The 57671-nt window shown below is 40.6% G+C and carries 50 protein-coding genes, 2 tRNA genes and 1 pseudogene (1 of these 53 running past the window's edge); 21 read left to right on the top strand and 32 right to left on the bottom strand.

All coding sequences use genetic code 11. The annotated features are described in order from the left end of the window. A protein-coding gene (locus FTT92_RS01810) for an ABC transporter permease (protein ID WP_180171279.1) crosses the window boundary here: on the top strand, positions 1-374 show its 3' end. The gene continues 745 nt to the left of window position 1, outside the view; only the last 374 of its 1119 coding nucleotides appear in the window; the start codon falls outside the window, past its left edge; the stop codon is at positions 372-374. Between the two features lie 119 nt (positions 375-493). Here FTT92_RS01810 and FTT92_RS01805 read toward each other — a convergent pair whose 3' ends face one another. Beyond that, positions 494-1042 (bottom strand): hypothetical protein, encoded by a 549-nt coding sequence (locus FTT92_RS01805; RefSeq protein ID WP_180171278.1) that lies wholly within the window; start codon positions 1040-1042, stop codon positions 494-496. Between the two features lie 459 nt (positions 1043-1501). Between FTT92_RS01805 and gltP the strand changes: the two genes are divergently transcribed. Continuing rightward, on the top strand, positions 1502-2797 hold the full coding sequence (gene gltP, locus FTT92_RS01800) for a glutamate/aspartate:proton symporter GltP (protein ID WP_180171277.1): 1296 nt from the start codon (positions 1502-1504) through the stop codon (positions 2795-2797). A gap of 67 nt (positions 2798-2864) precedes the next feature. Here the strand turns inward: gltP and FTT92_RS01795 are convergent, their stop codons facing one another. The 8 genes from FTT92_RS01795 to FTT92_RS01765 form a co-directional block, all read right to left on the bottom strand. After that, positions 2865-3308 (bottom strand): DUF3887 domain-containing protein, encoded by a 444-nt coding sequence (locus tag FTT92_RS01795; protein ID WP_111883927.1) that lies wholly within the window; start codon positions 3306-3308, stop codon positions 2865-2867. 197 nt (positions 3309-3505) lie between these two features. Continuing rightward, entirely contained in the window at positions 3506-3976 is a 471-nt protein-coding gene (locus FTT92_RS01790) for a hypothetical protein (protein WP_180132920.1), read from the bottom strand. A gap of 91 nt (positions 3977-4067) precedes the next feature. Continuing rightward, on the bottom strand, positions 4068-7052 hold the full coding sequence (gyrA, locus tag FTT92_RS01785; RefSeq protein WP_180113934.1) for a DNA gyrase subunit A: 2985 nt from the start codon (positions 7050-7052) through the stop codon (positions 4068-4070). A 290-nt stretch (positions 7053-7342) separates the two neighbouring features. Next, positions 7343-7612 (bottom strand): hypothetical protein, encoded by a 270-nt coding sequence (locus FTT92_RS16645; RefSeq protein WP_257231547.1) that lies wholly within the window; start codon positions 7610-7612, stop codon positions 7343-7345. Then, a complete protein-coding gene (locus tag FTT92_RS16640; protein ID WP_257223216.1) occupies positions 7590-7871 on the bottom strand; it encodes a hypothetical protein in 282 nt (93 codons plus the stop codon). The genes FTT92_RS16645 and FTT92_RS16640 overlap by 23 nt, the downstream gene beginning before the upstream one ends. A 565-nt stretch (positions 7872-8436) precedes the next feature. Beyond that, positions 8437-9369, bottom strand: a complete 933-nt coding sequence (locus FTT92_RS01775; protein ID WP_111883923.1) for an FAD-binding protein — start codon at positions 9367-9369, stop codon at positions 8437-8439. A gap of 18 nt (positions 9370-9387) precedes the next feature. Continuing rightward, entirely contained in the window at positions 9388-10140 is a 753-nt protein-coding gene (locus tag FTT92_RS01770) for an electron transfer flavoprotein subunit beta/FixA family protein (protein ID WP_180171276.1), read from the bottom strand. A gap of 526 nt (positions 10141-10666) precedes the next feature. After that, positions 10667-11272 (bottom strand): LysE family translocator, encoded by a 606-nt coding sequence (locus FTT92_RS01765; protein WP_180023307.1) that lies wholly within the window; start codon positions 11270-11272, stop codon positions 10667-10669. A gap of 113 nt (positions 11273-11385) precedes the next feature. Here FTT92_RS01765 and FTT92_RS01760 point away from each other — a divergent pair, with 113 nt between their 5' ends. Next, positions 11386-11880, top strand: coding sequence for an Lrp/AsnC family transcriptional regulator (locus FTT92_RS01760; protein ID WP_078190405.1), 495 nt, complete (start codon positions 11386-11388; stop codon positions 11878-11880). Between the two features lie 465 nt (positions 11881-12345). On the opposite strand, the gene FTT92_RS01755 is transcribed toward FTT92_RS01760, so the two are convergent. From FTT92_RS01755 to FTT92_RS01725, 7 genes are all read right to left on the bottom strand, one after another. Then, positions 12346-12717, bottom strand: coding sequence for a hypothetical protein (locus FTT92_RS01755; protein WP_218948490.1), 372 nt, complete (start codon positions 12715-12717; stop codon positions 12346-12348). Between the two features lie 279 nt (positions 12718-12996). Then, complete coding sequence (locus FTT92_RS01750; protein ID WP_180003344.1) at positions 12997-13920, bottom strand: tyrosine recombinase XerC; 924 nt, start codon at positions 13918-13920, stop codon at positions 12997-12999. Between the two features lie 71 nt (positions 13921-13991). Continuing rightward, on the bottom strand, positions 13992-14825 hold the full coding sequence (locus tag FTT92_RS01745) for an enhanced serine sensitivity protein SseB C-terminal domain-containing protein (RefSeq protein WP_180171275.1): 834 nt from the start codon (positions 14823-14825) through the stop codon (positions 13992-13994). A gap of 84 nt (positions 14826-14909) precedes the next feature. Then, positions 14910-15755: a diaminopimelate epimerase gene (gene dapF, locus FTT92_RS01740; protein WP_180171274.1), complete on the bottom strand. Its 846-nt coding sequence runs from the start codon at positions 15753-15755 to the stop codon at positions 14910-14912. Between the two features lie 13 nt (positions 15756-15768). Further along, positions 15769-17013, bottom strand: coding sequence for a diaminopimelate decarboxylase (gene lysA, locus FTT92_RS01735; protein WP_180171273.1), 1245 nt, complete (start codon positions 17011-17013; stop codon positions 15769-15771). Between the two features lie 24 nt (positions 17014-17037). Next, on the bottom strand, positions 17038-17247 hold the full coding sequence (locus tag FTT92_RS01730; RefSeq protein WP_372491094.1) for a lipoprotein: 210 nt from the start codon (positions 17245-17247) through the stop codon (positions 17038-17040). 344 nt (positions 17248-17591) lie between these two features. Further along, positions 17592-18995 (bottom strand): amino acid permease, encoded by a 1404-nt coding sequence (locus tag FTT92_RS01725; protein WP_180171272.1) that lies wholly within the window; start codon positions 18993-18995, stop codon positions 17592-17594. A 333-nt stretch (positions 18996-19328) separates the two neighbouring features. On the opposite strand from FTT92_RS01725, the gene FTT92_RS01720 reads away from it, so the two are divergent. Then, positions 19329-20690, top strand: a complete 1362-nt coding sequence (locus tag FTT92_RS01720) for a sodium:alanine symporter family protein (protein WP_180171271.1) — start codon at positions 19329-19331, stop codon at positions 20688-20690. A 246-nt stretch (positions 20691-20936) separates the two neighbouring features. Here FTT92_RS01720 and FTT92_RS01715 read toward each other — a convergent pair. Continuing rightward, a pseudogene (locus tag FTT92_RS01715) lies at positions 20937-21293 on the bottom strand (hypothetical protein); the annotation flags it as partial. Positions 21294-21478: 185 nt separating this feature from the next. Between FTT92_RS01715 and radA the strand changes: the two are divergent. The 6 genes from radA to FTT92_RS01685 all read left to right on the top strand — a co-directional run bounded on the left by radA (position 21479) and on the right by FTT92_RS01685 (position 27261). Next, entirely contained in the window at positions 21479-22867 is a 1389-nt protein-coding gene (gene radA / locus FTT92_RS01710) for a DNA repair protein RadA (RefSeq protein WP_180003350.1), read from the top strand. Between the two features lie 123 nt (positions 22868-22990). Then, positions 22991-23992, top strand: a complete 1002-nt coding sequence (locus FTT92_RS01705) for a Tim44 domain-containing protein (RefSeq protein WP_078192078.1) — start codon at positions 22991-22993, stop codon at positions 23990-23992. Between the two features lie 218 nt (positions 23993-24210). Next, on the top strand, positions 24211-24558 hold the full coding sequence (locus FTT92_RS01700; RefSeq protein WP_180171270.1) for a hypothetical protein: 348 nt from the start codon (positions 24211-24213) through the stop codon (positions 24556-24558). Position 24559: 1 nt separating this feature from the next. Beyond that, positions 24560-26311: a PepSY domain-containing protein gene (locus FTT92_RS01695; protein WP_180171269.1), complete on the top strand. Its 1752-nt coding sequence runs from the start codon at positions 24560-24562 to the stop codon at positions 26309-26311. After that, a complete protein-coding gene (locus FTT92_RS01690) occupies positions 26308-26646 on the top strand; it encodes a DUF3325 domain-containing protein (protein ID WP_180171268.1) in 339 nt (112 codons plus the stop codon). Before FTT92_RS01695 ends, FTT92_RS01690 begins: the two co-directional genes overlap by 4 nt. Before the next feature lie 102 nt (positions 26647-26748). Beyond that, the gene (locus FTT92_RS01685; protein WP_180008352.1) at positions 26749-27261 is read left to right on the top strand and encodes a tetratricopeptide repeat protein; all 513 of its coding nucleotides are present in this window, start codon (positions 26749-26751) and stop codon (positions 27259-27261) included. 64 nt (positions 27262-27325) lie between these two features. On the opposite strand, the gene FTT92_RS01680 is transcribed toward FTT92_RS01685, so the two are convergent. The 3 genes from FTT92_RS01680 to FTT92_RS01670 all read right to left on the bottom strand — a co-directional run bounded on the left by FTT92_RS01680 (position 27326) and on the right by FTT92_RS01670 (position 29734). Beyond that, complete coding sequence (locus FTT92_RS01680) at positions 27326-27850, bottom strand: cysteine peptidase family C39 domain-containing protein (protein WP_180171267.1); 525 nt, start codon at positions 27848-27850, stop codon at positions 27326-27328. 160 nt (positions 27851-28010) lie between these two features. Next, on the bottom strand, positions 28011-28640 hold the full coding sequence (locus FTT92_RS01675) for a hypothetical protein (protein WP_180171266.1): 630 nt from the start codon (positions 28638-28640) through the stop codon (positions 28011-28013). Positions 28641-28792: 152 nt separating this feature from the next. Beyond that, positions 28793-29734, bottom strand: coding sequence for a DUF4424 family protein (locus FTT92_RS01670; RefSeq protein ID WP_180171265.1), 942 nt, complete (start codon positions 29732-29734; stop codon positions 28793-28795). 572 nt (positions 29735-30306) lie between these two features. Between FTT92_RS01670 and ahcY the strand changes: the two genes are divergently transcribed. The 7 genes from ahcY (at position 30307) to FTT92_RS01635 (ending at position 40630) form a co-directional block, all read left to right on the top strand. After that, positions 30307-31689, top strand: a complete 1383-nt coding sequence (gene ahcY, locus FTT92_RS01665) for an adenosylhomocysteinase (protein ID WP_078192086.1) — start codon at positions 30307-30309, stop codon at positions 31687-31689. A gap of 184 nt (positions 31690-31873) precedes the next feature. After that, a complete protein-coding gene (gene metF / locus FTT92_RS01660) occupies positions 31874-32710 on the top strand; it encodes a methylenetetrahydrofolate reductase [NAD(P)H] (protein ID WP_168378282.1) in 837 nt (278 codons plus the stop codon). A 32-nt stretch (positions 32711-32742) separates the two neighbouring features. Continuing rightward, positions 32743-33456: a 16S rRNA (uracil(1498)-N(3))-methyltransferase gene (locus FTT92_RS01655; protein ID WP_180120665.1), complete on the top strand. Its 714-nt coding sequence runs from the start codon at positions 32743-32745 to the stop codon at positions 33454-33456. Positions 33457-33639: 183 nt separating this feature from the next. Next, positions 33640-36516, top strand: a complete 2877-nt coding sequence (locus FTT92_RS01650) for a GGDEF domain-containing phosphodiesterase (protein WP_180171264.1) — start codon at positions 33640-33642, stop codon at positions 36514-36516. 140 nt (positions 36517-36656) lie between these two features. Then, the gene (locus tag FTT92_RS01645; RefSeq protein WP_111883905.1) at positions 36657-38936 is read left to right on the top strand and encodes an NADP-dependent malic enzyme; all 2280 of its coding nucleotides are present in this window, start codon (positions 36657-36659) and stop codon (positions 38934-38936) included. Between the two features lie 81 nt (positions 38937-39017). After that, positions 39018-40253: a multifunctional CCA addition/repair protein gene (locus FTT92_RS01640; protein ID WP_180171263.1), complete on the top strand. Its 1236-nt coding sequence runs from the start codon at positions 39018-39020 to the stop codon at positions 40251-40253. Positions 40254-40423: 170 nt separating this feature from the next. Further along, positions 40424-40630 carry a hypothetical protein gene (locus FTT92_RS01635; RefSeq protein ID WP_180171262.1) on the top strand — a complete coding sequence of 69 codons (207 nt, stop codon included), beginning with the start codon at positions 40424-40426 and terminating at the stop codon, positions 40628-40630. A 272-nt stretch (positions 40631-40902) separates the two neighbouring features. Here FTT92_RS01635 and epmA read toward each other — a convergent pair whose 3' ends face one another. The 6 genes from epmA to greB all read right to left on the bottom strand — a co-directional run bounded on the left by epmA (position 40903) and on the right by greB (position 44967). Then, a complete protein-coding gene (gene epmA / locus FTT92_RS01630; protein ID WP_373684090.1) occupies positions 40903-41871 on the bottom strand; it encodes an EF-P lysine aminoacylase EpmA in 969 nt (322 codons plus the stop codon). A 5-nt stretch (positions 41872-41876) separates the two neighbouring features. After that, the gene (locus tag FTT92_RS01625; RefSeq protein ID WP_180171261.1) at positions 41877-42944 is read right to left on the bottom strand and encodes a 4-phosphoerythronate dehydrogenase; all 1068 of its coding nucleotides are present in this window, start codon (positions 42942-42944) and stop codon (positions 41877-41879) included. Between the two features lie 115 nt (positions 42945-43059). Continuing rightward, entirely contained in the window at positions 43060-43812 is a 753-nt protein-coding gene (locus tag FTT92_RS01620) for a class II aldolase/adducin family protein (protein ID WP_180171260.1), read from the bottom strand. 165 nt (positions 43813-43977) lie between these two features. Next, positions 43978-44067 (bottom strand) — tRNA-Ser (locus tag FTT92_RS01615). 229 nt (positions 44068-44296) lie between these two features. Continuing rightward, positions 44297-44386: transfer RNA gene (locus tag FTT92_RS01610), tRNA-Ser, on the bottom strand. 83 nt (positions 44387-44469) lie between these two features. Then, positions 44470-44967 carry a transcription elongation factor GreB gene (greB, locus tag FTT92_RS01605; RefSeq protein ID WP_180093733.1) on the bottom strand — a complete coding sequence of 166 codons (498 nt, stop codon included), beginning with the start codon at positions 44965-44967 and terminating at the stop codon, positions 44470-44472. A gap of 365 nt (positions 44968-45332) precedes the next feature. Here greB and FTT92_RS01600 point away from each other — a divergent pair, with 365 nt between their 5' ends. Continuing rightward, positions 45333-46445: a transglycosylase SLT domain-containing protein gene (locus tag FTT92_RS01600; RefSeq protein ID WP_180171259.1), complete on the top strand. Its 1113-nt coding sequence runs from the start codon at positions 45333-45335 to the stop codon at positions 46443-46445. 76 nt (positions 46446-46521) lie between these two features. Here the strand turns inward: FTT92_RS01600 and FTT92_RS01595 are convergent, their stop codons facing one another. Together FTT92_RS01595 and ttcA are read right to left on the bottom strand one after the other, a co-directional pair. Next, positions 46522-46905 (bottom strand): SCP2 sterol-binding domain-containing protein, encoded by a 384-nt coding sequence (locus tag FTT92_RS01595; protein ID WP_078190434.1) that lies wholly within the window; start codon positions 46903-46905, stop codon positions 46522-46524. Between the two features lie 222 nt (positions 46906-47127). Further along, on the bottom strand, positions 47128-48057 hold the full coding sequence (gene ttcA, locus FTT92_RS01590; protein ID WP_180171258.1) for a tRNA 2-thiocytidine(32) synthetase TtcA: 930 nt from the start codon (positions 48055-48057) through the stop codon (positions 47128-47130). Positions 48058-48556: 499 nt separating this feature from the next. Between ttcA and FTT92_RS01585 the strand changes: the two genes are divergently transcribed. Both FTT92_RS01585 and htpX read left to right on the top strand, forming a co-directional pair. Then, entirely contained in the window at positions 48557-49420 is an 864-nt protein-coding gene (locus FTT92_RS01585; RefSeq protein WP_180171257.1) for a lytic transglycosylase domain-containing protein, read from the top strand. 133 nt (positions 49421-49553) lie between these two features. Continuing rightward, positions 49554-50459 (top strand): protease HtpX, encoded by a 906-nt coding sequence (gene htpX, locus FTT92_RS01580; RefSeq protein WP_078192146.1) that lies wholly within the window; start codon positions 49554-49556, stop codon positions 50457-50459. Between the two features lie 164 nt (positions 50460-50623). Here htpX and FTT92_RS01575 read toward each other — a convergent pair whose 3' ends face one another. From FTT92_RS01575 to FTT92_RS01565, 3 genes are all read right to left on the bottom strand, one after another. After that, the gene (locus tag FTT92_RS01575; RefSeq protein ID WP_180171256.1) at positions 50624-51214 is read right to left on the bottom strand and encodes a DUF4112 domain-containing protein; all 591 of its coding nucleotides are present in this window, start codon (positions 51212-51214) and stop codon (positions 50624-50626) included. 80 nt (positions 51215-51294) lie between these two features. Then, a complete protein-coding gene (gene mgtE / locus FTT92_RS01570) occupies positions 51295-52638 on the bottom strand; it encodes a magnesium transporter (RefSeq protein WP_180171255.1) in 1344 nt (447 codons plus the stop codon). A 209-nt stretch (positions 52639-52847) separates the two neighbouring features. Continuing rightward, positions 52848-55955 (bottom strand): multidrug efflux RND transporter permease subunit, encoded by a 3108-nt coding sequence (locus FTT92_RS01565; protein WP_180171254.1) that lies wholly within the window; start codon positions 55953-55955, stop codon positions 52848-52850. Between the two features lie 276 nt (positions 55956-56231). Between FTT92_RS01565 and FTT92_RS01560 the strand changes: the two genes are divergently transcribed. After that, entirely contained in the window at positions 56232-57419 is a 1188-nt protein-coding gene (locus tag FTT92_RS01560) for a glycerophosphodiester phosphodiesterase family protein (protein WP_180171253.1), read from the top strand. Between the two features lie 56 nt (positions 57420-57475). On the opposite strand, the gene FTT92_RS16595 is transcribed toward FTT92_RS01560, so the two are convergent. Beyond that, positions 57476-57671 (bottom strand): hypothetical protein (locus tag FTT92_RS16595; RefSeq protein WP_218951547.1); only part of this gene is annotated, 196 nt, incomplete at its 5' end.

Genomic DNA, 57671 nt, shown 5'->3' with positions numbered 1-57671 from the left:
ATGATTATCCTCGAGGTGGAAATTTTTGGGGTATGTTCATTGCTGTACCCATCTTCCTCAGTTGTATTATTGCGATGACGCTCTATCTAGCCACCTTTCTTGACCTGCCAGAACGTGCAGGACATGTCATCGTTTTTAGTTCTATTCCGCTATTTCTACTTTCGGGAACGGCATGGCCACATGCAGCTATGCCTGAATGGATGCAAATACTTGCTCAGGTGTTGCCGTCAACCCAAGGCATTCAAATGTTCCTTCAACTCAATCAGATGGGTGTGCCTACAGTAATCGTCATCCCAAAACTGCTTTACCTCACAAGTATTGGACTGATTTTTTTATGTCTTGCTGTCTGGCGTTTAAAGTTTGCCAAAAGATAAAGCTTTTTGTGCTGTAAGACATGTCTGATCTCAGGCGAAATGCGTTCAAATCTATTCATCATGGACTCGAACGCTTTGTATCTAATCATGTCTCAAATTTTAATGCTTTCTGCCACCTATTAACTGTATGCTGTTGGCGTCACAGTCGATGCTTCATCCACTTGAATATTAAAATCATCTGCATCTGAAGTGATCTCAGTAACCAAATCATCTGATTCTTTTTCTGCAGCGTTTTCAAGCCAGAATCCTTTCACTTTATCGTCCCCATCATGACCTGCAAAGACCACACTCATATACAGTTCTTTTTGCGGATAATCATATTTATACACAATCGTTGTGGTCTTACCTTCTCCCAGCCGAGTATTTGCCATTCGCTGAATCACTTGCGCTTCAGCGCTAGGTTGACCTGCAGGAATCAGCTTTTTCATACGTGAAAACAGCTCTGGATCTGCTAGCATCGCATCACGAACATTTTCTTCAACCAATGCCAAAAAGCTGTCTTGATGGGGTTGGTGTAGTGCTGCGAATAATTTTTCTGACTTGGTACGCTGTGAGCTTGTCTCACTTGGTAGGCTTGATTCGAATTTTGCAATCAAGAAATCGCCAATTTTTTCACAAGCCGTTATAGGTAAGATTAAAGTGATGATGACGACTAATTTTTTCAACACCGTACAAGCCCTCTGCTTATTATTAAAATATATAAAGTTAAAATTCATTTCAGATAATCTGTGTGATTTATAGAATTTTCACTGATTTATCTGCCTCACAAGTATAAAGCAAACTTCTATATAAAAATGAAAAATACAGGCTCACATTTAGTTTTTCGATCTTTCTAGGTAAATCAGAGATTTTGTGAAGTGTTTATTAATAACTCAATTTTATTCGTTTTATAAATTAAATTTAACAATCGAATCGTTTATACAACTAAAAATGATAATTTATCGATCAAACAGTTTGGTTTTGATCAAAATGGTTGGCTGTATTCTCATATAAACTGCAAAATATTATCGTATTTATCTCCCAAATTATTCAGAACTTTTTGTCATGGCGGATTCAGTCTGTCTGCAACATTTGTTCGTGGATGACTGTGGGCTTTTTTCTCCCAAATCTGACATAAGAGCTGATGTATGAAAAAGATTAAGGTGAGCCTTGCCTGGCAAATCGTGATTGCTCTCATTCTAGGTATACTTGTTGGTGCTTTCCTACACTATTCTCCTGAATATCGTGATGCTTTAGTTAATAACTTTTTGACGCCTTTGGGCTCAATTTTTATTAACCTTATTAAGATGATCGTTATTCCGCTTGTTGTGTCGATGCTTATTTTAGGTATTGCCAATACAAGTCACGGTAGTAACTTAGGTAAACTTGGTTTCAAAACGATTATTTATTTTGAAATCATTACCACCGTTGCTATTTTAGTCGGTTTAGTTGCAGCCAACGTATTCCAACCTGGTGCCGGCATTGATATGTCTGCATTGACGCAAGTCGATATTTCAAAGTATCAAGAAACAACACATGAAGTCAGTGAACATTCTCATGGTTTGATTCAAACAATACTTTCACTTATTCCATCTAACTTTTTTGCAGCTTTGACGAGTGGTCAAATGCTCCCAATCATCTTTTTCTCTGTGATGTTTGGTGTAGGTTTAGGTGCGCTTGATCAAGAAGTAAAACAACCTTTAATTAAAGTGTTGACCGCTGTTTCTGAAACGATGTTTAAAGTTACTCACATGATCATGATGTTTGCACCTATTGGTGTATTCGGCTTGATTGCAGCGACTGTTGCGAATTTCGGCTTCAGCTCTCTTGTGCCACTGCTTAAACTCGCAGTTTTAGTTTATGGTGCAATATTCTTCTTTATTTTCATTGTATTAGGTTCAGTTGCTAAATTCTGTAGCTTCAGTGTTTGGGCCATTATCAAGATCTTAAAAGATGAATTGATTCTCGCATATTCAACTGCAAGTTCTGAAACCGTCCTCCCCCGTATTATGGAAAAAATGGAAGCTTATGGTGCTCCGAAACCGATTACCAGTTTCGTGATTCCAATTGGCTATTCATTTAACCTCGATGGTTCGACCCTATATCAAAGTATTGCGGCTATCTTTATTGCTCAGCTTTACGGGATTGATCTGACAATCACCCAACAAGTGATTCTGGTCCTGACTTTGATGATTACCTCTAAAGGGATTGCAGGTGTACCTGGCGTTTCTTTCGTGGTCTTGCTGGCGACTCTCGGTAGTGTCGGTATTCCACTTGAAGGTCTGGCATTCATTGCAGGTATTGACCGTATTTTAGATATGGCACGTACTGTACTGAATGTGATTGGTAACGCGCTTGCAGTACTGGTGATCAGTAAATGGGAAGGCCAATTTGATACTGAAAAACAAAAAAATTATGCCTCTAATCTAAAAGATGCCGCTTAATTTGATGACATAAAAAAGGACGCTTAGGCGTCCTTTTTTACAGCTTTGTTTTATTTTTTACCTAATTTTATTTATTTTTTTCGCCAAAAACTGAAATATTAAAATCTCGAATTTTGTTACTTCCTGCGGGTTTATCAAAACTTACATCATACTGTACAAGGTTTTTATTGGTATAACCGTACTCATAAGTAACTGTATATAAAGACGGCTTTTCAGTCGATTTTTCAATGTGCTTAGCCACTATATTTTTACGTGAGTAATCTTGTTTCGGAATACCTCGTGCAAATTTACGCAGCTCTTTTTCATTCTGTTCAAACTTCGCTTTGAGTTCTGGTTCAAAGTAAGTGTACAGCTTATCAAAATTGCCTTCACGTAATTGATCATAGGCAGCTTGGGCTACTTCAGTCTGTTCAACACTTGGGTCTGGTATTGCATTTAATGCTTTTTGGCCAATTTGGTCACAACCTGACAACGCTATGACACAACCTAGTAACAAAAAATTTGCCTTCATAACCACACTTATTCCTAATTTAAGCTTTTGAGTATATATAAAACTTCAAAGTTGATATTAAAATTAAGATATCTCTTTAACTTTTCTCTTTCCAACTTGTTGACAGTACATTAAATTAAACTCTGTTCACTAACGCAAGGTAAATGAGCTTCACTTTTAATGTATTTAAATAAAGTACCACTGAAAATTCTAAGGGTTTATTTAAGTACCAACTTTAGATGACTACCGATAATTTTAGCCAAAGGATCATCTTGTTTAAATAATACGGTGTAAAATACAGTTTGCTGCTCGTATTCATACTTAAGCTTTGCTTCAATTAGTTCACCATGCACACTATTTTTAATACTTTTATATTCCAACATTTTATAATCTAAAACTTTTTCAAAATATGGAATATATGAAGATATTTCTGGTAATAATGTTGGATCTTCTAACAAAGCGTGATAAAACTTCTCATCTGTTATTTTCTGGATTTGATCTAAATCTTTATCACGTATAGCAACATACAATTGCTCAATGTGTTTAAGTTGCAAAGGTGTCAGCTTATAAGGAATAGATGATTCTTTTTTTATACCTTCATTAAACTCTACAGACGTCGGCTCACTACATCCCATTAATGCAAAACAAATGACTATTCCTTTGGTTCTAATTAATTTTTTGAAATACATTTAAGTCACTATTCTTGTTTATATAAATTTTTGTTAATACTATTCATCTATCAAAAAGGACGCCGTAGCGCCCTCTTTTCTCAATCTTCAATTAGTCTTCTTCAGGCTCATTGAGATCTGATTCATTGTCATTTTGATCAATAATCGTTGAGTCATCTACAAGTTGCTCAGTTTCGATTGCTTCCACTTCTTCAAAAGTTTCGTCTTCTTCAACTGCTTCGATCGCCACAACACCGACTAAGATTTCGCTTTCACCTAAACGGATCAAACGAACACCTTGAGCATTACGACCTGTTTGTGCCACTTCAGACGCACGTGTACGAACCAACGTACCACCATCTGAAATTAACATAAGCTCTTTAGACGCATCAATCGCTACCGCACCAACAAGTTCACCGTTACGTTCAGATGTTTTGATTGCAATAACACCTTTACCGCCACGTTTCTTGGTTGGGAAGTCATCTACTGGTGTACGTTTACCATAACCATTAGCTGAAGCACAAAGTACTTCACCAGTTTCCGGAACAACCACCAATGACACTATACGGCTAATGAGAGCTGAATCAGAGGTATCTTCATCATCAGACTCTACATCAGCATCCTCAGCGTCTTCTGCTTGAGCAGCTGCACCAATGGTCACGCGCATACCACGAACACCTTTGGCAGAACGACCCATTGAACGCACATCAGTTTCTGCAAAACGAATAGCTTTACCTTCGTTTGAGAACAACATGATTTGTTGTTCGCCATCGGTAATGGCAACACCAATTAAGGTGTCATCACCATTGAGCTCAATCGCGCGTAGACCGTTAGAACGAACATTCGAGAATTGTTCTAGTTCAACACGTTTAATCGTACCGTATTCAGTCGCCATGAATACATAGAAGTTTTTACGAACCGCTTCAGCTTGTTGTGCGAAGTCATTGATGATCTCATCATCAAGATCAGTGGTAGAAAGCTCTAAGCCCAACTGTTTCAATTGAACACGTAATGCATCAGACAAGTCATCTGCACCGTCTTCAGTCTCAGCAAGCGCAGCTTCTAAGCCAGCAAAATGACTATTAATCACTTCATTGGTTTGTAGCTGTGCACTATTGGCTTTTACAAATGCTTTAAAGTCAGCCAAACGTTCTTTAAATTTCTTCGGCGCATCAACCACAGGTAAAATAGCGGTGATGGTTTCGTTTTCATCTAATGGCAATAAGTTCACCATCGGACGACCTTTCGCACCACGAGATGCTTGAGGTACTTCATACACTTTCAAACGATAAACTTTACCCACATTGGTAAAGCAAAGCACTGTTGCGTGGTTTGAAGTCACGATCAAATGTTGGATGTAATCGTCTTCTTTCATTGAAGTTGCAGACTTACCACGTCCACCACGACGCTGTGCAGCGTAGTCTGACAATGGTTGAGTTTTTGCATAGCCTGATTTAGAAACAGTTAGTACCATTTGCTCTTCAGGGATTAAATCTTCACGAGAGAAGTCGATACGTGATTCCACGATATCGGTACGACGTGCATCGCCATATTGTTGAAGGATTAAAGCCAATTCTTCTTTAATCACGTTCATCAATAAGTTGAAATCGTTCAAAATTGCCGTGTATTCAGCAATTTGACCAAGAATTTCTGTATATTCAGCTTGTAACTTGTCTTGTTCTAGACCAGTTAAACGATGTAAACGAAGTTCTAAGATCGCACCCACTTGGGTTGGAGACAGACGATAAATATCACCTGTTAAACCAAATGGACGTGCTGGATCTTCGCCTTCAATTTCATCTGGACGGACAGATACCGCGCCTGCTTTTTCAAGCAAGGCAACAACACCTCCGCCTGCCCACTCGCCCGCTTGTAAACGTTCGCGCGCTTCGCTTGGATTTGCAGATGTTTTGATGGTTTCAATGATCGCATCGATATTTGCAAGAGCAACCGTCAAACCTTCTAAGATATGTCCACGTTCACGTGCTTTACGCAATTCGAACATGGTACGGCGTGTAACCACTTCCTGACGGTGACGGATAAACGCTGCAATAATATCTTTCAAGTTCATTAACTTAGGCTGGCCATTATCGAGGCAGACCATGTTAATGCTGAATGAATTTTCTAATTGGGTATTTTGGAATAGGTTATTTACAATCACTTCGGCGTTTTCACCACGCTTCAAGTCAATTGCAATACGCATCCCTTCTTTATCTGATTCATCACGAAGTTCAGAAATACCTTCAAGTTTTTTCTCTTTAACCAACTCAGCAATACGTTCAATGGTTTTTGCTTTGTTAACTTGATAAGGAATTTCAGTGAAGACAATCGTGCTTCGACCCGACTTTTGGTCTTCTTCAATGTGATATTTACCTCGGATATGCAAACGGCCTTTACCAGTACGGTACGCATCGACAATGCCTGATTTACCGTAAATGATGCCGCCTGTAGGGAAGTCTGGACCAGAAATGTGTTCCATTAACCCTTCAATGCTGATATGCGGATCGTTGGCATAAGCAAGACATGCATTAATGACTTCTGTCATATTATGCGGAGCCATGTTCGTTGCCATACCTACTGCAATACCAGCTACACCGTTAATCAACAAGTTAGGCACACGTGTTGGCATGACTTGTGGAATACGTTCAGAACCGTCGTAGTTGTCTTCCCACTCTACGGTATCTTTCTCAAGATCCGCTAAAAGTTCGTGGGTTAATTTACGCATACGAACTTCGGTATAACGCATTGCTGCTGCACTGTCACCATCGACAGAACCGAAGTTACCCTGACCATCAACCAATTGATAGCGTAAACTGAAATCTTGAGCCATACGAACAATGGTTTCGTATACAGCTAAGTCACCATGTGGGTGATATTTACCGATGACGTCACCGACTACACGGGCAGACTTTTTGTAAGCTTTGTTGTAGTCATTGCCCAATTCGTGCATTGCAAAAAGCACACGACGGTGAACAGGTTTGAGACCATCTCGGACATCTGGCAACGCACGTGACACAATCACGCTCATTGCATAATCGAGATATGAGCTCTTCAGTTCATCCTCAATGGCAATCGGTCTAATTTCCGATACGCTCATGCATACTCCTTGTTATACAAGCAGAATTCTGCCCGCATTTATATATCGTAAATCTGTAAAAATTAGTTCAAAAAACACTGAACCAATATCAAAAATCAAGTCGGACAGTATAGCATAAAAACCCTGATTTTTGTGCCAATCATCTTGCACTAGAACCATGATTTTTTGTATTTATTTTAAGCATTTTGATTTTATTTGCTGTGAAAAAAACCTCTACGAATAGAGGTTGTTTAATGTTCAAAAGATTTCTTTTCGAAGCTTCAAATTTAGGGGCATAAATGTGATAAAAATCACTCTTTATGATATTGCATGACCTCTAATTCTTGAGGCACATGATCATGCTGCAACCATGGGTATGCTGTTAGAAACAAACCAAAAATAAGCGGAAATTCATAAACTTCTTTGATGAAATCTTTATAAGCCAAATCGTACAAAAATAAAAAACTAAGACTTCGACTATGCTCAACTGCATCAGAAATAAATAAGCCCAATATCACCAAGCCGAATGGCCAAATTGGCAAAGCCAAGGTTTTTAGTTTATGTACAATTTCTTGACGCATAAGGCGAAAATAGCATAAAGACGACTGGTGCAATCATGAATACCGAAATTAAACGAAAATACGGTTTAGGCACATCAGGAAAATAGTCACGCCCCCAACTAATACTGCGACCAAATAGCAACAACCACCATGCGACAGCCCACAACCAAAATTGTTTCTTTCCATCTTGCATTTCAAGTGGTCGAATATAGAAAAAAGTATAAATCGCAAAAAACAGCAATAACAATGCTTGGACCGATTCAACTGCTGTAACAGTCATTCCATCAAATAAAGGAAAAGAGATACTTTGTAAAACAGGAAAAAAGTAAACAGCAGATCATCAGCACCAATACACTGACTGGTAACTGAAAATCAAATTTCAAAGGGAGACTCCGCCTAAAAGGCAAGTTCAATAAAAAAGCAATGTTAACACAAAATATACAATCCTTTAAGCTTGCTTTAAGTTTGAGATTCAAACTTGAAAGATAAATTTTTATTATTTTATTTTAAATCTTTGTATTTTTTATAATTTATTAATTTCCATCCTATTACCAAGCGATTGCTCCTGCTTACTTACCATTTAAGTTTCAACATACGTTTAGCTTACGCTACAGTAGTGCCTAATACTGACAACAAGAAATAATATCGTAAGAATTTTGAAGTACGAAATTAAGAATCCACCACTCTCATAAATATGAAAAATAAAAGTGCAATGCATATTTATGTACATTCACGTATGGTTAATCGATTACGCATGATCAAGAAGATCTACCAGACTATTCATTCCGCAATAAAAAACGCTCCTAAGCCATCAGCTTAGGAGCGTCTTGAACTGTGTTCAGAAATTAGATTTTAGATACTAATTCTGGAACAACAGTATTCAAATCACCCACTAACCAGTAGTCAGCTACTGAGTTAATTGGCGCTTCTTCATCTTTGTTGATCGCAACGATCACTTTAGATTCTTTCATACCTGCCAAGTGCTGAATCGCACCAGAGATACCTACAGCGATGTACAAGTCAGGAGCAACGATTTTACCTGTTTGACCCACTTGCATATCGTTTGGTACGAAACCAGCATCAACTGCTGCACGAGATGCGCCTTGCGCAGCACCAAGCTTGTCCGCTAATGGATCAAGAACAGTGTGATAGTTTTCACCTGAACCAACACCACGACCGCCTGAAACAACAATACGCGCAGCTGTTAATTCTGGACGTTCAGATTTCACGATTTCTTCAGAAACGAACTTAGAAATACCAGCATCACCAGTAGATGCAACAGCTTCAACTGCAGCAGAGCCGCCTTCGCTTGCAACAGCATCAAATGCAGTACCACGAACAGTCGCAACTACAACAGACTCGCCAGACTCTACAGTTGCAATCGCGTTGCCTGCATAGATTGGACGTTTGAAAGTTTTAGGACCTTCAACAGCAATGATGTCAGTGATCATGCTTACGTCAAGTAGCGCAGCAGCACGTGGAAGTACGTTTTTGCCCGTTGTCGTAGAAGCAGCAAGGATGTGAGTGTAACCCGCACCGATAGAAGCAACTAATTTAGCAACGTTTTCAGCCAATTGATTAGCATAAGCAGCGTCGTCAGCAAGTAATACTTTGCTTACACCCGCAACTTTAGCTGCTTGGTCTGCAACTGCTTGAGCGCCTGAACCAGCTACTAATACAGTGATATCACCACCGATTTTTTGCGCTGCAGCAACAACGTTAAGAGTTGCACCATTTAGTGCTTTGTTGTCGTGCTCAGCGATAACTAAAATACTCATGATTTTTATCCTTCTGTATTAGATCACTTTCGCTTCGTTTTTCAATTTATCTACAAGCTCGTCTACAGACTTCACTTGTACGCCCGCTTTACGTTCTGCAGGAGCTTCAACTTTAACAGTTTTAAGCTTAGTCGCAGGTGAAACGCCATAATCAGCAGGTGACTTAGTATCAAGCGGTTTTTTACGCGCTTTCATGATGTTTGGAAGAGCAGCATAACGTGGCTCATTCAAACGCAAGTCAGTGGTGATAATTGCAGGAAGTGCAAGTTCAACAGTTTGTAAACCACCGTCAATTTCACGAGTCACTTGTACTTTGTCGCCTTCAACTTTAACTTCTGAAGCGAAAGTACCTTGGCCAGCACCTAAAAGCGCGCCAAGCATCTGACCAACTTGGTTAGAGTCGTCATCAATTGCTTGTTTACCAAGAAGGACCAATTGAGGTTGTTCAGCGTCTACAACACCTTTTAGGATTTTTGCAACTTCAAGTGCACCTAACTGGCTGTCGTCAGCTTCAACAAGGATACCTCGGTCTGCACCAAGCGCCATAGAAGAACGGATTTGTTCTTGAGCTTCTTTAGGACCAATAGAAACAACAACGATTTCTGAAACAGTTCCTTTTTCTTTTAAACGAACCGCTTCTTCCACTGCGATTTCACAGAATGGGTTAATTGACATTTTAACGTTCGTTAAGTCAACACCACTGTTGTCCGGCTTAACGCGAACTTTAACGTTGGCATCAACCACACGTTTTACAGCAACAAGAGCCTTCATGTAATCCTCGGCTGTTTTAGCAAATGTAAATGTTGAGAAAAGTTATATTAACTCTTCACTTTAAATTTTTTAGGTGCCCTATCTTGCAATGTGTACGGCATTTCGGTCAAGTCACAATTATCGAAAGACCTGTAAAAAAGCGTAATTTCCTTGAACTTATCGTTCACATTTTTTAAAGAATGCTTCAGTTATTCAAAAAAACGCATTATTCAGTTATTTTTTAAGCATTGATTTTTATTATTTTTTTACTTGATTTAGCTCATCAAAAGATCTGATTTAATATCAATTTTCGATCAACCTTTCTGAAATAGAGCTTTCCCTCTACACATTCGGCAACATATCTAAACTTGTCATTTAAGATAGAAGCATAATGAATTTAGCGCTAATTTCACTTTTCCGAAGCTAATTGGCGTGTTTTTCTCTCTTTCTTATTCTTAATATGTGTCGATATTCAGCACATCTAAAAAAACCTCCGCTTTCACGAAGGTTTTAGTTAAAGCATTTATTTCTATTTACATTTGCTGTTTTAATTGGCAATTAGCCACGTCGCAGCAAGAGCCAATAAACCACCTGATGTACCATCGATCCACTTTTGTTTGCGTTCATCAATTTGAGTTTTTTGTGTAATACGTGCAAAGACCACACTTAAACTACAATACACCACAAAAATCAGCCCAATAAAAATGAAGGACAAAATCAAACCTTGGCTCACAGTATTCGCTGATTTATCGATAAATTGCGGCAAAATTGCAAAATATATCAACATTCCTTTCGGGTTCAGTAAAGCCGTAAAAAAGCCTTTTTTAATCGGGTTGGACGCTGACTTTTTCTCAATACTTAATTTTTTACTGCTAAATACTGAACGCAGCAAATGCGTTGCCAAATATAAAAGATAAGCAATCCCCAACCAGCGGATTGTTTCAAAGAGTAGTGGAAATGACACGATAATCGCAGCAATACCCAATGCCACCAAAATCGAGTGAACCAAATAACCTGAACACACACCTACTGTTGCCATCATGCCTGCTTTTGCATCCTTACCCATCACTTGTGACAGGATAAAAAGCATATCGGGTCCTGGTGTGAAAATAAGGGGAATTACCGTTAAGGCAAACAAAGCAAATACAGACATTTCAATTTTCCCTTTCTATGTCCTGAAAGTAAAATTAGTATGTTTGAATCGCTTTAAAATAGGATATCAAATATTCTATAATAGATATTATTTTTAGAATTATATTCTATTTTATGAAGACATCTTCTAAGTCAATTCTAGTTAAACTAGATCGTATTGATAAAAATATCATTCGCGCACTTCAAAATAATGGCCGCATGCAAAATAATGACTTAGCCAAGGAAATTGGACTCTCGCCTTCTTCTTGTTTACGTCGGGTCAAATTACTCGAAGAAGCAGGTGTGATTCAGAATTATACCACCGTGGTCGATCCACAAAAGATTGGCTTTCAATTGATTTTATTCTCTCGTATTTGGTTGACTGGGCAAGATGCTGAAACCATCGATACTTTTATCGAAGCGATGAAAGAACTTCCTCAAGTCATGGAGTGCTACATTATTTTGGGTGAGTGCGATGCAATGCTCAAAGTAGTGGTGCCTGACCTAGAAAGTTACCGTAAATTTCAGTCTACTCACTTAACCAAGAAAAATGGCATCACCAGTGTAAAGACTGATTTACCTAGCCAAATCATTAAACAAAGCTTCCAGTTACCGTTAGAAGATTTATAACCACACAATTAATCTGCCAAGGAACAACTCAAGCATCAGAAACGACGAGGCTGATACTACAAGCTTGGCAATGTAGTGACGGATTACCTTCACAGCCTCGAATGCAAAACCTAGCTATGCGGTATTTACTTATATTTTAATTAAAGAAAAATAATAATTTGCGGCACATTTGCAGCAATTAAATGGGAAATATCTAGGAGGTCTTTGAGCTCAATTGCTCAAGTAGGAAAACCATTGATTGGATTGACAGGCTCTCGCTATCAAAATTAAACGAATTGAATTACTAAGCAGCAAAACGGATTGGCATTTAGAAATTTTTGTTTAAGCAACTAAGCTATGCAAAGAAGATTAACACTCTAACGCTCTGCTCACAAGCATCTCAACATGTCATGGAGCGAGTGATATAAGGGCTAAACATCCAAATCCAATGAAGATAGCCCTTGAGTTGTTTATTTGACCAATGGTTTAGGCTGGCTGATTTTCCAAAAAGTCACGATGGATGTGGCTTAGGTCAATAAGTTCATACTTTGCCAAATCAAAAATACGCCAAATGGTGAGGGCATCTTCTTTACTGTCAAATTTAGCAGTTGCTTTATTGGTAAGCTGCCATTGTTTATCCGAAATCCAAATAAAGTATTGTCCCGTCGCCGCATTAAACGCCTGAACTTTTCCATCGGCATTAATCCCTTGTAGCTGCGCACCTTCAGGCAATACAGCTTCTACTTCAGGTAAACTGATTTCAACAAAGTGTTTGATTTGGCGTAAGCCGTATCCTACAAAAATTTCTTTTTGCTGACCATTTAACTGGTCATATTTTTCTTGAATATCTGAAATCATGGTATGGCCTATATATTTTTAACGGTACAGCAATTTAGTAAATGGCGAATTTCACTTCAGCACTTACGTCAATTCAATAATGGACAATTTTTATACCCGATAATTTGAATTTTTATAATGCGACAATAGTTCAAAATGTCGGTCAATTTTACCAATATTTTTTCACATCCTTATTTAATTTTCATGAAGTAGACCATTTTAGGATACAAAATGTGAAATCTAGCCTGTGTATTTAAGCAAAATTTAGACCACTGAGTACCAAAGTCGTTTTTGCAATTGTTACGAATCTTTATGCTGTGCCCTTGGATGGGCCTGATCATAAACTTGTGCCAATCGATCAAAATCCACATGGGTATAAATTTGTGTAGTGGTTAAATTACTATGCCCCAACATTTCTTGTACAGCACGCAAGTCACCGCTATTGGACAACATATGGCTAGCGAAGCAATGTCGTAATAAATGCGGATGTAAATCGACATTTACACCTGCACGTCGAGCTTGAAATTTAACTCGATTTTCTATTTGTCTTACCCCCAGTGGATTACCTTTTTGAGTGATAAAAACTTGGGCTTCTGGGACAAAATCACCATGCCATGCAGGATATAATTGCAACCAATGCATCACAGCCTCTTTGGCTTTAGAACCGAAAGGTACAATGCGCGTTTTATTCCCTTTACCCGTAATACGTAACAGTTGGCGATTAAAATCAATATCTCGAATGGTTAAGCCCTGCACTTCTGCCAAACGTAAGCCACTTGAATAGAGCAACTCCAAAATCGCTTTATCACGTATCCAAAGTTGCCGTTGAGTTTCACTTTCCGGCTCGGGCTGTTCCATGATTTGTTTAATGGTTTCAATATCGACCAATCCAGGTAAAGGACGTGATTGGCGTTTGAGCTGAAAATCATCTGCAGGATTAAAATTGAGATAATTTCCTTGTTCTGCCCATTTCATAAATTGGCGTATCGAAGATAACATGCGCTGCAAACTACTTGGACTGAGCTGAAACTGTTCCACTTTATGAGCAACAAATTCACGCAGATCTGACTTTTCAACATCATGCAGTGGCAAGTTGCGTATTGTACAAAATTGGAGAAAATCACTGACATCACGCTCATACGCTTGCAATGTATGTTTAGACTGATTTTGAATTTCACGTTCCTTCAACCACATAGTCAGTAGTTGACTCTGATCCATCGTCATCTGTCTTCTCCCATTTCAACATGTGCTTTAGCGTTGCGGTACGTTCACTAAAGCGATCTTACATATCTGTTTTATGAAAAGAGTCTAGCAAAGAACCCCTTAGGCTTACCATCAACACGTTGGTAAAAAGCTTGCGTTTCATTAAGCAAATACCCTTCTACACCATCCACACTGTGTGGATTGACATGGATTAAATCCACTGGGCATTGCTCTTTTAAACTGTCCTGTGTGATACGACCAATTTTACTGTGCAAATCTTGAATTTGTTGTTCAGATAACCCTGCTTCTAAATCTAGTCCGATCAACAAAGTTGGTGAATCATCTCGAGCTTCATTCAACATTTGCGCCAAATAGGCAGCTTTTACCACACGCTCTGTGCCAAAAAAAATGCTTAATTGATCAATCATAAACTGCGGATATTCCGCCGGCTGACCAATTAAAACTTCCGTATCTTCCGTAACTTCATAGTTTTCTGAGGGCTTAATATACTGCCCGTTCAGCAAATGTTGAATTTCTTCTGGTACAAAGTCCTTCGTCGCATCAGGTGATTGTGGATTCAATACAAGCCTTGCCCCAATGGTCATTTCAAATAATGCCTTGGTTGGTAGCCGGATATACGAATCCTCTTCAGATATTGCCAACCGCATTTTTTCCAAAGAAGTAAAAAACGGGATGACGCAATCATAAGTTTCATCTTCCCATGATTTCAATTGAACACTGCCACCCTCATCCAAGATCAAAGCTTCGGCAATACGTGAATCACGTCCCCCTGTTGTTCCCACACAATACACATTGGCCGCTAATAATTGAGCTAAAAATTCGGGTCGATACGCAGGTTCATGTAAAGCTTTATGAAAAAGTTGCTCTAAGATTTCTTCTTTTATTTCTTCGTTTATTTGTTCCATGTTGATTCCAATCCCATTGAATTATAATTTTTTATTCACTTTTTATTTTATGAAAAAAGCCCTGAATGAATCAGGGCTTGGAGTTTAACCTTGGAAGTAACTTAAATCTAAGCGTCCTTCGTAAACTGTTGCGGTTGGTCCGGTCATCCAGACCACACCACCTTCTTGCCACTCAATTTGCAGCTTACCACCTGCCAACTCTATTTCGACCGAATTGGCTAATAAGCCACGACGCATACCTGATACTGCCGCTGCACAAGCACCTGTACCACAGGCCATCGTTTCACCGACACCACGTTCAAATACACGTAAGCGTGCATGTTTCTCATCTACGATTTGCATAAAGCCAGCATTTACTCGCTGTGGAAAACGCTCATGCGATTCGACTTGTGGACCAATTTTAGCAACGTCTGCGGTAATGACATCAGGAACGATCGTCACTGCATGCGGATTACCCATACTCACCACATCAATGGTGAGCTGTTCATTATTCGCCAATGCAATGTCGTATAAGTTTTCAGGCTCTTCCGCAATAAATGGAATTTCATGCGGCAAAAAGCGTGGATAACCCATATTAACGCGCACCCAACCATTCGTACCTAATTCCGGCTCTACGATACCTGACTTGGTTTGTACTTTGATTTTGGTTTTGCTGGTCAACTTACGTTCATGCACAAAGCGCGCAAAACAACGTACGCCATTACCGCATTGTTCAACTTCCGAACCATCTGCATTAAAAATACGATATTTAAAATCGACATTGGGTAAATCAGGTGGTTCTACAATCAAAAGCTGATCAAAACCAATACCAAAATGACGGTCGGCCAAACGCTGAATCGTCACTGTATCTAAATAAGCCCGTTGGCTAATTAGATCGACCACCATAAAGTCATTGCCAAGGCCATGCATTTTGGTAAATTCTAATAACATCTCGAATTTCTCCTTAAGGCAATAAACGTTCACGTTCCCATAATGATTCGATGGTTTCACGCTCACGAATCAAATGAGACTGATCACCATCAACCATCACTTCAGCAGCACGTCCACGGCTGTTGTAGTTTGAACTCATGACAAAACCATAAGCACCCGCACCCAATACTGCAAGCACGTCACCTTCTTGAATCGCCAACTGACGTTGCTTTCCTAGGAAATCGCCGGTTTCGCAAATCGCGCCAACCACATCCCAGTCTTTCTTTTCTGCATCTGTACGAGGTGTTACTTCCTGAATATCCATCCATGCTTCATATAAAGCGGGACGGATTAAGTCGTTCATTGCGGCATCAATAATGGCAAAATTACGATGATTGGTCGGTTTGAGTAAATCAACTTTGGTTAACAACACACCTGCATTTGCAGAAATACTACGACCCGGTTCCATATACACCTTAAGGCCTAATTTTTCTAAAGCCGGACGCATTGCCTGAGCATATTCTTCAACGGTAGGCGGAACTTCGTCTTTGTACGTTACGCCTAAACCACCACCAATATCGATGTGTTTTAGGTGAATACCCATCTCTTTCAGTTGATTGATCATCACAATGACACGATCAAGTGCATCAACAAAAGGCTGAGTTTCAGTCAACTGTGAACCGATATGGCAATCAATCCCGACAATCTCAAGATTTGGCAAAGACGCCGCATACGCATAGGTGTCAAAAACGCTGTCTGAAGGAATACCGAATTTATTTTCTTTTAAACCCGTAGAGATATAAGGATGCGTTTTAGCATCCACATCTGGATTTACACGCAATGAAATCGGTGCTTTCTTACCCATTGCCGCAGCAACTTTTTGGATTCGATCTAGCTCTGCATGTGATTCAACGTTAAAACATGCAATACCCACGTCCAACGCTTTTTGGATATCGGCTTCAGTTTTACCCAAACCAGAGAATACAATTTTAGAAGCTTCACCACCGGCTTTTAATACACGTGCGAGTTCACCACCCGTCACGATATCAAAACCAGCGCCCTGCTTGGCAAGTACGTTTAACACCGCAAGATTAGAGTTTGACTTTACCGCAAAACAAATTTGATGGTCGATAAAGCTAAATGCACGATCCATATCTGAATAATGCTTTTCAAAAGTAGCTTTTGAATAAACATAAAGCGGTGTGCCATATTGCTGTGCAAGCTGTTGTAAAGAACATTGCTCTGCATGCAATACCCCATTCGTACGGGTGAAACTCATGAAAGTATCCTTTCTATAAAAGCATTAAGGTGTAGGGTTAGAATTTGAAGATTCCGATTCAGTTGCAACAGGAGCCGCTTGTTTTTCCTGCTTTTGCTGTGCCGGCGTATCTGGATAAATCAGATATTTTGCGCGCTTATCTGCATTTGCATCTGAAGGTAAATGTAAGGCACCAGACTGACCACAAGCGGTCAGCAGCACAGCACTTGCTAATACAATAATTTTATAATTCATAAAACGATACATAAACGTACCTAATGAAAAGATTTTTCCGAGTATAACGTGATCAACCCGCGGATAAAAGAAAAGCCCTGTAATTCCAAGTGAGCTTTTTGCCATTCTGCACTAAATTTAAGCAAAATTTAATGGTGCTGTTTTCAAACCACATTTGTGTATTTTTCTAGACCGATCAGGCTATTGATTTCACTGAAATAGCTTATCAATTTGAATGCTGTTTTATACTTCTATTAGCACTAATGAATACTGTGTATTAGTGTAAATTAAATCCATATTCAAATAAAAAAGCTGCCCCCTCAGGAGCAGCTTTTTATGTTTTTACATCAGTTCAAAAATGTAAATTAATGGTGCTTTTTCTTATAAAAACCAAAATAACCAATAATCAAAATGATGAACCAAATTGGGCTCACCATGAGCGCTTTCATGGTATCTGCTTCTAGCGACAAGACATAAATCATGCCGATGAAGAAGATAATCACGAGCCAACAGGTATATAAACCACCCGGTAGTTTAAAGGTTGATTTCGCATGCAACTCAGGACGAGTTTTATAGTAAACGATATAACTCCAGATAATCATGAGCCATACGCAGATAAATAAAATCGTCGACAGTGTAGTTGCTAAAGTGAAGGCTTCAACAGTGTTCGGTACGAAATACTGTAATGCAGCACCTAACAGCAAACAAACTGCCGAGAAATACAACGCATTTGCCGGAACTGCACGTGAGTTTAGACGGCCAAACGCTTTTGGACCTTGCTCTTCACGAGATAAACCAAACAACATACGTGAAGTCGAGAACACACCACTATTCATCGATGACATAACTGATGACAACACAACCAAGTTCATAATAATCGCAGCAGCAGCAATACCGGCTTGGCTAAACAAGTTCACGAATGGTGAAATGCTTGGGTCAATGTCATTCCATGGCGTAACGGACATCACAATCACAAGTGCCAGCACATAGAAAATAATGATACGAATCGGAATCGAGTTCACAGCTTTAGGCAAGTTGTGTTCTGGATCTTTGGTTTCTGCTGCCGTAGTACCCACGAGTTCTACGCCGACAAAGGCAAAAATGGCGATTTGGAAACCTGCCAAGAAGCCAGTTACTCCTGTTGGGAATAGACCACCATGTGACCATAAATGTGTGAATGATGCGATTTCACCTGTCGATGAGGTAAAACCGGTAAAGATCATCCAAAGACCAACACCAATAAGCACCACGATTGCAATAATCTTAATCAGTGCAAACCAGAACTCTAATTCACCAAAAAGTTTAACCGTAACAAGGTTTAACCCCATGATAAATACAATGGCGGCAACACTGATCATCACCCCTTCTTCCGGCGAGAACGGGTTACCTCCATTAAAGAATTGCAGGTAATAAATGATGGCCGATAAATCAGCAATCCCTATAGTGATCCAGCACAGCCAATAGGTCCAACCCACAAAATAACCTGCCCACGGGCCGATTAAGTCGGTTGCAAAATCGATAAAAGATTTATATTCAAGATTTGATAGTAATAACTCGCCTAATGCACGCATGACGAGGAAAACCATAAAACCAATAATCATATAGATAATAAGGATGGACGGACCAGCTAAACTGATGGTCTTTCCTGACCCCATAAATAAACCTGTACCAATCGCACCACCAATCGCAATCAATTGCAGGTGTCGGTTGGACAAGCTTCGTTTCAAATCGCCGCTATCAGCGTGCGATCCATGAATTTCATTTGACATTATTTAATTCAACTTCGCGTTCCAATTGCGACAAATTAACGTAAAAATTTCAGAAAATACAAAATTATTTTTCATCATCTATATTTTCGGATTAAGTGACAAAATTAATTTATTTTTCTTATATATAAAAATCTTAGCACCAGTTCACATTTTAAAGCGACCAATAAAACAACAATTTACTTGTAATAACTTAAATTTTATGCAAAAAATATTTTACCAACGATAAAAAAATTATGCCAAAAATCATGGAAGTTTCTAACAATGGCATATCAATTGCTACAGATATCAAAAATGTAGCATTCACTCACTCAGGGCCGATAAGAAGAAGATACTATGCAAGAAATTCAAAATATCATGGAAACACTCAGTGGATGGGTCTGGGGCCCATACATGTTGGTCCTCATTGTCGGAACAGGTGTATTCCTCACCTTCCGACTACTTTTCTGGCAATTTCGCATGTTGCCTTTCGCATTCAAACAAGTCTTTGGCAAGCATCCTAAAGCCAATCAACATGATGGCGATATTTCTCATTTCGCCTCACTTATGACCGCACTTTCTGCCACCATTGGTACAGGTAATATTGCCGGTGTAGCCACCGCTTGTGTGCTCGGTGGTCCGGGCGCAGTGTTTTGGATGTGGATAACCGCGCTCTTTGGTATGGCAACCAAATATGGTGAAGGTGTACTCGCTGTAAAATTTCGTCATAAAAATGAAAATGGCGAAATGAACGGTGGTCCGATGTATTACATCGAACGTGGACTTGGGCCTAAGTGGAAATGGTTGGCAGTGGTATTTGCCCTATTTGGTACTTTGGCATCCTTTGGTATTGGTAGCTCAGTACAGTCCAACACTGTCGCGCTTGCTGTGGAAAACAGCTTAGGGATCAGCACACTCACCACTGCAATCGTCATCACCATATTCTCTGCCCTCGTTATTTTAGGTGGCATCAAATCCATTTCAAAAGCCTCTTCATTTATTGTTCCAATTATGGCGGTAGGTTATGTATTGGGTGGCTTAATCATTATTTTCAACAACCTTGAATTGGTGATTCCTGCACTAAAAATGATCTTTAGCTATGCATTTACGGGCGAAGCTGCTGCGGGTGGTGCGATTGGTGCCGCGATTCGTTATGGTGTGGCACGTGGTGTATTCTCTAATGAAGCAGGTATGGGCTCAGCACCCATTGCCGCTGCGGCTGCAAAAACTGACCATCCAGCACGTCAAGGTCTTGTCTCTATGACAGGTACGTTCTTAGACACCATCATTGTTTGCTCAATTACAGGTATCGTACTTGTCATGGGCTTCATCATGGCAGGACAAAGCTTTGGTGATCAAACGGGGGCCGTACTGACGATTAGTGTTTTTGACAAACTACTTCCGGGCTTCGGTGGTTGGGTCGTGACTTTCGGTATTATTTTCTTCGCTTATTCAACCATTCTGGGTTGGAGCTATTATGGTGAAAAATGCTGTACATACCTCTTAGGTGAAAAGTCAGTACTGATTTATCGCTTAATTTATATCGCATCAGTCTTTGTCGGCTGTGTCGTAACACTCGATCTCGTTTGGTTATTTGCCGATACCTTTAATGGTTTGATGGCTGCACCAAACTGTATTGCACTGTTATTGCTCTCAGGCATCATTGTGAAAGAATCGAAAGATTTTATTGAACGTCGTAAATCAGGTGAGTTGTACTAATACCTGCATCCTGCTCAACAAAAAGCCACGTGAATTCACGTGGCTTTTTTATTCGGACTGAAAATCGATATTTACTTATTGAATTGTGCCAATTTGACCATCATCAAATTTGTCGTTTTTCGTATTGCTTTCATTGGCTGCTTCATCTTTTGGATATGATTCAGCATCTTCAATAAAGCCTTCACCAAATTGGTCACCAAACTCATTTTCAGCATATTCAGAATCTACAGCACTGGCTTCCATCAGATCAGCTTCGATTTCTAGGGCAATTTCCAAAGATAAAGAAAAGAACAATACCCCCTGAATTTTCATGTTCCCTTGTTCATCTTCAAGGTATTCACTGAGGGTTTTATATGCAGGGCTGCTTTCATCAAAAGGCACGTCGAGGTATAAGTCACCCGTGTAGCTATCAATTAAAGACTCGCCTTCTAGCCCCATACAAGGTAAATAGTCGATATTTTGCAGGTCAAACCAGTGCATAACGTCATTACGCACCGTATTTTTTTCAGGATGTTGATGATCATATTCTTCAAAATGCACAAATAACACATCACGATTTTTTTCACGTGCGATGGCATCGATATGTCGTAATAGTTCAGTCATGTGGTGACCCATTTCAAAAAATATAATGCGCTATTATAAAGTGCTTACCCTGTAAAAGTGCATCTGTTGAAAATAAAACGACATCAATTGACCTTCAACAGTCATTTCATGCGATAAAAACTTGGTTTTTCGATGTATTCACCGCTATGCTGTGACTCAATTTGAGTTTGTGCACAGTAAATATTATGGCGAAAGCAAAAAGTGTCTATCGATGTGAACAATGTGGTGCTGATCATCCCAAATGGGCCGGTCAATGTACCGAATGTGGTGAATGGAATTCATTAGTCGAAGTCAATATTGCACCCGCCGTTACACACCGTGCACAGCCTAAAATGGGCGGTGGCTATGCAGGTCAAGCCGCAGCAGTGACCACCTTAAATCAAGTTTCCGTTTCGCATGAAACCCGAATGGCAACAGGTATTGGTGAATTTGACCGTGTGCTTGGCGGTGGACTGGTCACAGGTTCAGTTGTACTCATCGGTGGTGACCCCGGCATTGGTAAATCCACTATTTTGCTACAAACCGCAACCTATATGGCGGCGAGTAAAAGTTCTGCCTTATATGTCACAGGTGAGGAATCTTTGTCTCAGGTGGCGCTACGTGCCCAACGCCTAGATTTGCCGACCGATCAACTCAAAGTCATGGCAGAAACCTGTGTCGAGCGTATTTGCGAAGTATTGGCACATGAACGCCCTGCCGTGGCCATTTTAGATTCGATCCAAACCTTATACACCGAGACACTCCAGTCTGCGCCGGGCGGTGTTTCCCAAATTCGTGAATCGGCTGCACTCCTGACCCGCTTTGCCAAAAATAGTGGCACTGCGCTGTTTATTGTCGGTCACGTAACGAAAGAAGGTTCTTTGGCAGGCCCTCGCGTGCTTGAGCACATGGTCGATTGTGTTTTGTATTTTGAAGGTCAGTCTGACTCGCGCTTCCGTATGATTCGGGCGGTGAAAAACCGTTTTGGTGCTGTCAACGAGCTTGGTGTATTTGGCATGACTGATAAAGGTCTGCGCGAGGTATCAAACCCTTCCGCCATTTTCCTGAGTCGTTATGATGAAGCCATTCCGGGTTCCATTGTCATGATTAGCCGTGAAGGTACACGTCCACTTTTGGTTGAAGTTCAGGCTTTGGTAGATGATGCGCACGGACAACCTCGACGCGTGGCCTTAGGTTTAGAACAAAACCGTTTAAACATGCTTTTAGCCGTTATGCACCGTCATGGTGGCGTACAAACTGCAGGACAAGATGTCTATGTCAATGTCGTGGGTGGTTTAAAAATCACAGAAACCGGTTCTGACCTTGCGGTACTTTTAGCCTGCGCCTCTAGCTTAAGAGCTAAAGCCCTACCACAGCATTTGGCAGTATTTGGTGAAGTCGGCCTTTCAGGCGAAATCCGCCCTGTACCCAATGGACAGGAGCGACTCAAAGAAGCCATTAAGCATGGGTTTAAAACCATTATTTTGCCGCGTGGTAATGCACCGCAAAAACCCATTTCAGGTGTAGAAATTATTTCTGTCGCACGTTTACATGAAGCGTTGAGTCAGGCAATTACGCTGACCGATGAGTCTTAGTTACGTGGAATCGTTTATTTTGAATGAATTTTCAATTTTTTACCGATGTTCTATTGAAATTCAGTACAAATGGCGGCATAACTAGATGGCTATTTTAACTTTATATAGATATAGGAAAATTTGATGGAAGTTCGACAGCGTGGTTTGATGACTGCTCTTTTAACAGCAGCCCTTTTGGTAGCGCCGATTGCAGAAGCGAAACGTGCCGGTGGTGGTAAAAGCCATGGTATGAGCCGTCAAGCTGCTCCAACTCAGTCTTATCAGCAACCTCGTCAATCTGCTCCTGTTCAACAGCCTGCAACTGCTGGCGCTCCAGCAAAATCTGGCTCGAATGTGGGCGGAATGGTTGCTGCAGGTGTGGCTGGTGCTGCAATTGGTGCAGTCGCTGCAAATGCGATGGCCGATGACAATAACGGTCAAGCAGCTTCTGAAGCGCAAGCTCAACAACAGGAAGAGAAAGGTGGTATTCCAGGCTGGATCTGGATTTTACTTGCCGCAGCTGTTGCCTTCTTCATTTTCCGTAAGATGGGCGCAAAAAAAAAACTAGCCGCTAACAACCCATATGCGCCAAACAGCGGTGCAAACAATGCACCGTTTGGCCAGCAAAATGCCGCACCTCGTGCAGGTAATGACAATACGAATATTTTTGGTAATTCTGTAGGCGGTAATTCAGCAGCTTCAAATGCTCCATTTGGTGCAGCTGCAGCAACGAACGCGCCTTTTGGTGCTGCCTATACCAACAGCGGCAATCAATTGCCTGATGGTACAGAACCAGCAACATTTTTACGTGTTGCACGTCAGCGTTTTAACCACATTCAATCGATGAATACTGCAAGCAACATTTCTGAAATTCAGCGTTACTTAACGCCTGATCTTTACCAGTCGATGTATAACGACATTATGGCGAATAAAGATGAAGACGTTGCTGAGTTTTCTAACTTAAATGCTATGGTTGTCGATTCTGCTAACGAAAATGGTCAATACGTTGTAAGTGTGCGTTTTACAGGTACGGTAAGTGAAGACTTAAATAGCCTGCCACAGCCATTTGCTGAAGTTTGGCATTTTGTTAAGCCTGCGGGTTCTGATCAAGACTGGTTAGTTGCAGGCATTCAACAAGAGCAATAATGTAGACAATCAAGCATTCATGCATTCATGCATTCATGCATTCTAAAATAGCGACTTCAGTCGCTATTTTTTTGCCTTCAATTCCCCTCTTTTTAAATCCATTTCTACTCAGCATGCTGAAAAATCAATAATTTTGTGAATACATTATTCTAATTATTAATAATAATTGTTATCATTTAGATTAACTTTAATACAATTCCCAAGCGCTTAAGTATTTTATGAATAGCTCACCACCTGAGGCACTTGTGACACCCCTCACATCTGCGCTGCCTAAAACGCGTAAAGACACTCCTTCTCTATTGACCTATCGCTTGATGATTTTCTATCGCTTTGCCCTCGCTTTAGTGGGCGGATATGTTGTCGCGATGCTATCGGCCATCGTGATCGCAGATGTGTTTAGCGAAGACCGTGGAAGTGCAGCCATGAGTGCAACTTTAATTGCATTTATCCTGTGGAGCTGTGTATTTATTTGGGTCTTTATGGTGAATAAAACCCTCAAAGCAACTTTAGGCATTGTGATCCCTGCGGTGTGTTTGTATGCCATTTACATGATGATGGGAAGCTAAAATGCGTGTTGATGCAAAAGTAGAGGGACCGCGCCAGTCCATGTCTTGGCTGCATACATGGGCTAGCCTAATCTTAGGTTGGTTGCTGTATGCTATTTTCCTGACCGGAACCCTGAGCTTTTTTAAAAATGAAATCAATGTTTGGATGACACCTGAGCTGCATCAATCTGTTCCAGCCAGTTCACAAGTCCAACAAACTCAAGTCGCACTGAATTATTTACAGCAAAATCATCCAAATGCAGGTGCTTGGAATATTTTGCTGCCGAATACGCGTCAAAATGCCACCTTAATTACCGTGCGTGAACAAGGTGAAGACCCTCGCGCACGCCGTGGCGGTAAACAAATCTACATTGATAGTGCTACAGGTGAAGTGCTTGAGCCGCGCGATACGCGTGGTGGTAATTTTCTCTATCGTTTCCATTTCGAACTATATGGTATGCCACGTATGTGGACGCGATGGTTTGTCGGGATAGCCACACTGTTGATGTTAGTTGCCATCATTAGTGGTGTGATTACTCATAAAAAAATCTTTAAAGATTTCTTTACCTTTCGTTCAGGTAAAGGACAACGTTCTTGGCTCGATGCACATAATGCAACCGCAGTATTTGCGCTTCCCTTCCACATCATGATCACCTTTAGTGGCCTGTTGCTGCTGTTATTTACAATCATGCCTTGGGGGATTGAGCGTATTTATGAAAACCGTGGACAATTTTTACAAGAACAAAATCGTGCATTGGTTCAGGAAAATAAACCTGAAGGACGTGAATCTGCTCAAGGACGTGAAGAACGTGGCGAACGCCCACAGCAAACCCGTGCCAATTCTGCACAAAACCCAGGTGAAAATCGTGCTGAGAGCCGTGGTGAAGGTCGAGGAGATCGTCGCTCTAAACGTGAAGAGCAACCTGTCGTTGCTGCGCCGTTGACCAATTTAGCGCCGATCGTGACTGCGGTTCAGAATGAATGGAAAACTAATCCGATTAGTACCGTTAGCATCATTGCACCGAATACAGACCAAGCTAAAATTGAACTACGCGCCTTACATGGTGAAAGTGTCGCGTATCGAAATGTCTATGCAAGTAAACAATTTGATGGCGTAACTGGCAAAGACTTAACTGACGAAAGTGCCAAGTTAAAGCAACCTTCTGTACCGATGGGTATTTACAATGTAGTCACTACGCTGCATGAAGCACGCGGTGTAGATTTAGCACTACGTTGGCTGCTGTTTATTTCAGGGATTGTAGGCACCCTGATGGTCGCTACAGGTCTCATTCTGTGGTGTGTAAAACGTGCGCCGCAACAGCAAAAACAAGGCTTTAAATCATTTGGCTACCGCACGGTTGAAGTGACCAATATTGCAGCGATTATTGGTTTACCCATTGCCTGCGCAGCATTTTTCTATGCCAACCGTTTTATTCCCGCACAGCTTGAAAACCGTTCGGAATTAGAAATTCGTAGTTTCTTTATTGTTTGGCTACTGACGCTCGTTTATGCGATTTTCCGTACGCACCATCAAGCGTGGCTAGAACTTTTAGCTTTTGCCACAGCAATTTTTGCCTTACTGCCGATTGTAAACTTCATGACTGGTGGTCAACCGCTTTGGAATACCATGGCAAATGGCCAATGGATGATTGCATCCTTTGATCTTGCAATGTGGCTTTTGGCTATCTTGTTTGCCTATTCATTTTACAAAGTGAAAAAGCATAAAGGACTGCCTGTTAAAAAAGCGCGTGCCACAAAGGAGGCTGAAGCATGATGTTCTTTCTCCTGATTTGGGCACTGAGTAGCTTAGGTTTTTTTGCCTTGGCATGCAGCATGTCTAAACATCAAAAGCAGTTCTACAGCAAAGAGTTAAGTGTGGGCCAAACACGCTTAGCCACGTTAGTCGGCTGGGCGCTATTGATTATCGCATTACTACTTTGCCTCTCTCTTGGAACGCCGAGCAATAACATCAGTTATTGGTTTGGCGCGCTGACTATTGCGGCTTTATTTGTCGGGCTATGTATTAGTTATATCGCTGAATATTTTTGGAAAATTATTGGTGCATTAGTTGTCATCTTTGTATTGTCAGCAGTGTTTCTTAAAATTTAATTCTTTAGACGACATTCTCTAAACATTGAAAGCCAATCTTCGGATTGGCTTTTTTCATGCTAACCGATTAGGCTATGCCTATTCTGCTCTTTTGGATTACACATGTCTGAACTTTCGATCTCTCCTGCTTTATATAACCGTGCCATGGCAGGCAATAAAGATGCTCAATTTGAACTGGCTGAAATTTATATGCAAAGTGAAAATGATGAGCATGTTGAACTTGCTGAAGAATGGGCACTCAAAGCAGCTCAGTTAGGTCATGTAGAAGCGATGTATTGGCTGGGTGAAGGTTATGCAGTCTATGCCAAAGATATGCTCGAAGAAGATCCTGAAGAATCTAAAACCTATTTTGAGCATGCGCACCGCTGGTTAGAACAAGCGGCGAAGCATGACCATCCTGCTGCAATTTTAGAATTGGCCAATTTTTACCGTCGCGGCGATGTAGTGGAAAAAGATGTCGCTAAATCCATTGAACTGGTTGAACAATCTGCAAAATTAGGTGAAGTTCAGGCCATGCGTGATTTGGCTTTTATTTATGCCAATGGATTAGGCATCGACGCCGATGAAGAAAAAGCAGATTTTTGGAATGAAAAAGCCAATATGGCTGAGCAATAATCCAATTATTTTCTAAAAAATAAAGCCCATCTCATGATGGGCTTTTTTCATTCAACAATATGGCTCAGCTCGTCACATAATCATTTACATCCACAATAATGACTTGTCGGCAAATGCCTTCCGCACCACGCTGCTGTTCAAATACGTCTGCTGGCATGGCATCAAAACTGTCAAAGAAACTAATTTCAGTTTCGTCAATGTCATATACCAAAGAATGGTTCCCCACGCCCTCTAGAGTATCGTAATAAACAATCACAAACTGATTTTGTTCAAAAGCCTGCTGAATTTGTGCATAGCCAATTGCAGGCAATATAGACAGTTCCAATTGGTCTGCTTCTGCATAACTGCGTTTTTCACTGTCCTGCAGCTCAGGATCATGCTCTGTGTAAAACTTTACTTGAAAACCAAACTTTTTCAGTCCTACAGCTAAACCAATGGTGGTTGTGCCATGCTCTGCCTCATAGCCGCAGACTTCGACCAACTGTTGAACATCCGCATCAATGCCTAAATGCTGCAACAGCATCCATACTGCAAAAATGCCGCCATTGGCTTCAAGATTGGCTAATTCTTCAGGCATTTCCAAAGACATAATAAGAACTCACAACTTAAATCTGCAGTGATAATAAACAAATCAGCGCGATTTGTACGGCAATTTTTATAAACATAGTTATGCCGCATCAAAAAAAATTTATCCCTAGTGCAGAAGTTTTTTAGGACGAAGATGTTTACTCCATATCAGGTTTAGCTTTTTACACCTTTGCCTTAGGCTTAGTCTTACTTTTTTTAGCGGTCTTAGATTCTTTCGAATCAGAAAAGGCATCCCACAGCAAAATGACAACGATAAGAACTAAAACCAAGGACAGCATTTGAAGGCCGTAAATCAGCCATGCAAACCCTGAATTACGAAGTTCAAAATAGTCTTGGTTAAGAAAAAATCGTGATTGATTCGGATTTTGAGTATTTACATACACTGAATACTGCTGCTGATGTATTGCATGCTCAGTTTTGAGTGCTGCTCTGACTTTTAAATCCTGCGACGTTTCAAGAAACCAAAGCATATATTGCGGGTCAAGTTTATCTGCAACACCTGTACTTATTTGCTCATTCAGCATGTATTGGTATTGCGCTCGCGTATACGCATATTGCAGTGAACGCCTGTGCCTATAATCATCAATTTCAACTTGATTAATCTGAACCTGATCTGCCAAAATCCAGTTGGGATGAGTCAGTTGAAATTTTTTAATTTGTAAAAAACTTGAACTAAAAAATATGGCTAAAACAGTGCTATACAAAACAATAAAAGTGAGGCCATGACACAACCAGCTCCATGATTTTTTGCTGATAAATCTAAATACTGCATACAGCAAGCCGTACAACATTATTGAAAACAGCAACAAATGCCATTTGTCATTTTCATAGAAAAAAGTATAACAACCATATAAACAGGCACACATTCCCAAGAAATATGCAGCATATGATTTAAATTTTTCTAGGCTCATTACTTTGGTTATATCTCTTGCTGGATTGTGTCTTATGACGGACGTTTACTCACAAAAATAATGTCCAAATCTTGTTTCGGTACAAAATTCTTTTCAACCATTTGAAACTGCGTAGCGCTGATTTTCTTCACTTTACCTGCCCAGCAAAAAGAAACCAGCTCTCCTGCATCACGCTCGATAGTCAGTTTAAAATCTTGAATAGGCTTTGCCCAATTGGCGCCAGTTTTTAAGATATAGCCCAGTGCTTGAAATGGTGCATGCAGTGATTTGGCCTTTCTGAGTCCTGCCTTAAACTTTTGATCCATACAATAACTTTGATTATATTCATCAGGATATAAAGCCACAAACCCGACCACCAGCGGTGCATATTGATGCTGTACACGTGTGAGCGCATTGGCTTTAAAAGTTTGCTTCCAGCTGTAAATTACCTGAGATGACCATGAAATGACTTCACTCGGATCTTTGGGCAAAACTTTTTGCAGCGCTGCATTTTTACAGTTTCTAAGCTTTCTCTCAAAAGTTTCATATTCAACATCTTGCCTGCTCCACGGATTCAGCATGTCTTTTTCCGTAAACCCGCATTGCTTAAAACTCTCCGTCATATCAATCGGGGCTGTTTTTTCATCTTTTTGAATAAAAGTGCGCACATGCATTTCAGGCTGAATCATTTTTCCATTCACCTGAACTTTAAAACTTTTTAGCAATTTTTCAGTATTGGCAAAATCAGATTCAAAGAAGTTTTCAACTTTTGGCAGTGGAAAGAGTATGGTTTCAGTCACGTCTTTATTGCTCAGATTTTTAAACTGATAATCGACCTTGATCATTTTTTTACTAATAAATAGGTCTTCACTGAACATTTGAATGTCTTTATTTTTAAGGTACTGCACCCCTCCCGTTGCCACATAGCCTGTTGAATCGTTGGCATATGTTAGTGCTGAAAAACACAAGCATATGAATGCAGTTAATTTTTTCATTATTAGCTTCCAATTTTTTATATTTAAAATTGCACTAGAATATCATCGACCATTTTTCAGGAATATACTCAGAAATTAGCCCTATCCCGATAATTATAAGGGCAATGATGCCAATCAAAATAATAAAACTCACTGCTTTTATGACTACTCTAAGGGTTAAATTTAAGCCTTTCGTATAATTTTCAATAAAGCCTGAAAATTTAAATAAGGATAAAACCCCAATCAAAATTAAAGGCAGAAAAAAAAATCTTGTGGTGAAAAGTCGCCTCGCCTTGCTGAGACAGCTTGTGAAGATACGAGTAAAACTAGGAAAATATTAAATTTTAATATATTCATGATATGTACGTTATTATCTTTTTATTATCAGATTATTCATCTACATATTAACCAATTTTTGATTGGAACTCACTCTATTTCCAAGTACAATACTGCCCTAGTCGAGGGATGCTGCGACTTTCTTATAGGCACTAAATATAAGATCGCTAGGCTCGACGATTCGGTTGGACACTCGTTCCAATCAACAACGGCATCCGCGAACTGAATGATCAATTGTTTTTATTAAGGAGATCGTGATGAACGCGGTTAATGCTTCATTTACAGATTACAAAGTTGCCGATATTTCACTAGCTGACTACGGCCGTAAAGAAATCAAACTCGCAGAAGCAGAAATGCCAGCCCTAATGGGTCTTCGCAAACGCTATGCAGCGGCTAAACCGCTTGCTGGCGCGAAAATCCTTGGCTGTATCCACATGACTATTCAAACTGCAGTTTTAATTGAAACTCTAGTTGAATTGGGCGCAGAAGTACGCTGGACCTCATGCAACATCTTCTCTACTCAAGACCACGCTGCTGCTGCAATCGCTGCTGCAGGTATTCCTGTATTTGCTTGGAAAGGCGAAACTGAAGAAGAATACATGTGGTGTCTTGAACAGCAAATCAATGTGAACGGTACACCTTGGGATGCCAACATGATTCTGGACGATGGCGGTGACTTAACTGCACTTGTTCACGAAAAATACCCAGAAGTAATTGCTAAAATCCACGGTATTACTGAAGAAACCACTACAGGTGTTCAACGTCTTTACGAAATGCACCGCGACGGTACTTTAAAAGTTCCAGCGATTAACGTAAACGACTCTGTCACTAAGTCTAAAAACGACAACAAATACGGCTGCCGTCACTCACTTAACGATGCAATCAAACGTGGTACAGATATGCTTTTATCTGGTCGTCGTGCGCTTGTAATCGGTTATGGTGACGTAGGTAAAGGTTCTGCTCAATCACTTCGTCAAGAAGGCATGATTGTACGTGTCACTGAAGTTGACCCTATCTGTGCAATGCAAGCATGCATGGACGGTTTCGAAGTTGTTGCTCCGTATAAAAATGGCATTCAAACGGGTAAGAAAGAAGACATCAACCTTGATCTTCTTCAAAATACTGACTTGATCGTAACAACAACTGGTAACTACCACGTATGTGACGCTGCAATGCTTGATTCATTAAAAGCTGGCGCTGTAGTTTGTAACATCGGTCATTTCGATACTGAAATCGACACAAATTACTTACGTGGTTATAAGTGGGTTGAAGTTAAGCCACAAGTTCACCAAGTGTATCGTTCAGAAAATGAAAATGATTACCTTATTCTTCTTTCAGAAGGCCGTTTGGTGAACCTTGGTAATGCAACCGGTCACCCTTCACGTATTATGGATGGTTCTTTTGCTAACCAAGTATTGGGGCAAATGCACTTATTCGCTGAAAAATTTGCTGATCTTCCTGAAGATCAAAAACAAGCTGCAATCCGTGTAGAACTTATTCCTAAGAAATTAGACGAAGAAGTTGCTGCTGCAATGGTTGCAGGTTTCGGCGGCGTATTGACGACTTTGACTCAAGAACAAGCGGACTACCTCGGTGTTCAAGTTGAAGGCCCGTTCAAAGCTGAGGCTTATAAATACTAAGTTTTATAAATACCTCTCCCTAACCCTCTCCTAAAAGGAGAGGGAACTCTTCATTGTGAAAGCAAATTTGATGTTAACTCCAAATCACTATTACTTTCATAATGGAAGTCCCTTCTCCCTCTGGGAGAAGGTTAGGATGAGGGGATTTTTTTAAATAAAAGTATTTCTAAAAAAGGATTTGAACATGTCAAAACAGATTCCTATTTCCTTTGAGTTCTTCCCGACCAAAACTGATGCGGGCGCGGAAAAACTTAAAGTTGTACACCAAGAACTTCAATTATTAAATCCTGAATTTTTCTCTGTAACATACGGTGCAGGCGGTTCTACCCGTGAACGCACTTTGTCTACATTGAATGATTTCAACGGTAAAGGCACACCGGTTGCCCCTCACCTGTCTTGTATTGGTGACAGCAAAGAACGTATTGCTGAATTGCTGGATTTGTATAAATCGCAAGGCATTGACCGTATTGTTGCGCTGCGTGGCGACTTGCCGTCTGGTCAAGTGGGCTTGGGCGAATTGCCTTATGCAACAGATCTTGTGCGTTTCATCCGTGAGCACACTGGCGATCACTTCAAAATTGAAGTTGCAGCTTACCCAGAAATGCATCCTCAAGCAGACAGCTTTGACCTCGACATCAAACGTTTCTGTGATAAAGCCAATGCGGGCGCTAACGCAGCACTCACACAGTTCTTCTTCAATCCAGATGCCTACTTCTACTTTGTAGAACGCATTCAAAAAGAAGGCGTGAACATTCCTGTCGCTCCAGGCATCATGCCTATTACCAATGCAAGTAATTTAATTCGCTTTGCTGATGGTACAGGTGCAGAAATTCCACGTTGGATTCGCAAACAGCTTGCGACTTATGGTGACGATACAGCGTCAATCAAAGCCTTTGGTCATGAAGTGATTGTAAAACTTTGCGAACGCCTGATTGCTGGTGGTGCGCCAAGCCTGCACTTCTACACCATGAACACCACTGACCCTACACGTCAACTTGTGAAAGACCTTGGTCTTGCATAAGACATTTCGACCTTTTTGAGAGTAAAACTTTAATGCCACGTTTTTATATTGAAGCTGATTTAACTGTTGATACGACTGTTGAATTAACGGAAACAGTGTTTCATCACTGGGTAAAAGTTTTACGTGCTCAAGTGGGCGAAACAGCCACTTTGTTCAATGGGCAAGGTGGCGAATACCATGTTGAATTGGTTGAAATCGCTAAAAAGTCGGCTGCCGTCCAAGTTTTGCAATTCAATCCAAGCAATCGCACACCACATTTTACGGCACTATTGGGTCAAGTGATGAGCAAAGGCGACCGCATGGATTATGCGATTCAAAAAGCGGTGGAACTCGGTGTTTCTGAAATTCAACTACTCACTTCAGAACGTTGTGAGATGCGTTTGAAGTACGATCGTGATCAAAAGAAACTTGACCATTGGCAAGGCATCGCTATTGCTGCTTGCGAACAGTGTGGACTCAACATTGTTCCTAAAGTACTTCCGCCTCTTTCCCTTGAAAAATGGTTGGAAAGTGACCTACCGACAACAAAATTGGTACTCGCACCCAATAAAGATGAAGTTGATGTATTAGCTGATGCTGACCCGCACGTTGCCTTACTGATTGGCCCTGAAGGTGGCTTGAGCGAAGCAGAGATCAGCGCAGCAAATGAGAAAGGTTTCGTGAACTGGTGTATCGGTGAACGTGTCCTTCGCACAGAAACTGCACCTGTAGTTGCACTTTCAATTTTAAATTATAAATTTATTTAATTTTTACTCGATAGTTCATCTGAAAACATCAATCATGGCGTCCTTGATATTGCTTTTTATTTGTAACGCAATTACCCTAGAGTCAATAAAAACAAATGATTTGTTACCAAGAATAAACAAATACTCTCAGGAACAATACAAATACAACGATCTAGATTTAGTTAAGGCAGGGTTTTTATATTCATGACGTATAAACAAGATGAATATATCAAGCAGTACAATCATACTGCTCAAATTGCGAACACGATTCGCCATAGCCGCTATTTTTTAGTCAGTATTCTGATTATTTGCTTATATATTTTTTCGATATATCAAATTTTTTATAAATCGCCATCTTTGTATTTCAATATTTGGTTTATTTTTACCGAAGTTTTTGTCAGTTTATGCTGGCTGATGAGCACCGTTTATTTTAAACCCGAACAATATTCACTGATGATTGCGCATCGTTGGCTACAATTTCAGTGTTTTTCTGTCGGCACACTGATTGCGAGCGGTATTTTTTTAATTTTTTATTATTTGCCTGCGACCAATCAAAGCTTTGAACCAATTCAAGCCCTGACGCTCTCTGCCCTACTCTTGATCGTGACACAAACCTTTGGCTTGACCTATTTAACGCAAAAACTCAATTATTTTTGTTTGGCATTTATTCCATCTATTGTGCCCTATCTGATTGCACAGTTTTTTTTCTTAGATGGTTCAAATCACTTATTTAGCCTGAGTATTAATTTTGGGCTTATTGTGATTCTAATGTGCGCCATGACGTCATATCGCATTCATCGTCGTGTATCGACTTTACATGCTAAAAACAACCTATTGGTCGATAGTGCCAAGCAACAAGTCAAATGGACTGATGAACTGTGTCAGCAGCTCCAAGAAGAAGTCAACAAATCAAGAGACATCGAATTACAACTACAGCTAGGTAACCAAATCCTTGAACAGAAAGTCAAAGAGCGGACCTTCGACATTGAGCAAATGAACAAGGATTTAGAAAACCAACAAGCCAATTTAGTCCTTGCGCATGAAATTGCAGGTTTACGTCCTTGGGATTGGAATATCAAAGACCGTAAAATCGTTGTCACCAACTATAAGCAAGAAAAAACCCTTAGACATTCGAAAGAGCATCAGCAACAGTTACAACATGTGATCCATCCTGATGATATCCCACATTTTAAATCAGCGATGATTCAACATCTACGTGGATTTAAAGACCGTTATGAGGCCACCTATCGGATTCAAAACAGTCAAGGAAAATGGAGTTGGGTACATGATATTGGACGGGTCATTCAACGCGATCCAAATAATCGTAAGCCATTGCGCATGGTCGGTATTCGACGTGATATCCATCAAGAACGGACATCTCAGGAACGTTTAAAACTTGCAGCCAGCGTACTCGAACAAGCCGCTGAAGGGATTTTCATTTTAAATGAAGAGCTGTGCTATATCGAAGTCAATCCGTTTTACGAACAATTAACCGGCTTTAACTACGACCAAATTATTGGTAAACATCTTTTTGATATCACTGCAAATTACAAATCAATTCAACGTAATATGCACTACTCGATCATTAAACAAGTGCTGAAAATTGGTGAGTATGATGGTGAATTGCACGAAAGATTTCTTTCAGGTAAAGAACTGACGCTGTGGATGCATATTAATGCGATTACTGATGATCAAAACCGCGTCACCCATTACATTGGAATTGTCTCAGATTTAACCGAACGTAAATTGCAAGAACAACGCTTATCATATTTAGAAAACTATGACACCTTAACGGATTTACCGAACCGTTTTTATTACAACTATCAACTGCATCAATATTTAGTTTCACAGCAAGATTCGATTAAACAGTTGGCTGTCATTCGTTTAAACATCGACCGTTTCCGTCCATTAAATGAATATCTCAGCAACAATGGTGGTGACGAGCTGTTACGCCAAGTCGCACAGCGTTTACGTCTAACCAATGCCGAAGCTCTGTTTGTCGCACACTTAAATGGCGATGATTTTGCGATTGTGTATGAAATTTCACACATCCGCCCTTCTGTGCAAGAGCATTGTGAACGCATCAATAAAGCCTTTAGCATTCCATTTAATATTTTTGGCCAAGATCATGTCATCACTTTATCGATGGGCGTCGCGTTCTACCCTGAGCATGGTCGTCAGCTAGATTATCTAAATAACTGTGCAGAACAAGCGCTGAGCGAAGCCAAAAATTTGGGAGGCAATACTACACGTTATTATTCCAATGAAAATACTGCATTATTAGAACAAGGTATCTTCTTGGAACGCGACTTGCGTAAAGCCATTCAAAATAATGAGCTGGTGGTGTATTACCAACCGAAGATTAATTTCCGTGATAAAAATATTTACGGTTTTGAAGCCTTGGTGCGTTGGAATCATCCTGAAAAAGGCTTAATACCACCAGGCTTATTTATTCCTTTAGCAGAACAAACCAGTTTAATTTCAGATATCGGGCGTTTTGTCCTGCAAAAAACCGCGCAGCAAATTTGTTTTTGGAATAATTTGGGTTATCAAAATATTTGTGTATCCGTCAATATTGTTGCGCAGCAACTGCGCCGTGGACAATTATTAAATGATCTAGATGAAGCGATAGATGCCAATCAAATTGATGGTGCCAGTCTGGAACTGGAAATTACCGAATCTTCTTTGGTCGAAAATCTAGATTCAGTACGTGAACTGTTAAATGAAATAAAAAAACGTAAGATCAATATTTCACTTGATGACTTTGGTACGGGCTATTCTTCTCTATCCTATCTAGCTGATTTTCCAATTGATATCTTAAAAATAGACCGCAGTTTTATCTCTAAAATTGGTGAAAATAAACAATTGGCCATCGTTAGTGCCATGATTGCCATGGGTAAAGCGATGGGCATGACGGTAGTCGCTGAAGGGATTGAAACTGAACAGCAGTTACAGTATCTACAAGACTTAGAATGTGACATTGCTCAAGGCTATTTTTTCTCTAAGCCACTGCCACAAGAAGAGGCAACCGTGTTCCTTGAAAATAATATCTCTTCGCCTGCTTATACTTACTTAATATAAGTCACTATGCCTGAGCTATAAGATTGTCTGAAAAAGACGCGACTTCGACTGTCCCAACTGTGCAACTAATGTTATATTCAAGCGGATAAAGCAAGCATTGCAGCTTTATATTGGATAAACAAAACACAATCGAGATACAGATGGACGATCAATCTTTAAAACAGCAGGCTTTGTATTATCACGAATTTCCAACTCCGGGGAAAATCAGCGTTACACCAAGCAAACAATTGGTCAACCAACACGATTTAGCCCTCGCATACTCGCCAGGTGTCGCTGCACCTTGTTTAGAAATTGAACGCGACCCATCTACTGCTGCACTTTACACAGCGCGCGGTAATCTTGTTGCTGTAGTCAGTAACGGTACAGCCGTACTGGGCTTAGGTAACATTGGTCCTTTAGCGTCAAAACCTGTTATGGAAGGTAAAGGCGTTCTATTCAAAAAATTCGCTGGTGTTGATGTTTTTGACATTGAAATTGCTGAAAACGATCCAGACAAAATCGTAGATATCGTTGCAGCATTGGAACCAACTTTCGGTGGTATCAACCTTGAAGACATCAAGGCCCCAGAGTGTTTCTACATCGAGCAAAAACTTCGTGAACGCATGAATATTCCTGTGTTCCATGATGACCAACACGGTACATCAATCATTGTGGGTTCTGCATTACTGAATGCACTTCAACTCAATGGCAAAAAAATTGAAGAAATCAAAATTGTCGCTTCTGGCGCAGGTGCTGCTGCCCTTTCATGTTTGAACTTACTTTGTGCACTTGGCGCGAAAAAAGAAAACATCGTTGTGGCAGATTCACGTGGTTTATTGACGACTAAACGTGAAGGCTTGGATGAGTCGAAAAAGGCATATGTTCAAGACATCGAAGGCTCTCAGCTTGCTGATGTAATGGAAGGTGCGGACATGTTCCTTGGTCTTTCAGCAGCAGGTATTTTGACCAAAGAAATGGTTAAAGTTATGGCGAAAGATCCGATTATCTTTGCCCTTGCTAACCCAGACCCTGAAATTCTTCCTGAACATGCACATGAAGCGCGTCCAGACGTGATTATGGCAACAGGCCGTTCAGACTATCCAAACCAAGTGAACAATGCGCTCTGCTTCCCTTATATCTTCCGTGGTGCACTAGATGTTGGCGCAACCACGATTAATGAAGAGATGAAGATTGCGTGTGTACATGCGATTGCTCGCATGGCGCACATTGAAGCAGACGCTGCATCGTATGGTGAAAAATCTGCTTCATTTGGTCGTGATTACCTCATTCCACGCCCATTAGATCAACGTTTGATTCTTGAGATTGCACCTGCAATTGCACAAGCAGCGATGGATTCAGGTGTTGCAACTCGTCCAATTCAAGACTTCTCTGCGTATCGTCAACGTTTGTCTGAGTTTGTTTATAACTCTGCATTCATGATGAAACCAATTTTTGCGCAAGCAAAAACTGATCCAAAACGCATTGCCTATGCTGAAGGTGAAGATTTACGTGTACTTCGCGCAGTACAAATTGCTGTTGATGAAGGTTTGGCAAAACCAATTCTTGTCGGTCGTCCAGCAGTCATTGAAGCAAACATCAAGAAATTAGGTCTTCGTCTTGAAGACGGCGTGAACATCACTATCGTCGATCAAGAGAAAAACCCTGATTATGATAAGTTTGCTGACGATTACTACAGCATCATGCAGCGTAAAGGCGTAACACCTGAATACGCACAGCGTGAAGCACGTCGTCGTTCAACACTTATCGCGGCAATGCTGGTTCGTCATGGTGTGGCTGACGGTATGCTATGTGGTACTTATTCTAGCTATGACATTCACTTAGACTTTGTCAGCAATGTGATTGGGCTAAAAGAAGGTCGTAATAACTTCTTCACGCTGAATGCATTAATGCTTGAAGATCGTAACTTGTTTATTGCTGATACTTACATTAACCGTAATCCAACAGCTGAACAGCTTGCTGAAATGACTATTTTAGCGGCTGAAGAAGTACGCCGTTTTGGTATTACGCCACGTGTAGCATTGCTTTCTCACTCAAGTTTCGGTTCTGACCAAAATGATCCTAGCGCACAAAAAATGCGTAAGGTTTATGATATTTTGTCAGAAATTGCACCTGAACTTGAAGTTGAAGGTGAAATGCATGGTGATGCCGCACTGGATGAAAATATTCGTCATTTCGCATACCCGAACTCACGTTTTAAAGGTTCTGCGAACTTGCTGATTATGCCTAATCTGGATGCAGCGAACATTTCGTTCAACTTGTTGAAATCAACATCGGGCAGTAACGTGACAATTGGCCCAATTCTTTTGGGTGCTGCAAAACCTGTTCATATTTTAACGCCAACAGCGACAACACGCCGTTTAGTGAATATGACTGCATTGACTGTTGCAGAGATTCAAGAAAACGAAAAACTAGCACTCTAATTTAGTTGACCTGAACACACTTTGTGACTTGAGAAAACCTCTGTTCTGTAGCATGATTGCTCTAAGAATAGAGGTTTTTTCATGCAAGTTTATTTAGTAGGCGGTGCAGTTCGAGATCACTTGCTCGGGCACCCCTATCACGAAAAAGATTATGTCGTTGTCGGTGCAACGCCGGAACAATTACTTGCTCAAGGTTATCAACCTGTGGGTAAAGATTTCCCTGTTTTTCTTCATCCAGAGACCAAAGACGAATATGCCTTAGCCCGTACAGAACGTAAGTCTGGACATGGGTATCATGGCTTTGAATTTTATACCGACGTCAATGTCACACTCGAACAAGATCTCATTCGACGTGACCTCACGATCAATGCGATTGCTATGGATGATGCTGGCCAAATTTATGATCCCTACCATGGTCAACAAGATTTAGAGCGCCGCATCCTTCGCCATGTGTCTGATGCCTTCGTCGAAGATCCATTAAGGGTTTTGCGTATTGCACGTTTTGCGGCACGTTATAAAGCTTTAGGTTTTAAAGTGGCTGATGAAACACTTACGCTGATGCAAGAGCTTGCTCAATCTGGTGAGCTTGAAGCCCTTACACCTGAACGTGTATGGAAGGAAACGTCTCGTGCCTTAATGGAAGACCACGCAGATGAATATTTTGAGGTATTAAGAGCCTGTGGCGCTTTAAAAGTGTTGTTCCCTGAAATTGATGCGTTATACGGTATTCCACAGCGTCCTGAATATCATCCTGAAATAGACTGTGGCATTCATACCATGATGTCGCTACAACAAGCGTGTCGTGCAAATTATTCTTTGGATGTTCGTTTTGCTGTACTGGTACACGACTTAGGCAAAGCACTTACTCCAGTAGATGAGTTACCGCGCCATATCATGCATGAAGAGCGTGGTGTAAAACCAGTTACTGATGTCTGTGACCGTATGCGTGTTCCCACCAATACCAAACAATTGGCTATCTCAGTGTGTAAAGAACATTTAAAATGCCATCAAGCCTTGAGTTTAAAACCGGGTACCTTGTGGCGCCTGTTACAACGTCTGGATGTGCTACGCCGTCCTGAACGCGTAGAGGCCTTTGTACAAGCCTGTGAATGTGATTCACGTGGTCGCTTAGGTTTAGAGGATCGTGCCTATCCGCAAGCTCAATACGTTTTAGATGCCATGCAAGTGGTTCGTAATATTAAAGCTGCCGACCTTCCACCTGATGTATCCGGGCCGGATATTGGTGAAATGCTGATTGAACGACGTATCCAAGCCATTGCTGCACTTAAAACCAGTCAATATGCAGTCGAAGCATAATTAGAGCACCTTCGGGTGCTTTTTTAATTTTCCTTTTCTATATTTTTAAAACTTTAACTTTTGCAATATTTCACCTTACCCTTTCAGATATAGATAAGCTTTGAAAAATATCTGCATTCACATCAAGGCTCATTCATCTATGCTCTAAGGAAAACCATCGAGCTGACAATATGCATCCCCAAATTCGTCCACTACACCTCCCAAAAGATCTCCTCGACATTCATCAACTCACACTCCAATTGGGTTATGAAATACCACCAGAGCGACTCCAACAGCATTGGCAGTTGACTCATTTGGATCAGCATTATCAAACCGTGGTGATGACGGCTGATGACCGCGTCATTGGTTATGCAGGTTTTATCCAACAATACAGTTAGGAGTTTGAGGAATGAATAATTCGGATTTAGGCTTTTGTCATTGATGTGAGTTATCGCGATCAAGGTTTAAGGCGATGGTTCATGCAAGCCATTGAGCAAAGCGCACGGCGATAAGATCTAAAACGTATTTTACTCAATAGTGGGAATCGTCCTGAACGCTACGCCGCACATGCTTTTTATCAAAATTTAGGGTTTGAAGCCTATATGGTTTGGATTTTACTAAATATTTAAATTGATCGGCCAATTTTACCATCAGCCGATCCGGACATTTTTTAAGAAATATCGGCTGGAAAACTAATGACTTTTTCAAGCTTTAGCTGATTCATAGCCACCATTAGCAATCGATCAATACCTAAGGCTATACCTGCACACTCGCTCATATGCGGTAATGCAGCAAGCAAATATTCATCAATCGGCATCACATGCAACCCAAGTTTAGCGCGCTCTGCATTATCTGCCTCAAAACGACTGCGTAAAACATCCGCATCAATCAGTTCATCATAAGCATTCGCTAACTCTAAACCTTCGATATACAGCTCAAATCGTGCTGCAACCAACTCACCATCTTCGTCCACACGGGTTTTCGCCAAAGAAGCCATTTCAGGTGGAAAATCTGTAAGGAACACTGGCGTATCAAAACCGAGGCTCGGCTCAACATAATGCGAAAACAATAAATCGATATAGCCTAAACGGTCTTCACCCAAATCTAAGCTTAGCCCCACACGACGACAGCAATCTTTTAGATCTTGTAAAGAAGCTTGTAACGGGTTCAAATCCAAACGATCCATAAAGGCATGCTTATAGCTCAAAATAGTCGGACGAATTTCACCAAAGCGTTGTTTCAAGGTTTCATTCAATAAATCCGTCACTTCAAACATCAAGTCTTTTAAGCTAAAACCCGGACGGTACCATTCCAACATGGTGAATTCACTGTTGTGTTTACGTCCATGTTCATCATCACGGAAAACTTTACAGATTTGGTAGATAGGCCCACTGCCACTTGCCAACAGACGCTTCATGGCAAATTCAGGTGAAGTTTGTAAATAATGCGTTTGCTTTTGACCATTCACATGACGCTGAGCTTGTACCGATGCTAAATGCACATCGGTGACACCCGCTTGTGAAAGCACAGGTGTTTCCACTTCAAGCACATCACGTGCAGCAAAAAACTGGCGAATTTGAGCATACATCGTGGCACGTGCACGAAGTGCAGTGAGTTCACAACTCGGCTGAAAGTTCATTTGACTCATGCTGCTGGGCCTCCATGCGCAGCCCATTCACGGCGTAAAGGATAGGTTTTACGTAAATAATCAAAGGCTTTTTGATCCACCTTGCCGTCTTTTAGGCAAGCACGTAAGTTGGCATCATCACGAGCAATGTCATAAATATCTTTTAAATAACGCTGTAATACCGTCTTAAAGTCAGCACCAGTAAAATACTGCTCACAGACGGGCAACTGACTTTCAAAAGCTTTATTTATCGGTTGATTGAAAGTTTGACAGAATGCTTCATAGATCATCTGTGTGCCACGTGCTTTACCTTCCAAGCTATAGCCTGCAATATGGGGTGTCACCACGTAAATTAAATCCAACAATGCTGCTGAAATCTCTGGCTCATGTTCAAAAACATCTAAGACCACTTTACGCTGAGTTTGTTGAATATCGGCAATTAAGGCAGCTTCTTCGACCACTGGCCCACGCGCGGAATTAATCAAAATCGCAGTTGGCTTCATAGCGGCAAGTGCAGCAGCATTAATTAAATGATAGGTTGGATATTCCCCCACTTTAGTTAGTGGCACATGGATACTAATTGCATCTGCATTTTTTAACAGTTCTGCAAATTCAACTTGTTTCACCTGATCAGATTGCACAAATGGATCATAGCCAATGACATTCCAACCTAATAATTCTGCCATGACGGCCAAACGTGAACCGACATTACCTAAGCCAACGATGCCCAAGGTAAATTGTTCATTTGCATTCAATAATTCAGGTTTAACGTACAGCAATGCAGTAATCACATATTCAGCAACCGCTTGTGCATTACAACCTGCAGCATTTGACCAAGCAATGCCCTGCTTTTCTAGAGCGGTAATATCTAAATGATCTGTTCCAATCGTAGCACTACCGACAAATTTGAGTGCGGTCTGTTGAATTAATTCTGCATTTACCTGAGTCACTGATCGTACCAATAATGCATCGGCTTCTTTGACATCCTCATGGGTCAATGTTCGACCTGCCGCTTGCTTTATTTCACCAAATTCGGTAAAAAAATACTCAGTAAATGCCAGATTTTCATCTGCAACGATTTTCATAGTTCATCTCATAATTCCACTACGAACATGATAACGCGTTGCTCATGCCATGACTATTCTTCTGCACATAAAGCATAGCGCCATTTTTTTATAAGCTAAATGATAGAAAATTATATTAACGACAATAATCTGACTGCTGATCTTCAATTAAAGACAAGGCCGCCTGCCAAGCCGCTTGAATAATGGGCTCGGCCATCGGATTTTCAAACTGCTGCAACGTATGTTCACAAACCTTCGGACTCGGATAATGCAATGTAGCACTCGACAACGCTTTTACTTGAATTTGACAAGCCCGTTCTAAAAAGTAAATTTCATGAAATGCCCGTGCCACATTATCTCCAGTCGCAAGCAAGCCGTGATTGCGTAAAATCATGCAGCGATAATGTCCCATATCTTGTACCAATCTTTCACGCTCTTCAGTTGAAAAGGCAATACCCTCATATTCATGATAAGCAATGTTCTGATAGAACTTTAACGCATGTTGTGAGATTGGCAATAAACCATGTTCTTGTGCAGAAACGGCCACGCCATCGGCAGTATGCGTATGAATCACACAATTAATATTTGCACGCGCATGATGTAAGGCAGAATGAATCACAAAGCCCGCAACATTCACCATCTTCCCTGCATCATAAGTTTCAATAATTTTTCCTTCATGATCAATTTTGACCAAATCAGAAGCCGTCATTTTGTCAAAGGTCACACCATAACGATTAATCAGAAAATGCTCCGGTTCATGACTTAAACGCAGGCTGATATGAGTATCAATTAAGTCGGTCATTTTATAATAAGCCACTAAGCGATACAGTGCCGCCAATTGACAACGCGCTTGCCATTCCAGTTCATGAATAAGCTCTGGTTTTTGCATGGATGAATTCCTTTTCTAAATCGATTGATCTTGTTTTCTGTTTATTGTGAATAATTAATAGCATGTCATATTCATGCTGTATATCAACTTCGCCTTTAGAAAAAACTTTTCAAAAAATTTAGGCAATAAAAAAACCCCAATGTAAAACATTGGGGTTTTTGAATATGGCGGAAGCGGTGAGATTCGAACTCACGGAGGACTCGCGCCCTCGTCGGTTTTCAAGACCGGTGCATTAAACCGCTCTGCCACGCTTCCATGGCCGCTATCATATAAATAAAAATTCAGATTGGCAAATTATTTTGCCTTATTTTGAACACTTGGCGAATCGTTCATACAAAATTTAGGCGATTGTAAAATTTTGGCTTCGAGCTGAAAAATAGAAGTTCAATCAAAATTTATTGAATTGAGGTCAAGGCTAATTGCATTACCTCAATTTACGCACATAAAAAAACCCTGATGCTAAAAACATCAGGGTTTTTGAATATGGCGGAAGCGGTGAGATTCGAACTCACGGAGGACTCGCGCCCTCGTCGGTTTTCAAGACCGGTGCATTAAACCGCTCTGCCACGCTTCCATGGCCGCCATCATATAAATAAAATTCAGCAATGGCAAATTATTTTGTAAAAAACACATCCAATTGAACAAAATAAGAGCAGTTTACTGTCTTTCAGTGCTTTCGCCCATTTCATAACGAATTGAATTGATATACCAACATTTTTTTCCTAGCGGGGTTAGGACTTCGACTTCATCATCCACTTGCTTCGACAAGAGTGCCCGAGCCATAGGTGAATCAATTGAGATATGCTGCGGATGATGATCATAGATTTCATCCACCCCAACGATTCTTAGCGTTTTGTGTTCGCCGTCTTCATTTTCAATATCAACCCATGCCCCAAAATAGACTTTCCCTTTTTGTTCGGGTGAGTAATCGATAATACGAAGCTCTTCCAAACGTTTTCCCAAGTAGCGTACACGTCGGTCAATTTTGCGTAACAATTGCTTATTATATTGATAATCCGCGTTTTCCGAACGATCTCCAAGACTAGCCGCCCAGTTCACTTTTTTGGTAATTTCAGGTCGCTCTTCATGCCATAAATGCTGAAGTTCAGCGACCAATAAATCGTGTCCACCACGGGTAATTAAGTTAGATTTCATGATGATTTTTAGGCCTTGAGCAAGTGCTGATTTTTACAAAACATGCCTATTTTATCCTCCATTTCTACACAGGCAAAGTATATAAAATTTATTCCCAAACAAAATCAATTGTTTATGTTACATATTTTAATATTTTTTCGTACAAAATTTGACAAGTATTTTTTTGCTCATTATTATGCGCACATCTTTTAGGCTTGTTTAATTTTTATCCAGTGTAGATTTTCTACATATTTCCCGAAACCCCCTAGTCATTTTTGAATGACGTCATGACTGCCCAACCCTTATTGAATTTATCAAACTTGAAAAAGTCTGAGGCGTGTTTGCCTTTGCTTTTTAGGGCATAAATTACTTGTAGCGGAGACAACATGCACAGTAGTTCAACTTCTGGGTCGAGGCTTTGCCTTAACTCTTTTAACTCTCTCCCATTTAAAGCGCTTGCACTTAGTACTATCTTAATTCCTTTTCACAGTATTAATGCCAGCAAAACAGCACATCAATATGATGCTGTCGTCAACAGTAATAAACTCACTGTTGTTGCAGTTGCCAATCCTGCCATTGTTTTTCAGGAGGGTAAACATCGACATGGCTTCGGTTACGACCTTGCACGTAACTATGCAGAAAGTTTAAATGTTCAATTAGATTTTAAAACAGTGAATGACAATGCCACTGCTTTAAAAATGGTTGCCAAAGGTCAAGCCAATTTTGCTATGACCACTGCCGAAATGAGTACCATTGAAGCCAAGCATTTGACGTCATTTTCAGCCAGTTGTGGTGATACCGTTTCTTTAAAAAAGAATGGTTTAAACAGCAACTTAAACTGGGTATTTAAAAATGCAGATGATCCACTAAGCCAAACCGCGAGTGGTTTTATTTGCCGTGCCAAACAAAATGGCGCAATTGGACAGTTGGCATCATTCTACAACCGTAATGTGGTCAAACAAGATTCTTGGAATGTGATTCAACGTGATTTAAGTAAACGTATGCCGATCTATAAGGCAAGTTTTAAAAACACGGCCAAGCAATACGATCTAGACTGGCATTTATTGGCAGCGATTGGTTATCAAGAGTCTTACCTCAAACCTGACTCGGTATCCCCAACGGGTGTTCGTGGCATTATGATGCTGACCAACAGTACAGCAAAAGCCATGGGTGTGAGCAACCGTACAGATGCGACTCAAAGCATTCAAGGTGGTGCAAAGTACTATGACCAAATGCTAAACCGTTATAGTAACATTCCGTACCCTGATCGTAATTGGTATGCCTTAGTGGCTTATAACATGGGTCCTGGTGCTGTAAGTCAGATTCAAAAGCGTGTCCAATCTCAAGGTAAAAACCCAAATAAGTGGGTGAATTTATATGCTTATCTAGACCGTAACAAGGCCAGCAATGGTCGTTATCGTCAAGCTGTGCAATATGTCACGCGTATTCGTGCTTATTTGGAACATATTAAAACCACACCTCAACTGGTGAATATCTAATATGCGTCCACCTAACATTTACATGTGAGCGCACAAAAAAAAGCTTACCTTCGGGTAAGCTTTTTTCGTTTTAGACTTAAGCAGTTTGCTCAAGTACTTTTTTGAATAAATCTTTTTGCTCAGTACTTGGTTTTGCTGTTTGCAATGCCATCAATTGTGACATATCACCTTGTACTTTTATTTTGCCCGTCATAAACGCTTGCATCGCTGCAGCCATATCAAACTCAAGGAATACTTTACGTAAAGTTTCAGCATCCATGTTCAAAGTTGTTTTCGCGTTTGAAGATAAACCTTTTTTAATTGCACCACCGTCTAATGACAATTCAGTATTGCCTGCAGCGTCAGCAACCACAAGGTTAATTGCAAGATTAGCCAATGCAGGTGGTAAGTTTAAATCACCAGCTTGAGCTGTCAGAGTTTCTACAGTTGAAAACCAATCATCAGTTAAAAAAGCAGGCATGATCTTTCCTCAATTTATTTTGTTCGTGTGTGTTGCCGTTCCGGACAACATCAGTGCAAGCATATTTTGCTTGAGGTTTGTTATAGCATGATCATTTGTGAAAAGGCTAAAGTTTTTTGTACGCACCGTTCAATATTTAACTGTTTAATAACAAAATGAGAAAAATCATAAGCATAAAAAAGGCATTCCGTAGAATGCCTTTTGCGTGATGAGATTTTCGGCTTAATCTGCCATAAACCCTAAGTTCACCATATTAATGCGTTTGCTTTCTGACTCACCTTCTTCAGTTGAACAACTTTCGCTATTTTTAAAGTCAAATTCGCGTTGTTCATCTAGGGCTTCAAAGTCGAATAACTCACGGTCAGCCAGTTGTGAAGGTGATACATTTTGCAACGCACCAAAAATACTGTGTAAACGTTTTGGAAATTCTTTATCCCAAGTACGCAGCATGTCATTTAGTATCGCACGTTGTAAGTTTTCTTGAGAACCACACAAATTACACGGGATAATTGGGAACTTACGCATTTCTGCATATTTGATAATGTCTTTTTCTTCCACATAAGCCAGTGGACGAATCAAAATGTTCTTTTTGTCAGAAGACAATAATTTCGGTGGCATGGCTTTTAAGCTGCCGCCATGGAACAAGTTCAAGAAGAACGTCGCCAAAATATCATCACGATGATGACCTAAAGCCACTTTCGTCGCCCCAATTTCTTGAGCAAAGCCGTATAACGAACCACGACGTAGACGCGAGCACACTGCGCAGTACGTTTTACCTTCTGGTGTTAAACGTTTGGTAATGCTGTAAGTATCTTTTTCTAAGATGTAATACGGAATTTTGTTTTCTTCTAAATAACGTGGCAATACGTCTTCAGGGAAACCCGGCTGTTTTTGGTCAAGGTTGACCGCAACCACATCAAAATTAATCGGTGCGATACGCTTAAACTGCAACAAAATGTCGAGCAAGGTATAACTGTCTTTACCGCCTGAAATACAGACCATCACTTTGTCACCCTCTTCGATCATTTTAAAATCACGAATAGCATGACCGACCTGACGGCGTAGCTTTTTCAATAAACGATAATACGCAGAGCTAGTTGGTAGTTCTGGTTTGAAATTAAATCCTTGTTCGGACTCAACTGGCGAGAACATAGACGAGTTAAACCTAAAAAAAAATACCGCGCAATTTTATCCGATTCGCAGACTTCTCGCATCAAAAGAATGTAATTTCCGAAAAAAGTAGAAATACTGTCATGATCACGTAATCTTCGGTGCATTATTTTATACGGTACAATTCATTTTTTAGCCCAAATGCTTATCTTTTGGACTTTTCCACAGTTGTCCACAAAAGCTGTGGATAACTTTGTGGATTCTAAATGACTTGACAAGGTGAGCCGCCCTTATTTTAAGGCTTTTATTTAAATTGATCATTTTTTGATCAATTTATAAATATTTAATTATCAATAGCTTAGGTGTGTCAAGTTAAGCTCATTAAAAAAAAAATAAATATTTTTTTTGATTATTGAATCATCAAAATGACTTGATTTTTACAAAGTAAAGAAGAAATCAGTCTATGAAGCCTTTTCATCTAATTATTTTTTGATAAACTCTCTTTAACTGTTTGGGGACAGAATTTTTTCTTCACAATAAAATGAAAAACATGACTTGGACTTTGGGGCTGTTATTAGGTGGAAGTGTGGCTATCAGTTTAGCAGCACCAAACATTTTTGCCGGCCAAACGATTTATCAATTGCGTGAAAGTAATGGCACAACGTTACTGACCAATAAACAAGGCCGCTATAGCAATCTAAAAGTTGAGAAAAAAACCTACTATCCGGACAGTAATATCCATAGTTATAGTAACTGGGGCTCAAATGAAGCGTCTGTGTTACCCAGCTATAGTAGGAATAAAAATGCCTTTGACAATATTATTAAACAAGCAGCGGCCCAACATGGTGTTTCCGAAGGTCTAATCAAAGCGGTGATGCATACCGAATCAGGCTTTAACACTAATGCTCGTTCACCTGTTGGGGCTCAAGGTTTAATGCAGCTCATGCCTGCCACGGCACGTCGCTTCAATGTAACAAATGCTTATGATCCTCATCAGAACATTATGGCTGGTGCGCGATATTTATCTTGGCTACTGAAACGTTTTAATGGTAACACCTCACTTGCCTTAGCTGGTTATAACGCAGGTGAAGGCAATGTCGCAAAATATGGTGGTATCCCACCTTTTCGCGAAACACAAGATTATGTCCGCCGTGTCACTAGCCGCTACAACAACCTATATGCTGGTAGTTTAAGTGTATCAGGTTCGAGCAATTCCAATATCGCTTCAAATAGTGGTCGGATTATTGCCAGTTCGGATAATTATCATGCTGCTGCCCCTACGGTTGCTAAATCATCGGCACGTCAAATTATTCAAACAGACAATGGTAGTTTTACCGACGCACCTTCAGGTTCATTTGCCACAGCAAATGCGTCTGCTTCAGCGCGTATTTATTTCAATGAATAAATTCACTGATTTTGTAAAATTGCATCTGTTTTACTAATTTTTCCTTGAAATTTTAAGACTTTCACCTCATATTGAGTTTAATGATTTTTATTTGTAAATCAGATCATTTTTCTATAATAAGAGGATTTACCCAATGATGCGGATTGGTTTGTTCTTGCTAACCAACCTCGCGGTACTGGTTGTAGCTGGCATAATCTTGTCACTCTTCGGTGTCGGTAGTTACCATGGTGCGGGCGGCTTAAACTTAGGCAACTTGCTCGTAATCTGTTTTGTGTTCGGTATGGTGGGTTCAATGATCTCACTATTCATGTCAAAATGGATGGCGAAGAAAACCACGGGTACAGAGCTGATTGACCCTAATGCACCACGTAACCAAGCTGAAGCATGGTTACTTAACGAAGTTGCGCAACTGGCACAACGTTCTGGTATCAAAATGCCAGAAGTGGGTATTTTCCCATCGTACCAGTCAAATGCCTTTGCAACAGGCTGGAATAAAAATGATGCTTTAGTAGCAGTTTCTACCGGTCTACTTGAGCGTATGAACAAAGACGAGCTCCGTGCCGTACTCGCTCACGAAATTGGTCACGTAGCCAATGGTGATATGGTAACCCTTGCATTGGTGCAAGGTGTAGTCAACGCCTTTGTGATGTTCTTTGCGCGTGTAGCAGGTGACTTCATTGACCGTAATGTTTTTGGTCGTGAAGATGGTGAAGCACCGGGTATCGCATATTTTGTCATTACGATTGTATTAGATATTGTTTTTGGTATCGCAGCGTCTGCCATTGTGATGTGGTTCTCTCGCTACCGTGAATACCGTGCCGATGAAGCTGGTGCGCGTTTAGCAGGTAAACAAGCGATGATTTCTGCCCTGTTACGTTTACAAGCAGAATCTGAAATGCCAGATCAAATGCCAAAAGAAATGAAAGCCTTTGCAATTTCTGCGGGTCAAGAACAAGGTTTCAGTTTAGCTGCATTGTTCCAAACACACCCAACGATTGAACAACGTGTTGCGGCATTACAACAATTAGATTGCCCATAATCGAGCATCTAATGTATGTCGTAAAAAAGCCTCCCTATGGAGGCTTTTTTAATTCTAATTTTTTTCTCCGAACATTTACTGTCTTATCAATAATCTTTCAGTTGAACGATCTTTCAATTGAATAGCCTCTCATTGATCGCGTTCAAGCAACAAGGCATTTCTATCTACAATACTCCATTGGCCTTTAACCATTGCCAAAGCAATGAACCACCCATATAAATTGCAAATATAAAGACTAATAAGCAAATCATCCCGAGTATATCTGGGATATGGATCCATATCCATGCAACCACAGGGTTGCGCCAAAAAGCAGATTGCTGTTGTTTCTGTTCTAATTTTTCATGTAAAAACGGATGTACCACATGTTGATCTGTACTGATTTGATATTCTTCACGAATGTGCGTATGTACAACATCTAAAGCTTTACGGCTCGGTCGAATAAACACATCAAAGATCGTCCCTGCAACAGGAATAAAACCCACGACAGCATCTATAACTGCGAGTTTCATCACACCATTTAATTTGGCTTGTGGTACGCCAATCTGTTTGGCTTTATAGACGGCATAACAGGTCAAGACAAATCCTGCGATATCACCAGCTACGGGAATGGTACTCAACGCTGCGTCCGCACCTACCCCTTGTCGAGTAAATGGAATCCGAACCACGGAGTCCATCATATTGGCAAACTTTGCGAGATCGCGTTCAAGACGAATGACTTCTTGCTTTGACATTTTTTGTTTTAATGGTTCAGTCATGTTTTATCCAATAAAAACCGTGTAAATCACTGAGATTAAAACATATTAGAAGTCTTCAATCTGTAGCAAAATGCTAATCTCTATAAATTGAGCAATTGTGAAGCAATCATCAAATACACCACCACGCCTGTCGCATCACAAATCGAGGTTACCAAGGGTGCAGAAGCACTTGCAGGATCGAACTTTAACTTATTGAGTATGAAAGGCAAACTCATGCCAATTAAACAACCGAGCAATACGATACCCATCATACTCAGTGCCAAGACCAAGGCCACGGTTGCATCACCACGGTAGTAGCCTAAAATAGATACAGCAATGGCCATGGTTCCGCCCAGACACAGGGCAACCAAACTTTCACGTCCCAGCAAGTAAAACCAGTCCCTAAAATGTACATCGCCCGTTGCCAATGCACGCACCATCAGCGTTGCAGATTGAGAGCCGGCATTTCCACCACTGCCGACCAATAAGGGTAAGAAAAAAACCAAGACGATATGTGCGGCAATGATATCTTCATAATAGGAAATACCTAAACCGGACAATAAACTGCCAAAGACCAATATCACCAACCAAAACACCCGCTTTTGATACAACTTTAAAATCGGTGCTTTCTTAATGCTCATACCTGGTTCGGTACTCACTGCACTAGCTTTTAAAAAGTCTTCGGTAGTTTCAGCCTGTACCACATCCATCGCATCATCATAGGTGACAATCCCCATCAAACGCTTGGCATGATCCACAATCGGCAAGGCCATAAAATCATATTCAGCCAGTTTACGTGCAATACTTTCTTGGTCTTCGTCTATCCAACCAGTCACTACATCTTTGGTCATCACCTCTTGAATCCGTGCATCACGGTCGGCTTGCAAAATTTGCCGCAGTGAAATCACCCCATTTAATTGAGACTGATCATTGGTGACATAAATTAAATACAGGGTTTCACGGTCATGCGGTTCATGGCGCAAGGCCTCTATGGCTTGTTGCATGGTAAAGTCAGCAGGCATACTGACATAGTCTGAGCTCATGATTGCGCCTGCAGACTCTTCTGCATAAGCAGATAACGCCTTTAAATGCTCTTGTGTATCTTGATCAAGTTGTTGGTAAATTCGATCTTGTTCTGCATATGTTAAGCTTTTATATAAGTCCGTTGCATCATCAGAATGCATGTCATCAAATAATTCAATTTGTAGACGCAGTGGATAACGCGAAATCAGCTGTCGCTGTGACTCAAAAGGGAAAAACTCAAAAACCAAACCTTGATGCGCTAAACCTGAAAGTAACTCAATTTGATATTCAATTGGAAATTGCTGAATTAAACGGGCCTGATCAGCATAGTTCAGAGGCTGTAAAACACCAACGGCCTCTGTATAATTTTGTTGTTGCAATAAAGCGGAAATATCACGCTGTCTTTGTATTAAATCCGCCATTCAACTCACTCAAATTTTAATCTTTATTTGTTAAACACATTTTGAAGGATAAAATGAAGAGTTTCAAATCACTTCAATATGATCTCTATATCTATAAAAGTTCTCAGTGGAATTTCTTCCCCGCTAAAAAATTCTCCAGAATAAAAAACCGCCGTCAAGTATCCAAGCTTTAACGGTGGATTTCTGTAGAACTAAATACTGTCTAACGGTTATTTCATAGACTCAGACACCGGTTTGATTTTAAAAATGGAACGAACCATGACATACATAAACGGAATAAAGATCAGCACCAAAACCGTACCGAATATTACCCCACCGAGTACGCTCACCCCAATCTCTTGGCGACTGGCTGCACCTGCACCAAAAGCAAGAACTAAAGGAACCACTCCCGCACCAAAAGCCAAAGAGGTCATCAAAATAGGACGTAAACGAAGTGCTGCGCCTTCCATTGCAGCTTCGATTACATGTTTGCCTTTTTCTTGTGCCATCGCTGCAAACTCTACAATCAAGATCGCGTTTTTACAGGACAAACCGATTGTTGTCAGTAGAGCAATTTGAAAATAGATGTCATTTGGAAAACCGGCCATGTAGCTAAACAAAATATTACCGCCTATCCCAAGTGGAATCGCACTCATGACTGCTGTTGGAATACTCCAACTTTCATATAGGGCGGCGAGACAGAGGAAAATAAATCCTATCGAGACCAAATATAGCCAAATCGCTTGATGACTTGATTTTTGCTCTTCAAAGGATAACCCACTCCATGCCACGTCCACACCCGGCACTTGATCAACTAAAGCTTTAACATCCTGCATGGCTTGTCCACTTGAGACATTTTTGGCTGTATCCGCTTCCATTTGTAATGCGGTATAGCCCATGAAACGGTTAACAACTTCTGGACCACCACTCCAACCAATGGTTGAAAAATTACTAAATGGAATCATTTCATTTTGGTCATTACGTACATGCCAATAAGCTAAATCTTCTGGTTTAGAACGGAATTCGGCATCTGCCTGCATCATGACGCGTTTAATGCGCCCACGGTCGATAAAATCGTTGATATAGCTACCGCTCCATGCGCTACTCATAGTGCTATTAATCGCATTTTGAGTTAACCCCAAGGCCATTGCTTGTTTTTGATCAATATCTACTTTTAGTTCAGCTTTATCGGGGTTTGAGCGTTTGTCTAAATTTTCGAAACTGCTGAATTGTGAAGATTTTTCTTGCAAGCTTTTAAATTGCGCATCGAGATAAGCACGGCCTTCACCATTCATATCTCGCAGCCAAAATTCCAGACCATCGGTTTGCCCAAGGCCACTGACAGAGGACGGCATGCTGACATTGATTTGTGCATTGTTAAATTTTTTAAAATGTTTCATAGCACGTTCACGAATCGCTTGCGCTGAATTGTGTTGTCCTGAACGTTCATCCCAATGCTTCAGTGCAATAAATCCTTGCCCTAAGTTTTGACCCGTACCAGAAAAATTTCGTCCATAACGAATCATCACCAAATCAACATTTTGCTTTTCTTCAGTTAAAAAGTACTGCCGAATTTGTTCACCGACCTCACGACTTTTCGACATCGGTGCACCTTCTTGTAATTTAAGTTGCACACTCAAAATACCTTGGTCTTCACTAGGAATAAAACTGGTCGGCAAAGCACGATAAAACAAAGCAAATACCGTAATGAGCCCCGCAAACAAAACCACCGTCCATAAGCGATAACGAACCGTGGCTTGTGCAAGTGCTAGATATTTGGTTTTTAAAGTCTCTAATTTGGCGTTAAACCAAATCGCCCAGCGCTGTGGTTTCGGATTGGGTTTTAAAATTAAGGCACATAATGCAGGAGTTAAAATCAGCGCAACCATCAGTGACAAGCCCATGGCAGCCACAAGTGTGATGGAAAATTGTCTATAGATCACGCCCGTTGAGCCACCAAAGAACGCCATGGGAATAAATACAGCGGTTAATACCAAAGTAATCCCGATTAATGCCCCACTAATTTCATGCATTGACTCTATAGCCGCTTGTTTTGCTGTTAACTGTTGTTCATGCATTAAACGTTCGACATTTTCCACCACAACAATCGCATCATCGACCAACAGACCGATGGCCAATACCAATGCAAACAAGGTGAGCGTGTTAATGGTCATGCCCAAAGCATATAAAATCGCTAAAGTCCCTAGAATCACCACAGGCACGGTAATCGCAGGTATCAGCGTTGCTCGCCAATTTTGTAAGAAGATAAACATCACCAAAACCACTAATAAAACGGCTTCGAATAATGTTTTCACCACTTCTTTAATCGATTCTTGTACAAATGGCGTGTTATCCCGAGGATAAACAATTTTATAACCGGCAGGTAATTGCTTCGCTAATTGTTCAATTTCTTGCTTAATTAAGGCTGAGGTTTCAAGTGCATTCGCCCCAGATGCCAATGAGATCCCCATCCCTGAAGATGGATACCCATTAATGGTATTCACCCCTGAATAATTTTCCGCACCCAATTCAACACGTGCAACGTCTTTTAAATAGACAAAACTGCCGTCTCGTGCAGATTTGACAATTATATTTTCAAATTCTTCAACTGACTTTAAACGTGAACCTGACGTGACTTTTGCATTGAGATATTGATCCGATACACTCGGCAATTCACCTACGGCTCCGGCTGCAACCTGCGTATTTTGTGATTCAACAGCCGCACGGATATCACTGGGCATAAGGCTATATTGCTTTAACTTCAGTGGGTTGAGCCAAATGCGCATGGCAAATTGCGAACCAAAAACATCGACTTCACCGATACCCTCAATTCGAGCAATGTCCTGCTCTAGATGAGTCATCATATAGTCACCAAGTTCGATATTCGAACTCTTGCCAGTCTCATCATAGAGGCCGATAACCATATGGGTATCACCCAAAGATTTATAGACATTTACCCCTTGGCGCTGCACATCTTCAGGCAGCCGATTGATTACTCCATTTATGGCGTTTTGTACTTGTACTTGAGCGGTATCTGGGTCAGTGCCATTTTCAAAACTGATGCTGATCCGGCTTCGACCTGAAGAGTCGCTGCTTGAACTAAAATATAAAAGATGATCAATTCCTTTAATTTGTTGCTCAAGAACTTGTGTGACACTTTCCTCGACTGTTTCTGCTGACGCACCGCTATAACTTGCACTGACCGTAATTCGTGGTGGTGCAATATCTGGATAGCGCTCTACCGGTAAATTGAGCACAGCAAAAAGCCCGAGCGCCATGACGATGATCGCCAAGACACCTGCAAAAATCGGTCGATAAATAAAAAACTTAGACAGCATCAGTCCATGTCACTTTTCAATTAATGAAATAAAATGTGTTGATTGATTTTTTCAAAAAATCTTATTGATAATCAATCACAATGTGCTTGATTACAAGCCTAGACTACATAAAAACCTTGCTTGAAGCGAAATATGTAGAAAATATGGAGAGCCTCCATTTCAGCTATTTTAGTAAATTTATGTGACAAAACCGCCTCTGTCATGAAGCTTTAGCCACTGCCCTGCAATGTATGCCTGCAACATCATTCATTTATATAAAAAGATGCAGAGGCAGCCATGCAAAAACAATTAACAAAACAGTTAAATCTAGCCATAACTAGCAAAGTGAAATCCTCATGGGGCGTGTCTTCACTGCTCCTTTTTAGCGTTTTTGGTTTATCTGCATGTAATTCGGATGACGATAAAACCCATGTCACCAAGCCCCCTATTTTGCCTGATACAGGTTTTGTCATTGTTGGGCATCGTGGTGCCAGTGCTTTGCGACCTGAGCATACTCTTGCCGCATATCAAAAAGCGATTGATGATGGTGCGGATTTTATCGAACCCGATTTAGTGCCAACCAAGGATGGCTATCTGGTTGCGCGCCATGAAAGTGAAATTTCAGGGACAACCAATATTAGTACGCTGTCACAATTTGCGGATCGAAAAACCACCAAAAAAATCGATGGTATCGACTATACAGGATGGTTTACGGAAGACTTTAATTTGAATGAACTGACTCAAAATGTAAAAGCACGTGAGCGTATTGCTCAATATCGCCCTAATAACACTCAATATAATGATCAATACAGCATCCCAACGCTCGAACAAATCATTGAACTTGCCGACGCTCACTATAAAAAAACTGGAAAAATTGTTGGTTTATATATTGAAACCAAGCACCCAACATTTTTCCAACAGCAAAATCTAGCCATGGAAGATCGTTTACTCTCCACGCTTGCTAAATACAGTTATACACGTGATATCGCGCCTGTATATTTACAGTCCTTTGAAACCACCAATCTTAAATACTTACGTGATCAACTTACGCAAAAGAAAACCCTCAAACATGGCAAAATTATTCAATTATTAGATAGCCCAACTGCAATACCGGGTGACTTACAGCAACAAAGCTCACCTCAAAATTATGCAAGCTTAGCAACAACAGAAGGCCTAAAATCAGTGGCAAAATATGCAGATGGTGTGGGTCCTAGTAAAACCTATATCTTTTCAAACTCTGAATTTAAACAAACCACTTTTGTCAAAAATGCCCATGCTGCTGGTTTGAAAGTCCATCCTTATACGCTCAGACCAGAAAATGGTTTTTTACCTGACTATTTAAAATGTAGCTCAGTGGCAACCGAACGTTGTGATACCGGTGCGGCTAAAGAATTTGAAAACTTCTATAAAGCTGGTGTAGATGGTGTATTTGCAGATGATCCGGGACTGGCACGCAAAACCTTAACACAACTGCAAAAGCCCTAGTTTTCCTAAAATGAAAAAAGACGCCGAGGCGTCTTTTTTATTGTTCAATGGAAACCTTAAAGCGGGTTTGCCAAATATTCTGCGGCTGACTGCGTTGCCACTGGCTGAGGTGCTGGAGCTGTCGGAGCTGTCGGAGCTGTCGGAGCTGTCGGAGCTGTCGGAGCTGTCGGAGCTGTCGGAGCTGTCGGAGCTGTCGGAGCTGTCGGAGCTGTCGGAGCTGTCGGAGCTGTCGGAGCTGTCGGAGCTGTCGGA

It is taken from the genome of Acinetobacter sp. YH12023 (genome assembly GCF_013420135.1).
Taxonomy (GTDB): domain Bacteria; phylum Pseudomonadota; class Gammaproteobacteria; order Pseudomonadales; family Moraxellaceae; genus Acinetobacter; species Acinetobacter amyesii.
Note: the sequence above shows the minus strand (reverse complement) of the source record. Positions and strands in the feature narration are given on the sequence as shown.

What these genes read in the sequence shown, in the direction of transcription:
- gltP (WP_180171277.1), top strand. Translation starts at nt 1,502, where the DNA reads ATGAAAAAGATTAAGGTGAGCCTTGCCTGGCAAATCGTGATTGCTCTC.
- FTT92_RS01795 (WP_111883927.1), bottom strand. Translation starts at nt 3,308, where the DNA reads ATGAAGGCAAATTTTTTGTTACTAGGTTGTGTCATAGCGTTGTCAGGT.
- FTT92_RS01790 (WP_180132920.1), bottom strand. Translation starts at nt 3,976, where the DNA reads ATGTATTTCAAAAAATTAATTAGAACCAAAGGAATAGTCATTTGTTTT.
- gyrA (WP_180113934.1), bottom strand. Translation starts at nt 7,052, where the DNA reads ATGAGCGTATCGGAAATTAGACCGATTGCCATTGAGGATGAACTGAAG.
- FTT92_RS16645 (WP_257231547.1), bottom strand. Translation starts at nt 7,612, where the DNA reads ATGCGTCAAGAAATTGTACATAAACTAAAAACCTTGGCTTTGCCAATT.
- FTT92_RS16640 (WP_257223216.1), bottom strand. Translation starts at nt 7,871, where the DNA reads ATGACTGTTACAGCAGTTGAATCGGTCCAAGCATTGTTATTGCTGTTT.
- FTT92_RS01775 (WP_111883923.1), bottom strand. Translation starts at nt 9,369, where the DNA reads ATGAGTATTTTAGTTATCGCTGAGCACGACAACAAAGCACTAAATGGT.
- FTT92_RS01770 (WP_180171276.1), bottom strand. Translation starts at nt 10,140, where the DNA reads ATGAAGGCTCTTGTTGCTGTAAAACGTGTGGTTGATGCCAACGTTAAA.
- FTT92_RS01765 (WP_180023307.1), bottom strand. Translation starts at nt 11,272, where the DNA reads ATGTCTGTATTTGCTTTGTTTGCCTTAACGGTAATTCCCCTTATTTTC.
- FTT92_RS01760 (WP_078190405.1), top strand. Translation starts at nt 11,386, where the DNA reads ATGAAGACATCTTCTAAGTCAATTCTAGTTAAACTAGATCGTATTGAT.
- FTT92_RS01755 (WP_218948490.1), bottom strand. Translation starts at nt 12,717, where the DNA reads ATGATTTCAGATATTCAAGAAAAATATGACCAGTTAAATGGTCAGCAA.
- FTT92_RS01750 (WP_180003344.1), bottom strand. Translation starts at nt 13,920, where the DNA reads ATGACGATGGATCAGAGTCAACTACTGACTATGTGGTTGAAGGAACGT.
- FTT92_RS01745 (WP_180171275.1), bottom strand. Translation starts at nt 14,825, where the DNA reads ATGGAACAAATAAACGAAGAAATAAAAGAAGAAATCTTAGAGCAACTT.
- dapF (WP_180171274.1), bottom strand. Translation starts at nt 15,755, where the DNA reads ATGTTATTAGAATTTACCAAAATGCATGGCCTTGGCAATGACTTTATG.
- lysA (WP_180171273.1), bottom strand. Translation starts at nt 17,013, where the DNA reads ATGAGTTTCACCCGTACGAATGGGGTATTGCATGCAGAGCAATGTTCT.
- FTT92_RS01730 (WP_372491094.1), bottom strand. Translation starts at nt 17,247, where the DNA reads ATGAATTATAAAATTATTGTATTAGCAAGTGCTGTGCTGCTGACCGCT.
- FTT92_RS01725 (WP_180171272.1), bottom strand. Translation starts at nt 18,995, where the DNA reads ATGTCAAATGAAATTCATGGATCGCACGCTGATAGCGGCGATTTGAAA.
- FTT92_RS01720 (WP_180171271.1), top strand. Translation starts at nt 19,329, where the DNA reads ATGCAAGAAATTCAAAATATCATGGAAACACTCAGTGGATGGGTCTGG.
- radA (WP_180003350.1), top strand. Translation starts at nt 21,479, where the DNA reads ATGGCGAAAGCAAAAAGTGTCTATCGATGTGAACAATGTGGTGCTGAT.
- FTT92_RS01705 (WP_078192078.1), top strand. Translation starts at nt 22,991, where the DNA reads ATGGAAGTTCGACAGCGTGGTTTGATGACTGCTCTTTTAACAGCAGCC.
- FTT92_RS01700 (WP_180171270.1), top strand. Translation starts at nt 24,211, where the DNA reads ATGAATAGCTCACCACCTGAGGCACTTGTGACACCCCTCACATCTGCG.
- FTT92_RS01695 (WP_180171269.1), top strand. Translation starts at nt 24,560, where the DNA reads ATGCGTGTTGATGCAAAAGTAGAGGGACCGCGCCAGTCCATGTCTTGG.
- FTT92_RS01690 (WP_180171268.1), top strand. Translation starts at nt 26,308, where the DNA reads ATGATGTTCTTTCTCCTGATTTGGGCACTGAGTAGCTTAGGTTTTTTT.
- FTT92_RS01685 (WP_180008352.1), top strand. Translation starts at nt 26,749, where the DNA reads ATGTCTGAACTTTCGATCTCTCCTGCTTTATATAACCGTGCCATGGCA.
- FTT92_RS01680 (WP_180171267.1), bottom strand. Translation starts at nt 27,850, where the DNA reads ATGTCTTTGGAAATGCCTGAAGAATTAGCCAATCTTGAAGCCAATGGC.
- FTT92_RS01675 (WP_180171266.1), bottom strand. Translation starts at nt 28,640, where the DNA reads ATGTTGTACGGCTTGCTGTATGCAGTATTTAGATTTATCAGCAAAAAA.
- FTT92_RS01670 (WP_180171265.1), bottom strand. Translation starts at nt 29,734, where the DNA reads ATGAAAAAATTAACTGCATTCATATGCTTGTGTTTTTCAGCACTAACA.
- ahcY (WP_078192086.1), top strand. Translation starts at nt 30,307, where the DNA reads ATGAACGCGGTTAATGCTTCATTTACAGATTACAAAGTTGCCGATATT.
- metF (WP_168378282.1), top strand. Translation starts at nt 31,874, where the DNA reads ATGTCAAAACAGATTCCTATTTCCTTTGAGTTCTTCCCGACCAAAACT.
- FTT92_RS01655 (WP_180120665.1), top strand. Translation starts at nt 32,743, where the DNA reads ATGCCACGTTTTTATATTGAAGCTGATTTAACTGTTGATACGACTGTT.
- FTT92_RS01650 (WP_180171264.1), top strand. Translation starts at nt 33,640, where the DNA reads ATGACGTATAAACAAGATGAATATATCAAGCAGTACAATCATACTGCT.
- FTT92_RS01645 (WP_111883905.1), top strand. Translation starts at nt 36,657, where the DNA reads ATGGACGATCAATCTTTAAAACAGCAGGCTTTGTATTATCACGAATTT.
- FTT92_RS01640 (WP_180171263.1), top strand. Translation starts at nt 39,018, where the DNA reads ATGCAAGTTTATTTAGTAGGCGGTGCAGTTCGAGATCACTTGCTCGGG.
- FTT92_RS01635 (WP_180171262.1), top strand. Translation starts at nt 40,424, where the DNA reads ATGCATCCCCAAATTCGTCCACTACACCTCCCAAAAGATCTCCTCGAC.
- epmA (WP_373684090.1), bottom strand. Translation starts at nt 41,871, where the DNA reads ATGAACTTTCAGCCGAGTTGTGAACTCACTGCACTTCGTGCACGTGCC.
- FTT92_RS01625 (WP_180171261.1), bottom strand. Translation starts at nt 42,944, where the DNA reads ATGAAAATCGTTGCAGATGAAAATCTGGCATTTACTGAGTATTTTTTT.
- FTT92_RS01620 (WP_180171260.1), bottom strand. Translation starts at nt 43,812, where the DNA reads ATGCAAAAACCAGAGCTTATTCATGAACTGGAATGGCAAGCGCGTTGT.
- greB (WP_180093733.1), bottom strand. Translation starts at nt 44,967, where the DNA reads ATGAAATCTAACTTAATTACCCGTGGTGGACACGATTTATTGGTCGCT.
- FTT92_RS01600 (WP_180171259.1), top strand. Translation starts at nt 45,333, where the DNA reads ATGCACAGTAGTTCAACTTCTGGGTCGAGGCTTTGCCTTAACTCTTTT.
- FTT92_RS01595 (WP_078190434.1), bottom strand. Translation starts at nt 46,905, where the DNA reads ATGCCTGCTTTTTTAACTGATGATTGGTTTTCAACTGTAGAAACTCTG.
- ttcA (WP_180171258.1), bottom strand. Translation starts at nt 48,057, where the DNA reads ATGTTCTCGCCAGTTGAGTCCGAACAAGGATTTAATTTCAAACCAGAA.
- FTT92_RS01585 (WP_180171257.1), top strand. Translation starts at nt 48,557, where the DNA reads ATGAAAAACATGACTTGGACTTTGGGGCTGTTATTAGGTGGAAGTGTG.
- htpX (WP_078192146.1), top strand. Translation starts at nt 49,554, where the DNA reads ATGATGCGGATTGGTTTGTTCTTGCTAACCAACCTCGCGGTACTGGTT.
- FTT92_RS01575 (WP_180171256.1), bottom strand. Translation starts at nt 51,214, where the DNA reads ATGACTGAACCATTAAAACAAAAAATGTCAAAGCAAGAAGTCATTCGT.
- mgtE (WP_180171255.1), bottom strand. Translation starts at nt 52,638, where the DNA reads ATGGCGGATTTAATACAAAGACAGCGTGATATTTCCGCTTTATTGCAA.
- FTT92_RS01565 (WP_180171254.1), bottom strand. Translation starts at nt 55,955, where the DNA reads ATGCTGTCTAAGTTTTTTATTTATCGACCGATTTTTGCAGGTGTCTTG.
- FTT92_RS01560 (WP_180171253.1), top strand. Translation starts at nt 56,232, where the DNA reads ATGCAAAAACAATTAACAAAACAGTTAAATCTAGCCATAACTAGCAAA.